This window comes from Actinoplanes sp. NPDC049548 (assembly GCF_040676695.1).
GTDB lineage: Bacteria > Actinomycetota > Actinomycetes > Mycobacteriales > Micromonosporaceae > Actinoplanes.
Map to the genome: position 1 here is coordinate 281,940 of NZ_JBFAPM010000007.1, position 48,122 is coordinate 330,061.

A 48,122-nucleotide genomic window follows, 5' to 3' on the forward strand; every position below is an offset into this window, starting at 1 on the left:
TCGCTGGACAGCCAGGGCGCCGGCGACCAGGGCATGATGTTCGGCTTCGCCTGCTCGGAGACCCCCGAGCTCATGCCGCTGCCGATCGCGCTCGCCCACCGCCTGGCCCGCCGCCTGTCGGCCGCGCGCAAGGACGGCACGATCCCCTACCTGCGCCCCGACGGCAAGACCCAGGTCACCATCGAGTACGACGGCCTGCGCCCGGTGCGCCTCGACACCGTCGTGGTGTCCTCCCAGCACGCCGCCGACATCTCGCTCGAGTCGCTGCTGACCCCGGACGTCCGCGAGCACGTCATCGCCCCCGAGCTCGAGGGCCTGGGCCTGGAGACCGACGGCTACCGCCTCCTGGTCAACCCGACCGGCCGCTTCGAGATCGGCGGCCCCATGGGCGACGCCGGCCTCACCGGCCGCAAGATCATCGTCGACACCTACGGCGGCTACGCCCGCCACGGCGGCGGCGCCTTCTCCGGCAAGGACCCGTCCAAGGTGGACCGCTCGGCGGCGTACGCGATGCGCTGGGTGGCCAAGAACGTGGTCGCGGCGGGCCTGGCCGAGCGCTGCGAGACCCAGGTCGCGTACGCGATCGGCAAGGCGCACCCGGTCTCGCTGTTCGTGGAGACGTTCGGCACCGAGAACGTCCCGGTCGAGCGCATCGAGAAGGCCATCAACGAGGTCTTCGACCTGCGCCCGGCGGCGATCATCCGCGACCTCGACCTGCTGCGCCCGATCTACCAGCAGACCGCGGCGTACGGCCACTTCGGCCGGGAGCTGCCGGAGCTGCTCTGGGAGAGCACCGACCGCGCTCAGGACCTCAAGAACGCGGCTGCCTGAGCACACCGCTTTGACACAGGAGACGGGTGTCCCGGCCGTGGCCGGGGCACCCGCTTCGTTCTCCGGTCACTCGTCCGCTTCGTCCGCAGGCGCTGCGTTGCCGCTGTTCGCCGAAACTGTCGTACCCCGGCGCCAGACTGGGCGGGTGACGGCGAAGAGCAGAGACCGGGAGCCGGCGGCGACGCTGCCGGTCGCACGGGTCTGCGTCGACGTGCCGCTGCCGCATCTCGACCGGCCCTTCGACTACTTGGTCCCCGCCGCGGACGACGAGGCGGCACAGCCGGGCGTGCGGGTGAAAGTGCGCTTCGCCGGGCAGATGGTCAACGGCTTCCTCCTCGAACGGGTGGAGTCCAGCTCCCACGCCAAACTCGCCTATCTGGACAAAGTGGTCTCCGCGGAGACGGTGCTCGATCCGGAGATCGCCCGCCTCGCCCGGTCTGTGGCGGATCGCTATGCCGGAAATCTGTCGGACGTCCTGAGGCTGGCCGTCCCGCCCCGGCACGCCCGCGTCGAAGCCCAGTCCACCCCGCCGCCGATCACCAGCGGTGAAACCTTTCCCGCGGCGGTGGGTGGTGCCGGGCCCGTGGCGGTCGACGTCAGTGGTGGTGTCGGTCCGGTGGCGGTGGATGCCGGTGGTGGTGCCGGGTCGGTGGCGGTGGATGCCGGTGGTGGTGCCGGGCCGGTGCCGGTGGATGCCGGTGGTGGTGTCCGGCCTGCGGCGGTGGATGCCGGCGGTGGTATCGGGCCTGTGGCGGTTGGTGGCAGTGGTGGTGCTCGTTTTGCGGTGGTTGGCGGCGGTGGCGCCGTGCCTGCCGCGGGCGGTGAGGATGTCCCCGCGAGGATTGCCGACGGTGACCCCGCCGACCGGTCGGGTCCTGTTGGCGCCGAGGTGAAGAACGTGGCGACCGCAGCCGGTGACGTGCCTATCGGCGACCCGGCCGACTCTCGCCATGGCCTCGAGGACAGCGCCAGTTCCCTCGGCATGGGCGGTGACGGGCCGGGGGTTCCCAGTTCCGTTGATGGCGATGACGGCCGGCCGGCTCGTGGCGCCATGGAGCACAGTGCTGTGACGGGGCCCCATGGCGGCCCCGCCGGGAACCGGTCGGACAGTGGGGTGCCCGGGCATGGGCCCGGCGATGAAGTGCCGGGGCGTGGGCCGGGCGGTGAGGTGGCCGTCGGGGAGCTCAGGGGCACGGGGTGGGACGACTATCCGGCCGGTTCCGCCTTTCTCCATGCGCTCGCCCAGGGGCGGGCGCCGCGGGCTGTGTGGTCGGCGCTGCCCGGGGAGAACTGGCCCGCGCGGATCGCCGAGGCGGCTGCCGCCACCGTGCGGAGCGGGCGGGGCGTCGTGGTCGTGGTGGCCGACGCCCGGGATCTCGAGCGGGTCGATCATGCTCTGGGCAAGGCGCTCGGGGCCGGGCGGCATGTGGCGCTCAATGCCGCCGCCGGGCCGTCCGAGCGCTATCGGCGGTTTCTCGCCGCGAGCAGGCATCAGGTTCCGGTTGTCGTCGGGACGCGGGCGGCGATGTTCGCGCCTGTGGGGAATCTCGGGCTGGTCGTGATCTGGGACGACGGCGACGATCTGCACGCCGAGCCGCGGGCTCCCTATCCGCATGCTCGGGAGGTGCTGCTGACCCGGGCGCATCTGGCCGGGTGTGGTGCGCTTGTCGGGGGCTTCGCGCGTACCGGGGAAGCGCAGTTGTTGTTGGAGACCGGGTGGGCGAAGGAGATCGTCGCGAGCCGGGACACGTTGCGGGCGCGGAGTCCTTTGATCGCTCCGACGGGTGATGACTCGCAGCTTGCGCGGGATCCCGGGGCGGTCAGTGCGCGGTTGCCGAGCCTGGCGTGGCAGACCGCGCGGCAGGCGTTGCAGGCCGGCATGCCCGTGCTCGTGCAGGTGCCTCGGCGTGGCTACCTTCCGTCGGTGGCGTGTGCGGAGTGCCGGACGCCGGCGCGCTGCCCGCATTGTTCGGGGCCGTTGGGGCTGGCCGGGGCGCGGTCGGTTCCCAGCTGTCATTGGTGCGGGCGGACCGCCGCCGCGTATGCGTGTCCGGCCTGCGGGGGGCGGCGGTTGCGGGCCTCCGTGACCGGTGCCCGGCGGACCGCGGAGGAGCTGGGGCGTGCGTTCCCTGGCGTGCCGGTGCGCACCTCCGGCCGCGACGAGGTGCTCGACACCGTTCCCGGCGACGCCGCCGTGGTCGTGGCCACGCCGGGTGCTGAGCCGGTCGCCGAGGGTGGGTACGGGGCGGTGCTCCTGCTCGACACCTGGGCCCTGCTGACCCGGGCGGACCTGCGCGCGGCCGAGGAGACGATGCGGCGCTGGCTCTCGGCCGCCTCGCTGGCCCGGCCCGGGTCCGCCGGTGGCCGGGTCGTGGTGGTGGCCGACGGGTCGCTGGCGCCGGTGCAGGCGCTGCTGCGCTGGGACCCCGGGTGGTTCGCGGCGCGGGAGCTCACCGAGCGCCGGGAGCTGGGGTTTCCGCCCGCCGCCCGGTTCGCGAGCCTCACCGGCAAGGCCGAGGCGGTCGCCGAGCTGCTCGCCGCCACCCGGCTGCCCGAGGGGGCCGAGCTGCTCGGGCCGGTGCCCGCCCCGGAGGATCAGGAACGGATGCTCGTCCGGGTGTCGCGGGGGCGGGCCGCCGAGCTGGCCCGTGCCCTGCACGAGGGCGCCGCGGTGCGCAGCGCCAAGAAGGCGCTCTCGCCCGTGCGGGTCCAGGTCGATCCGGCGGAGTTGTTGTAGCGGGGACGTGGAGGCCGCTGTAGCCGGGACGCGCCCGGGCGGCGGCTAGATCGGCAGTGGGAGGGCGGCGCCGGGAGAATGGGGCGATGGATGCCGCCGCGGCCGTCAACGTTCTCCTTTCACCCGGGGCCGGGGTCGACCCCTATCCCGCCTACACCGCGTTGCGGTCGCACGGGCCGGTCGTCGCCGAGGGTGGCGCCTTCTTCGTCACCGGGTGGCAGGCCGCGGACGCGGTGCTGCGGGACCCAGCGATGATCGTCTTCGACTCCGACCTGCTCGACCGGCATTGGCCCGAATGGCGCAGCAACAGGGGTGTCGCCCTCTTCGCCGACTCGATGCTGAAGCAGAACCCCCCGAACCACACCCGCCTGCGCCGGCTCGCGTCCGGTGTCTTCACCGCCCGGCGGGTCGGCCTGCTGCGGGACGTCATCGAGGCGCAGGTCGCGGAGACCCTGGACGAGATGGTCGCGGGCACCGCCGGCGGGGTGACGGACTTCATGACGCAGCTGGCGTACCCGCTGCCGATCAAGGTGATCTGTGCGCTGCTGGGGGTGCCGGCCGCCGACCGTGGACGGTTCCGGCGGCTGGCCGAGGCGCTCACCGTCGTGCTGGAGATGCAGCTCACCGAGGAGCAGGCTGCCGGTGCCCACGCCGCTGCCGAGGAGCTGGAGGAGTACTTCGCCGCTCTCATCGAGGTGCGCCGCCGGGATCCGCAGGACGACCTGGTCACCGCCCTGGCTGCGGCGCACGACTCCGGTGGGGACAAGCTGACGGCCGGTGAGCTGATGGGGAACCTGGCTCTGCTGCTGGTGGCCGGGTTCGAGACCACCACCAACCTGCTCGGCAACGGCCTGCGGCTGCTCCTGGAACGACCGGCGCTCGCCCGGCGGCTGCGGGAGGACGCCGATGCCGCTCCCGCCTACGTCGAGGAGATGCTCCGGTACGACCCTCCGGTGCAGCTCACCGGCCGTTTCGCGGGTGCGGACACCGTGGTTGCCGGGGTGCCGGTGCCGGCGTACAGCGAGATCATCGTCTTTCTGGGCGCCGCGAACCGGGACCCGGCGAAGTTCGAGGACCCGGACCGGTTCGATCCGGACCGGGCGGGCAACGCGCCGCTGTCGTTCGGTGCCGGTGTCCACTACTGCCTCGGCTCGCCGCTCGCCCGGCTGGAGGCTCAGGTCGCGCTGCCGGCGGTGCTGCGCCGCTTCCCGGGGCTCGAGGCCGCCGGTGAGCCCGTTCGCCGGGACCGGCTCACGCTGCGCGGATGGGCGACTCTACCCGTCGCGGTGGGCTCCGTAGACTAGGCGCGACCCGTCATACCCGACGTCAGGAGTGGCACCGCGTGACCGTCCAGCCCATCCGCCTGTTCGGCGACCCGGTGCTGCGTTCGCAGGCCGATCCGGTCACCGACTTCGACAAGGAACTGCGCACCCTGGTCCGGGACCTCACCGACACGATGCTCGACGAGGGCGGTGCCGGGCTGGCCGCGCCGCAGCTCGGGGTGGGGCTGCGGGTGTTCGCGTTCGACGTCGACGACGTGGTCGGGCACATCGTGAACCCGGTGCTCACCTTCCCCGACGACGAGGAGCAGGACGGGCCCGAGGGCTGCCTGTCCATTCCCGGCGTGTACGTGGACACCAAACGCCGCCAGAACGTCGTCGCCGAGGGGTTCAACGAGTTCGGGGACCCGGTTCGCCTCGTCGGCACCGGGCTGATGGCGCGCTGCGTGCAGCACGAGACCGACCACCTCGACGGCGTTCTGTTCCTGGACCGCCTCGACGCCGCCGCCCGGAAGGACGCGATGAAGCAGATCCGCGCCGCCGACTGGTACGACGCCGCCAAGCCGCCAGTGGTCAAGACCAGCCCGCATGGCAGCGGCCTTTTCGGCCTGGGGCGGTGAGCATGCGTCTCATCTTCGCCGGTACGCCGGAAGTCACGCTCCCGTCGCTCGAGGCCATCGCCGCCTCCTCGCACGAGCTGGTCGCCGTGGTGACCCGCCCCGACGCGCCGGCCGGCCGGGGGCGCCGGCTGGTTCGCTCGCCCGCCGGGGCGTGGGCCGACGAGCGGGGGATCGAGGTGCTCACGCCGGAGCGGCCGCGGGAGCCCGAGTTCCAGGAGCGGCTGCGGCAGATCGCCCCGGACTGCGTGCCGGTCGTCGCGTACGGCGCCCTGGTGCCGCCGTCCGCGCTGGAGATCCCCAAGCACGGCTGGGTGAACCTGCACTTCTCGCTGCTGCCCGCCTGGCGGGGTGCCGCTCCCGTGCAGCATGCCGTCCTGCACGGCGACGAGGTCACCGGCGCGAGCGTGTTCGAGCTCGAGGCCGGCATGGACACAGGCCCGGTGTACGGCACCCTCACCGAGCAGATCCGGCCGCACGACACCTCCGGTGACCTGCTCGGTCGGCTGGCCACCGAGGGCGCCGGCCTGCTGGTCGCCGTGCTCGATGCGATCGAGGCGGGCACCGCGCGCGCCCATCCGCAGCCCGCCGACGGGGTGAGCATGGCTCCGAAGATCACCGTCGAGGACGCCCGGGTGCGCTGGGACGACCCCGCCTTCGCCGTCGACCGGCGGATCCGCGCCTGCACACCCGCGCCGGGCGCCTGGACGACCCTGCGCGGCGAGCGGCTGAAGCTGGGCCCGGTGCGCCCGGTCGCCAACGCGGCCGTTCTCAAGCCCGGTGAGCTGCTGGTCGAGCGCACCCAGGTGCTCGCCGGCACCGCCACCACCCCGGTGATCCTCGGCGAGGTCCGGGCCGCCGGCAAGAAGCCCATGTCCGCGAGCGACTGGGCACGCGGCCTGCGGATCAGTCCGGGAGAGCAGCTTCAGTGAGTTCCGAGCACGGCGCCGACCGCCCGCGCGGCCTGCGGATCAATCCGGGAGAGCAGCTTCAGTGAGTTCCGAGCACCGCGCCGACCGCCCGCACAACTCCGGGCGGCCGCGGCGCCCCGGCGGACCGGGGTACGGCCGGACCGAGGGCCGCGACGCCCGTACCGGCCGGGGACCGCGCGGCGGGCGGCCGCCGTCGGATCCGGCCCGGCAGGCCGCGTACGAGGCGATCGCCGCCGTACACCGCGACGACGCGTACGCGAACCTGGTCCTCGCCGACATCCTGCGCGGCATGGGGCTGCACGGGCGGGACGCGGCCTTCGCCACCGAGCTGACGTACGGCACCCTGCGTGCCCTGGGCACCCTCGACCTGATCATCGCGGCGGCGGCCGGGCGTGATGTGGCGCGCATCGACCCGCCGGCGCGGGACGCGCTGCGGCTGGGCGCGTACCAGTTGCTGTTCACGCGGGTCCCGGCGCATGCGGCGGTGAACCAGACCGTGGACCTGGTCCGGTCGGTCGCGCCCGGCGCGGCCGGTTTCGCCAACGCGGTGATGCGCGGCATCTCGGAGACCAGCGTCGACGACTGGCTCACCCGGGTCGCGCCGGACTACGCCGAGGATCCGATCGGGAACCTCGCCGTCGTGCACCACCACCCGGAGTGGATCATCCGCTCGTTCGCCGAGGCCCTCGGCGGCGACCTGGACGACACAGCCCGGCTGCTGATCGAGGACAACCAGCCGCCGGTCGTGCACCTGTGCGCGCGCCCGGGCCGGGCCGACGCGGTCGACCTCGCCGACGAGGTCGAGGGGGTGCCGGGGGCGTTCTCGCCGTACGCGGTCTACCTCAACGGCGGTTCGCCGGGCGATCTCGCCGCCATCCGCGACGGCCGCGCCCACGTCCAGGACGAGGGGTCGCAGCTGGTCGCCGCCGCGCTGCTCGCCGCGGAGGTCGAGGGGCGCGACACCCGCTGGCTGGACCTGTGCGCCGGGCCGGGCGGCAAGGCGGGCCTGCTGGGCTCCATCGCCGCTCAGCGGGGCGCCGAGGTCACCGCCGTCGAGGTCGCCGACCACCGGGCGCGGCTGGTGGAGCAGGCGACCGCCGGCCTGCCGGTCACGGTGCTGCCGACGGACGGGCGGACGGTCGGCCGCGATCCGGATCTGCCGGAGGAGGCGTTCGACAGGGTGCTGGTCGACGCGCCGTGCACTGGCCTGGGCTCGCTGCGCCGACGTCCCGAGGCGCGCTGGCGCCGTCAGCCGGCCGACCTGCCGCCGCTCACCCGGCTGCAGCGTGAGCTGCTGGTCGCGGCGCTGCGGGCGGTCCGCCCGGGCGGTGTCGTCGCGTATGTGACGTGTTCGCCGCACATGGTGGAGACGCAGGTGACGGTGACCGAGGGTTCGCGGCGCAGCGGGGTGGAGGTCGACTTCGTGGACGCGCGGCCGCTGCTGCCGCCGGGCATGCCGAAGCTCGGACCCGGGCCGACGGTGCAGCTGTGGCCGCACCGGCACGGCACGGACGCCATGTTCCTGGCGGTGCTGCGCCGCACGAGCTGAAAGTTCACATTTCAGGTCAACAAAGTCGCGTATGGTCCATCCATGGATGTCGTTGGCGTGGGATTCGGACGTACCGGCACACTCAGCCTGAAGTTCGCCCTGGAGCGGCTGGGCTTCGGCCCGTGCCTGCACATGTCAGGGCTGTTCGAGGAACCCGGCCGTGCGGAAGCGTTCCGGCGGGCGGCCGAGGGTGACCCCGCGAGCCTGCCGGCGGCGCTGCAGGGCTTCCGCTCCACGGTGGACTGGCCGGGCGCCTTCTTCTGGCGGCAGCTGGTCGCCGGGCATGCCGCGGCGAAGGTCATCCTGACCCTGCGGGACCCGGACGCCTGGTACGACAGCGCTCACCGGACGATCTTCCAGACGGCGCAGATCGCCCCGCGTGACGGCAACCCGACCGTCGCCATGATCGAGGCGGTGGTCTGGGAGGGCACCTTCGGCGGCCGTTTCGCCGACCGGGATCACGCGATCCGGGTGTTCGAGGAGCACAACGCCGAGGTCCGGCGGGAGGTCGCCGCGGACCGGCTGCTGGAGTTCACGGTGAGTGAGGGATGGGCGCCGCTCTGCGCGTTTCTGGGCGTACCGGTGCCGGACGAGCCGTTCCCTCGCCTGAATGACACCGCGTCGTTCCGTGAGCGCGCGCAGGCGGTCAGTCGACCGGCAGAACCGACGGGCCGGCGTTCCTGAGCGACCGTGTGAGGGTGCGCTCGGCGAAGTAGATGAAGCAGCGCACCCGGCGCTCGCCGGCCAGCCACTCGGTGCGGGTGGGGTTGTAGGAGATCCAGCCGCTGCGGTACTGCATGTCCGAGTCGTCGGGCAGCGCGGCGAAGCGGGCGATCACGCTGCGGCAGGCCGCCGCGCTGCGGTCGGTGCCGGCTTCCAGCTCCTTGTACGAGACGTCGGGCGCCTGCCACAGCCCGGCGAACTCGGCGCGGTGCTTCCTGTCGCACGGCACCGAGCGCATCTCGGTGACCGTCTCGCCGTCGACCGTGGGCGTGAAGCAGCCCAGGCGCAGCGGGGACGGCCGGGTGAGCTCGCCCTCGAGGCTGCCGGTGCGGCCGCTCTGGCCGTACCCGTCAAGATCGGTCTGGGTGAGATCGCAGCGGAACCAGCGCGCCCCGCCGGACCAGCCCTTCCCGGTGGGCCACACCACGTGGACGGCCAGCCGGGCGGTGCGCCAGTCGCCGCCGGCGAAGTCCACCGCGGCCTCGGAGCACTCGCTGTATGCCGAGCGGGCTCCGGCGGTGCCCGCCGCGGGTGGCACGTCCGAGTCGGGCGCCCTGCCGACGTGGAAGGTCTCGCTGACGTGCACCTCGCCGCAGCCGACCGGCTGGTCGTCGACGGCCGACGCCGTCGGCGCGAGCCGGGCGTGGCAGACCCGCACGGCCGGGCTCAACGCCGCGGGCGCGGGCAGCGGTGCCCAGTCGTCGGTGAGGTCACCGTCCCCGCCGTGCGAGGGCGTGGCGGAGCATCCGGCGGCGAGCATCGCCACCGCCACCGCCGTCACCACCGCCCGCATGCCAGCCTCCCGTCCGGAACCCCATGAGTATCCCGGCCCGGCGTGCGGAGGCCATACACTTCTCCGGTGGAGTCATCGCCGATCATCGCCCCCAGCATCCTCGCCGCCGACTTCGCGCGTCTCGCCGATGCGGTGCACGCCATCGAGGGGGCGGCCGACTGGGTGCACGTGGATGTCATGGACAACCATTTCGTCCCGAATCTGACCATCGGCCTGCCGGTCGTGCAGAGCCTGCGCAAGGCGACCAGCATCCCGTTCGACGTGCACCTCATGATCGAGGACCCGGAGCGGTGGGCCCCCGGCTACGCGGAGGCCGGCGCCCACAACGTGACCTTCCACGCCGAGGCCTGCGAGGACCCGGTGGCGCTGGCGAAGACGCTGCGCGCGGCCGGCGCCAAGGCCGGGCTCGCCATCGACCGGGACACCCCGGTGGAGCCCTACCTGGAGCTGCTGCCCTACGTGGACACGCTGCTCATCATGACCATCAAGGCCGGCTTCGGCGGCCAGAAGTTCCTGCCCGAGATGCTCGACAAGGTGCGCGACGTGCGCCGGCGGATCGCCGCGAAGAACCTCGAGGTGCGCCTCGAGGTCGACGGCGGCATCGCGGCCGACACCATCGAGCAGGCGGCCGAGGCCGGTGCCGACGCGTTCGTCGCGGGCACCGCCGTCTACGGCGCGCAGGACCCCGCCGAGGCGGTCCGCAAGCTGCGGGGGCTCGCCGAGCGCACGGTCGTGCGGGCATGAGCGACTGCACCGAACCGCGCTCAGCGGTACCGGACGACGGCCGTGACGGTGAGGGCCAGGAGTCCATGCCCCGGCGGGCCGGCGCATGAGTACCGGCGAGCCCGAGGAGAAGCCCGACCTCGTCATGGTCGTCGACGACGACGAGGACATCGCCGGGTTCGTCGCGTTCAACCTCAAGGTGCACGGCTTCGAGGTCATCCGGGCGCGCGACGGCCAGGAGGCGCTGGAGCTGATGGAGTCGCGCCGCCCCGACCTGGCCGTGGTCGACTGGATGATGCCGCGGATGGACGGCGTCGAGCTGACCCGCCGGTTGCGGGCCGAGCCGCTGACCTCCGCGCTGCCGGTGATCATGCTGACCGCGAAGGGCATGACCGTCGACAAGGTCGTCGGGCTCACCGCCGGCGTCGACGACTACCTGGTCAAGCCGTTCGACACCGCGGAGCTGATCGCCCGCGTCTCCTCGACGCTGCGGCGCAACAAGGAGTTCCGCGAGGTGTCGCCGCTGACCGGGCTGCCCGGCAACGCGCGCGTGACGCGGGAGATCGCCGACCGGATGAAGGCCGGCGGGGACTTCTCCGTCGGCTACGTCGACATCGACCGCTTCAAGCCCGTCAACGACGTGTACGGGTTCGACCGCGGCGACGACTTCATCACCACGCTGGCCCGCAGCCTGCACCGCGCCGCCACCGCCGCCGGGCGCCCGCCGGTGTTCCTCGGCCACATCGGCGGCGACGACTTCGTCTTCATCTGCCATCCCGACCAGGTCCTGCCGCTGACCAAGCACATGGTCACCGACTTCGAGGCCTCCGCGGACCAGCTGTACGACCCCGAGGACGCGCGCCGCGGCTACATCGAGGTGCCGGACCGGCGTGGTGGCAAGCAGCGGGCGGCGCTGGTCACGCTCTCCATCGGCGTCGCGCAGTCCACCGTCGGGGGCCGTGCCTACTCCGACCATCGGGCCGTGGTCGCGGTCGCGTCGGAGATGAAGAAGGTCGCCAAGAGCCAGCCCGGCTCGTACGTGGCCATCGACCGCCGGCGCAGCGACTCGGAGAACCTCGATGACCCGCCGCTGTGATGTCGATGTTGTGACGTGGATCGCCCGCCGGGTGGCAATCCGCGGATGACGTGCAAGACTGGCCGGTGACCCACCACGCGCTGGCGGGACTCGGTGAAATTCCGAACCGGCGGTGATCCTCCTGCTCCACGAGGGGGTAAGCCCGCGACCCGGACGTCGTTCCACGGCGGCCGGTGGACCTGGTGAGACTCCGGGGCCGACGGTTGGTCGACCGGCACACGCCGATCGGTCAGACAGTCCGGATGGGAGACAGCGCGCGGATCAGGACCGAGGGCTCGTCGCGGCGTGCCCGGCCCGGGGCGGCGCGAAGCGTCCCCTGCTGTCCTGTTCCCATCGTTCTCCCTCCCTGAGCGCGTGACCGCACCGCGTCAGGGAAAGGCAGGGAGATGGTCACCGAGGACGAGGCCATGCGGCGCGCGATCGCGCTTGCCGCCCGTGGCCTCGGCACCACGAGCCCCAACCCGGTCGTCGGCTGCCTGCTGCTCGATCCGGGCGGCGAGGTCGTCGGGGAGGGCTTCCACGCGTACGCGGGCGGTCCGCACGCCGAGATCGTGGCGCTCGCGCAGGCCGGCAAGCGCGCCCGGGGCGGCACCGCGGTGGTCACCCTCGAGCCGTGCAACCACACCGGCCGGACCGGTCCGTGCGCGCAGGCGCTCATCGCCGCGGGAATCAAGCGGGTGGTCATCGCCGTCGACGACCCGACGCCCGTCGCGGCCGGGGGAGCGGCGACGCTGCGGGCCGCGGGGGTCGAGATCGAGACAGGGGTACGCCGTGAGCAGGCCGAGGCGGGCAACGTCGCCTGGCTGACCGCCGTCCGCCGCGCCCGCCCGTACGTGACCTGGAAGTACGCGGCGACGCTGGACGGGCGCTCGGCGGCGGCCGACGGCACCAGCATGTGGATCACCTCCGAGCCGGCCCGGGCCGACGTGCACCGGCTGCGCAGCACGGTCGACGCCATCGTGGCCGGGGTCGGCACCGTGCTCGCCGACGACCCCCAGCTCACCGTCCGGGACCTGCGCGACGGCAGCCTCGCGATCAAGCAGCCGCTGCGGGTGGTCGTCGACTCCGCGGGGCGTACCCCGGAGAAGGCCCGCGTCCGCGACGCCGCCGCCGAGACCTGGATCGCCACGGCGGCCGAGGTCGGCGCGGGGCCGGACGGCCACGTCGACCTCTCCGCCCTGCTCGCCGGCCTGTACGCCCGCGGCATCCGAGCGGTGCTGCTCGAGGGCGGCCCGACGCTGGCCGGGGCGTTCCTCGCCGCGGGGCTGGTCGACCGGGTGGTGGGCTACGTCGCGCCGAAGCTGCTCGGCGGGGGCCGCACGGCGCTGGTCGACGCGGGCGTCACCACCATCGCCGAGGCGATCGACCTGGACTTCACCGACATCACGCAGGTCGGCTCCGACCTGCGTTTCACGGCAACACCGCGTCCCAAAGGGGAGTCCTGATGTTCACCGGAATCGTCGAGGAACTCGGTGAGGTCGTCCGCCTCACCGACGCGGGGAACGACTCGGCGGTCCTCGCCGTACGCGGCCCCCTCGTCACGTCGGACGCACGGCACGGCGACTCCATCTCCGTCAACGGGGTCTGTCTCACCGTCATCGACAACGAGGACGGCGTCTTCACGGCCGACGTCATGGGCGAGACCCTGCGCCGCTCGTCGCTGGGGGCGCTCGCGCCCGGCAGCCCGGTCAACCTCGAGCGGGCCGCGACCGTGGGCAGCCGGCTCGGCGGTCACCTGGTCCAGGGGCACGTCGACGGGGTCGCCACGATCATCGCCCGCGAGCCCGCCGCCGAGTGGGAGGTGCTGCGCTTCTCGCTGCCGCGGGAGCTCTCCCGCTACGTGGTGGAGAAGGGCTCGATCACGGTCGACGGCGTCTCGCTGACCGTCATGGCGGTCGACGACGAGTCGTTCAGCGTCGGGCTCATCCCCACCACCCTCAAGCTCACCGTCCTGGGATCCAAGGGCGTCGGCGACCCGGTCAACCTCGAGGTCGACGTCATCGCGAAGTACGTCGAGAAGATGCTGGGGGACCGTCATGTTGGATGACATTCAGCGCGCAGTCGCGGACATCGCCGCCGGGAAGCCGGTGATCGTCGTCGACGACGAGGACCGCGAGAACGAGGGCGACCTCATCTTCGCCGCCGAGCACGCCACGCCGGAGCTGCTGGCGTTCATGGTCCGCTACACCTCGGGGTACATCTGCGTGCCGCTGACCGAGGAGGAGGCCGACCGCCTCGACCTGCCGCCCATGTTCCACACGAACCAGGACCGGCGCGGCACGGCGTACGCGGTGACCGTCGACGCGCGGGAGGGCGTCAGCACCGGCATCTCGGCCGCCGACAGGGCGCACACGATCCGGCTGCTGGCGAGCGCCGACACCCAGCCCACCGACCTGTCGCGCCCGGGACACGTCGTGCCGTTGCGGGCCAAGCCCGGCGGTGTGCTGCGCCGGCCGGGGCACACCGAGGCGGCGATCGACCTGGCCGTGCTCGCGGGGCTGCGCCCGGCCGGGGTGCTCTGCGAGATGATCAACGACGACGGCACCATGATGCGCCTGCCCGACCTGGAGAAGTTCGCGGTCGAGCACGACCTGGCGCTGATCAGCATCGCCGACCTGATCGCGTACCGGCGGGGGCAGGAGCACCAGATCGAGCGGGTCGTGGAGACCCGGCTGCCGACCGAGCACGGCCACTTCACCGCGGTCGGCTACCGGGCGGCCGTCGACGGCGGCGAGCACGTCGCCCTGGTCTACGGCGACCTCGGCGACGGCGAGGACGTGCTGGTGCGGGTGCACTCGGAGTGCCTGACCGGGGACGTGTTCGGCTCGGTGCGCTGCGACTGCGGACCCCAGCTGGACGCCGCCCTCGAACGGGTCGCCGAGGCCGGCCGGGGCATCGTGCTCTACATGCGCGGGCACGAGGGCCGGGGGATCGGGCTGCTGCACAAGCTGCAGGCGTACCAGCTGCAGGACCGGGGCCTGGACACCGTCGACGCGAACCTGGAGCTGGGCCTGCCGGCCGACGCCCGCGACTACGGCACCGGCGCGCAGATCCTCGTCGACCTGGGCGTGCGCTCGATGCGGCTGCTGACCAACAACCCGGCGAAGCGGGCCGGGCTGGAGGGGTACGGCCTGACGATCACCGGCCGGGAGGCGCTGCCCGTGCGCCTGCACCCGGAGAACGTGCGGTACCTGCGGACCAAGCGGGACCGCATGGGCCACCTGTTCGAGGCGTTGGGCTGACCCCCGCACGCCACATATGGGATCATTTTCGTGAAGGGGGCATCATGGCCGGTTTCGGGGATCCACACCTGAACACCGTCGACGCCGCCGGCCTCAAGGTCGGCATCGTCGGCGCACGCTGGCACTCCGACCTGGTCGACCACATGGTCGACAGGGCCCAGGCGGCCGCGAAGGCATGCGGCGTCGACGACGTGATCGTGACCCGCGTCGCGGGCTCGGTCGAGCTCCCGATCGTTGCCCAGGCCCTGGCGAAGAAGTGCGACGCCGTGGTCGCGCTCGGCGTGGTCATCCGCGGCGAGACCGCCCACTTCGACTACGTCTGCGACGCCGTGACCGCCGGCCTGACCAGGGTGTCGCTGGACGAGCGCACCCCGGTGGCGCACGGGGTGCTGACCGTCGAGAGCCTCGGCCAGGCCAAGGACCGCGCCGGTCTCGAGGACTCGATCGAGGACAAGGGCTGGCAGAGCACCGTGGCCGTGCTCGACGCCGTGCTGGCGATCCGTGAGGTCGAGAAGGCCTGATCCGCCGACGTTGATCGGCTTCGACATTCTGTAGCTCGTGACGAATGCCAAGCCGGTCCTCGTGGGATCCCAGCTCGCCGCGGCCGGGGCCGTCGGTGCCGTCGTCGTGCCGGCGGTGTCCCGAGTGATGCTGGTCGCCGCGTTCGGAGGCGGCGCGCCCGCGTTCTGGGGGGTGGGGCTGGCCGGCGCGGTGGCCGTCGCGACCGGCCTGGCCGTCGTGGCACGGGCGACCCGGGACGTCACCGTCCTCGGCTCGACCGTCGCCGGGCACGTGCTGTGGGCGGTGCTGGTGACCGGGTTGGGCACCGCGGGCTGGGCGCTGGGCTGGTCGGTGCTGGAGACCATCGGTTACGCGGTGCACCCGGTGTGGGCGTCGGTGCTCGGCGGCATCCCGTACGCGTTGATTGCCGGCCTGCTCCTGCGCGGATGGCGACTCAGCCTTGCGGCCTGCGGGCTGACCGTCGTGCTACTCGCAGCCGCCGGGATGGTGCTGCACCGCGAGTGGCCGGCGGAGTTCGAGCAGCGTATGCAGCTGGCCGGCGTCCACCGGGAGACCTCGTACGCGGTCAGCATCCCGGGCTACACCCCCACCGACCACGACTACGGCGACGGGCTCGGCGGCGGCGGGTTCCGGCCGGCCGGCTCCGGCGCTGTTCCCCCGGACCTCTTCATCACGGTCGTCGCGCACGACGTGCTCCACCAGGGCGAGGCGATGTGCGGCCAGCCGACCGCCCTGGACGCGCGCCTGGCCTGGGGCGCCTGCACACGCGAGGCGGGCGGCCTGATCTACCGGCACAACGAGGTGGAGCACGGCTACCAGGTCACCGTCGGCCACCGCTACGTGACGGTCGCGGGCGACGCGGCGGTCGAGCACGCCGCACTGCGAGCGGCGGCGCTCAGCCTGCACCCCGCCACCGCCGCCGAGCTGGGCGGCCACGAACAGACCGGCGAGTACTTCGCGGCGAGGATTCCCGGGTTCGCCGGGCAGGTCATCGGTATCCCGCCCGGCATGCAATACGAGCCCGTGGACCGTGCGTACCGCGGTCCGTCCAGTGTGGCCGTGCGTCTCTCGGTGTCCTATGGCGACGGCCGGTCCGTGTGCGTCCGTGTCGCCGAATGCCGGACCGAGGGCCCGGGACTCCGCTACGTCCGCCGGGAAGATCATCACGGGTACGCGATGAGCCGCGGCGAGGTCGTCGTTCAGGTGGTCGGCGGGCTCAGGGTCGACCCGGCGGTGCTCCGGAAGGCGGTCGGGGAGGCGCGCCCGGCCACCGATGAGGAGCTGGGCCGCGCGCTTCCGCAGCTACCCGCGCGTACCGTCGGCGACCGCCTGCGATCGTGGTTGCGCGACCGCTTCTAGCGCCGCCTGAAGGTCAGAGCCCGGCTGGGCCACGGCTTGCCGGAGGCGGGTGCCGACGTCGTCGGGGCGACGGACGTCGGCGTGGCCTTGGGCTTCTTCGTGCGGGTCGGCGCCACGGTCGTCGTCGGTCCGGTTTCCGCGGAGCTGCCGTCCGCATTGACGAACTTCCAGGTGACGCCCCGCAGGACGCCCACGCCCAGGGGCTCGAACTTCTCGAAGACCGGCTTGCTGAGGTCGAGATGGGTCGCGTCGCACCCGGGGCACTTGTCGCGCACCGGCACCGTGACCGTCTTGCCCTTGTAGGTGACCGCCACCGCGATGCCCTTGCACAGCGGGTCCTTGTTCGGGTTGGCGGACGTCCACCAGGTGTGCGAGACCGCGACGAAGCTCTGGGTGGCCGCCTTGATCTCAGTGCCACAAGCACCGTAGCCGGCGTCGTCGTAGTAGGTGGCCTTACCGGTCTGCGACTTCCCCACGGGGATGGTGGCCGCGGAGGCGGAGGTGGTCACCATGGCGACCACGACCGTGACGGTTGCCGCGAGCCCGCCGACGACTGCTGTGGTGACACGGCTTCGGGGACGGCGCAGACGCATGGTGATCCTTCCGGGCAGACAGACGCGCCTACGCTACGGATGCGTTGTTTCCCTGCCCTTAGACGACGACCAAGCTGTCCTGAAATCCTCCTTAAGTCGCCCGCCGGCGAGCTTGTCCCTGACGCGGCGTGATGGCCCATAGTCTCCGGGCGTGGAGGAGAACCTGACCGTGGGACGGGTGGCCGAGCTGGCCGGCGTGACCGTCCGCACGCTGCATCACTACGACGAGATCGGCCTGCTGCGGCCGTCCAAGCGGACCACGGCCGGGTACCGGGCCTACTCCGCGGGCGACGTGGAGCGGCTGCGGGAGGTCCTCGCGTACCGGCGGCTGGGGTTCGGGTTGCGCGAGATCGCCGATCTGGTCGACGACCCGTCCACCGACGCCGTCGCGCACCTGCGGCGGTTGCGCGGCCTGCTGGTGGAGCAGCGCGACCACGCCGCCGCCATGGTCGCGGCCATCGACAGGGAACTGGAGGCACGGGCGATGGGAATCCGGACGACGCCGGAGGAACAGCTGAAGGTGTTCGGCGCGCAGTTGTACGACGCGATCGGTGCCGCCTACCCGGCGACACGACGCACCGAGCCGCGGTTCGCCGCGCGCATCTGGGAAGCACTCGGTGACGCCCGGACGGTGCTGAACGTGGGGGCCGGCACCGGCTCGTACGAACCCTCCGACCGAGAGGTCACGGCGGTGGAACCGTCAGCGGTCATGCGAGCGCAGCGTCCCGAGGGCGCGGCGCCGTGCGTGGCCGCGGCGGCGGAGAACCTGCCGTTCGAGGACCGGTCCTTCGACGCCGCGATGGCGGTCAGCACCGTGCATCACTGGGCGGACCCGGTTGCCGGGCTGCGGGAGATGCGCCGGGTGGCCCGCCGGGTGGTGGTGTTCACCTACGACGCCGACGACACCGGCTGGCGCCGGCGGTTCTGGCTCACCCGCGACTACCTGCCGGAGTTCGCCGAGCTGCTCGTCGGCTGGCCCGCACTCACCGACCTGACCCGCGCGATCGGGGGCCGCGCGGAGCCGGTGCCCGTCCCCTGGGACTGCGCCGACGGCCTGTTCGAGGCGCACTGGCGCCGCCCCGAGGCCTACCTCGAGGACCGGGTCCGGCGTGCCGTTTCGGTATGGACCAGGGTCGGGCCCGAGGCCGAGCACCGGGCCGTGAGCCGGCTGCACGACGACCTCGCCTCGGGCCGGTGGGCCGAGCGGAACCGCGAGCTCGCCATCCAGGACACGGCCGAGCTCGGTCTCCGCTTGCTCGTGGCCTGAGCCGTCGCAGGTGAGCCCTCGTACGAGCGAACGGCCCCCGGTGGCCGTTGACCGTCCGCCGGAGCACCGAATAGCTTGCCCGGGTGGTGCGATCAGTGCGGACCTCAGAGCTGGACGAGCTCCGGTCCTTCCTCGACCCGCAGTTCTATCGCAGCACCGCCCGGATCGTGGACCGGTCGCAGTCGCTCGACGCCCACTTCGACGTGGTGCGGGCCGGTCCGGTGACGATCGGCGTGGGCCGGTTCGGTGCCGATCTCGACGTGTCGATGCGGGGGATCGATGCCTTCCACGTCAACGTGCCGAGCTCGGGATGGCTGCGCCGGCATCAGGACCGGGCCGATCCCGTCGTCGTCCCGCCGGGTGATGCGGTGCTGTACCAGCCGGGCGAGCGGGTGCACGACCGGTGGAGCGGCGACTGCTCGGCGCTGAGCATCAAGATCGAAGCGGCGGCGTTGCGCGCCCAGCTGGCGGGGATGCTGGACGCACCGGTGACGTCTCCGCTGCGGCTCGGGTCGCGGCTCGAGGTGGCGCAGGGTCCGGGGCTCACCTGGCTGCGCCTGGTACGCCTCCTGGCCGGCGATGCCAGGGATCCCCGCGGGCTGGTCCACCACCCGCTGGTGCGCGACCGGCTCGTCGAGATGATGCTGGCCGGGCTCGTCATGAGTACGAGTCATCGCCACCGGGAGGACCTCGACCGGCCGCCCCGCCGGGTCACCGCCACCGGCCCGGTGCGCCGGGTGGTGGACGCGATCCGGTCCCATCCCGAGTCCCCGTACACGCTCGGGACGCTCGCGGACATCGCCGGCGTCGGACGGCGGACGCTGCAGGCTGCCTTCCAGCGCCAGGTCGGCACGTCGCCCATGCGCTACCTGCGCGACGTACGGCTGGCCCGGGCCCACGCGGACCTCTGCGGCGAGTCGCCGGCGACGGTGGCATCGGTCGCGTACACCTGGGGCTTCACCCACCTGGGACGCTTCGCCGCGCTCTACCGGGCCCGCTACGGGACGGTCCCGTCCCAGCACCGGCGTGAGGGCGCGGCACCCGCTACCGAGCGGTGACGACGAAGGCGGCCATGGTGGCGCTGACCGTACCGTCGCCGAAGCGGTCCGCCACGGCACCGGTCACCGCGTCGGTGACGGTGACCAGGCCCTCCGGGTCGCGTTCGGTGATCTCGTGACGCAGGGGTGTGCCCTGGCAGAAGCCGACGGCCACCTCGCGCGCGGACGGCGCCACGCTGGGCAGGGTGACCGCTTCCACGGTGACCTCGGTGAAGCCGGCGGCGCTGAGGGCGTCGCGGATCACCGCCGGGTCGTGGTAGCCGTGCGGGATGCGGGACATGAACTGCGGGGGGTCGTCCGGGAAGAGCCGGGCCAGCGCGGAGGCGACCGTCGCCGGTATCGGGCTGGTCTCGAGCCGGTCCCACACGCTGAACACCAGAGTGCCCTGTGGAGCCAGGACGCGGCGCATTCCGCGGTACGCCCGGTTTTTGTCGGGCAGGAACATGACACCGAACTGGCAGTAGATCGCGTCGAAGCTGCCGTCGGCGAAGGGGAGGTCCTGCGCGTCGGCCGTCCGGAACTCCACCGCGGTCGCGCGGGCACGCCGCGCCGCGACGTCGAGCATCGGCTGGTGCAGGTCGGTGGCGACGATCCGGGTGCCGGCCGGAACCGCCCGTGCCACCTCCGAGGTGGCGATGCCCGTGCCGGCAGCCAGCTCCAGCACCCGGTGCACCGGCAGCGCGGCCAGCCGCGCGGCGAGGTCCTCGGCGAACGGGCGGAACAGCATCGGACCGAGGCACCGGTCGTAGATGTCCGGGATCGAACCGGCGAAATGGTGATCGCTCATCGGGTCACAGCCTTCCTGCTTCGATGATCCGGGCCAGGAACTGCCGGGTACGCGCCTCGACCGGGTCGCCGAGCACCTGCTCCGGCGGCCCCGCCTCGAGGACCCGCCCGCCGTCGAGGAAGACCACGCGGTCGGCCACCTGCCGGGCGAAGCCCATCTCGTGGGTCGCCAGCACCATGGTCATCCCGTCCTCCTTGAGGCCGCGGATCATCGTGAGGACCTCGCCGACCAGCTCCGGGTCCAGCGCGGACGTCACCTCGTCGAGCAGCAGCAGGCGCGGGCTGTTGACCAGCGCGCGGACGATCGCGACCCGTTGCTGCTGGCCGCCCGAGAGCCGGTCCGGGTAGCTGTGCGCCTTGTCGGCGAGGCCGACCCGGTCGAGCCAGGCCATGGCCTGGTCGTGGGTGTCGCCCACCGAACGGCCGTGGACCTCCTGCGGGGCGAGGGTGATGTTGCGCAGCACGGACATGTGCGGGAAGAGGTTGTAGGACTGGAACACCATGCCGATGCGGCGGCGGACCAGGTCCGGGTTCACGCGGGGGTCGGTGATGTCCTCGCCGTCGAGGCGGATCGTGCCGTCGTCGATCTCCGTGAGCAGGTTGACGCAGCGCAGCAGGGTGGACTTGCCCGAACCGGAGGCGCCGATCAGCGCCACCACCTGATGCTCGCCGACCTCGAGCGACAGGTCGTCCAGCACGAGCGTCGAGCCGAAGGTCTTGCGGACGTTCTCGCAGGACAGCAGCATGTCAGGCCCCCGCGGACTGGCGGCGGGCCGCGCGCAGGGTGACCCAGTCCGTCACGCCGATGAGCGGCAGGGCGAGGAGCACGAAGAGCACACCGGCCACAATGTACGGCGTGAAGTTCGCCTCCTGCGCCGTGGCGATCTGGGCGGCGCGGACGGCGTCGATGGGGCCGGCCAGCGACACGAGGCCCACGTCCTTCTGCAGGGCCACGGTGTCGTTGAGCAGCGGCGGGGCGACCCGGCGTACGGCCTGGGGCAGCACCACGTGGCGCATGGTCTGCCGGTAGGTGAGGCCGAGCGACCGGGCGGCGGCCAGCTGGCTGGGGTGCACCGACTCGATGCCGGCCCGGAACACCTCGGCCAGGTACGCGCCGTACGTGATCACGAGCGCCGCCCCGCCGAGGACCAGCACGCTCGGCATGCCCTGCAGGCGCAGACCGGGCACGCCGAGGGTGAACACGTACAGGACGATGATCAGCGGGAGGCCGCGGAACGCGTACGTGTAGCCGGTGGCCAGTGCCCGTACCGGGAAGAAGACCGGACCCCGCAGCGTGCGCAGCACCGCGACCAGCAGGCCGAGCGCCAGCGCGGCCGCGGCACAGACGACGAGCAGCCGGACGTTGAGCCACAGTCCTTCGAGGATGTCCGGCAGGTATTTCTTCGCGACCTCCCCGTCGAAGAACGACGCCTTGACCCGTTCCCAGCCGGGCGCACCGGTCACGGCGAAGGCGAGGGCGGCACCCACGATCGCGGTGGAGAGCGCGGCGAGCAGCACGGAACGGATCGTCTGCCGCCTGCGGTAAGCGATCCGCCCGCGCTGAACCTCGCTGGGCAGGTATGGCGTCACGAAAGCTCGGGAGCCCCGCCCGTGCTCGCCAGCCAGGTCTTCTCGAGCACCGCGAGGGTGCCGTCCTGGCGCAGCTGCTCCACGGCCCGGCTGACGCACGGCGTCAGCTTCGAGTCCAGGTCCAGGACGAGACCGAACTGCTCCGGTACGCCCACCTGCGGCAGCTGCCCGACGATCACGCCGTCCTCGAGCTCCGCCGCCGTCATGTAGAACGCGGTCGGCAGGTCCACCACGATGCCGTCGACCTGCTTGTTCTCCAGGGCCTTCTTGGCGTCGTCGTTGTTGTTGAACACCTGAGGCGCGGCCGACGGCTTGATCAGCTCGTTGATCGCCTGGTAGCTGGTGGTGCCGACCTGGGCGCCGAGCTTGGCGCCGCTCAGCTCGGCGACCGTCTTCGCGCCGTCGATCTTCGAGCCCTTGGTGGTGATCACCGTCTGCCGGACCAGGTAGTACGGCGAGGAGAAGTCGACCGCCTTGCGCCGCTCCGGCGTGATCGAGAACTGGTTGATGTCGAAGTCGAAGGTCTTCGGGCCGGGCGCGATCGCGTTGTTGAACGTGACCGAGGTCCAGACGACGTTCTGCGCCGGGTAGCCCAGCCGCTCGGCGACCTGGTAGGCCACGGCGGACTCGAAGCCCTTGCCGTTGGCCGGCTTGTTGTCGCTGAACCACGGCTCGTACGCGGGGTTGTCGGTGCCGATGGTGAGCTTGCCCGGCGTCCTGGTGTCGAGGGCACCCGGCGTGCAGGTGGGCTGGGAGGTGGACGCGGAACCGCCGGCGTCGGGGGAGTTCTCATCCGCCGGAGCGCACGCGCCCAGCGTGACGAGGAGCACAACGGCGCTGCCGACCGCCGCGACGGTGTTTCTGCTGAGCATGAAGGGGAGGCTAACCCACGTCCCAAGGTATGGGGCCGTCCGTCGCCACTCCGTGATGAGCTGCCACAATCGGCTCCCGTGAAGACGTTCGAAGAGTTGTTCGCCGAGCTCCAGACGAAGGCGGCGCAGCGGCCCGAGGGTTCGGGCACCGTCGCGGCGCTGGACAAGGGTGTGCACTTCATCGGCAAGAAGGTCGTCGAGGAGGCCGCCGAGTCCTGGATGGCCGCCGAGCACGAGGGCCCCGAGCGGGCCGCCGAGGAGATCTCCCAGCTGCTCTACCAGGCGCAGGTGCTGATGATCGCGACCGGCCTCGAGCTCAAGGACGTCTACCGACATCTGTGACGTGCCCACCGCCTGCGATCGAGTCTCATCGAAGGAGCACGTCCATGTTGCGAATCGCCGTACCGAACAAGGGAACCCTGTCCGCACCGGCCGCCCAGATGCTGCGCGACGCCGGCTACCGCCAGCGCACCGACCCCAAGGACCTCGTCTGCCGGGACGAGGACAACGACGTCGAGTTCTTCTATCTGCGCCCCCGCGACATCGCCACGTACGTCGGCTCAGGTGACCTGGATCTCGGCATCACCGGGCGCGACCTGCTCGTCGACTCCGGAGTGCCGGCCCAGGAGCTGCTCGACCTCGGCTTCGGCGGTGCCACGTTCCGCTGGGCCGCGCCGACCGGCACGCTGACGTCGGAGGGCGAGATCGGGGGGCGCCGCATCGCCACCGCGTACCCGGGGGTCGTCGAGCGGTATCTGACCGAGCGCGACCTCAAGGCCGACGTGGTCCGCCTCGACGGCGCGGTGGAGAACGCCGTGCGGCTCGGAGTGGCCGACCTCATCGCCGACGTGGTGGAGACCGGCCGGACGCTGCGGCAGGCGGGGCTGGTGACCTTTGGCGAGCCGCTGCTGCGCTCCTCGGCGATCCTGATCGGCCGGGGCGACGACGGGTCGGATCCCAAGACCGCGCAGCTCGTCCGGCGGCTGCAGGGCGTGCTGGTGGCGCGCAGCTACGTGATGCTCGCGTACGACGTGCGTGCCGACCTGCTGGAGAACGCCACCGCGTTGACCCCCGGCATCGAGTCGCCGACGGTCTCCCCGCTGCACCGTGAGGGCTGGGTCGCGGTGCAGGCCATGGTCCGCCGCGCCGACGCTCACCGGATCATGGACGAGCTGTACGAGCTGGGCGCCCGCGCCATCCTGGTGACCGACATCTCCAACTGCCGGTTGTGAGTGGCAGAGTGGTGGTCGTGACTACTCCCACGCATGAGGCTGTCGAGTACAGGCCGCGGCGCATCCGCTGGGTCGCCGGCGTCTCGGCCGCCGCGGTGGTGATCCTCTTCACCGCGCTCAGCTTCGGCCTGCACGGGGCCACCGGTGACGGCATGGGGCAGTTCGAGCGGGGCGACCAGACCGCGATGGTCGGCCTCGGGGTGCTCGCCGCCCTGGGCATCCTGGCCTTCACCCGGCCCCGCATCTGGGCGGACGCCGACCACGTCCGGGTCCGCAACGTCGTCGGGAACTTCGACCTCCCCTGGTCGGCGGTGCGCGCGGTGCGCTTCGACCGCAACTCGGCGTGGGCCATGCTGGAGCTGCACAACGACGAGACGGTGCCGGTGCACGCGCTGCAGGCCGCCGACAAGGAGTACGCCGTCGAGGGCGTCCGCGCGCTGCGCGCCCTTCATTCGGCTTCCTCATCCTGAACTGGTAGACTCTGCCGCAGTCGACCACGCCTGCGTTCTTTTCGAGCCGCGGGCGCGAAAGAGGAGCCCGCTGGTTCCCACCCGAGTCGCCCCCGCGGCGTCCGGGTCCGGTCAACCGATTCCGGGAATATCCCGGGATGGGTGTGCGTCCTCATGGGCGCCGATGACCGGTCGAGCGGGCCCCGGCATGTGCCGGGGCCTTCTGCTTTCCTCCTCGCCCCGTGGCTCGTCAGGGGCGGGGGCGAGGCCGACCGACATTGGCAGGGTCTTTCCGCGGCCGAATCCGCCGGAAGGGCCCACGACATGACACTCGTTCTGAGGAGGCCCCATCAGCGTCGAACCGCGCGTTAACGAACAGATCCGGGCTCGAGAGGTCCGACTGGTCGGCCCCGAGGGTGAGCAGGTGGGCATCGTCCCGCTCGAGCGCGCCCTTCAGCTGGCCGCGGACGTGGACCTGGACCTGGTCGAGGTCGCGCCCATGGCCCGTCCGCCGGTGTGCAAGCTCATGGACTTCGGCAAGTTCAAGTACGAGAGTGCACTCAAGGCGCGCGAGGCACGGCGCAACCAGCAACAGACCGTCATCAAGGAAATGAAGCTGCGGCCGAAGATCGACCCGCACGACTACGAGACCAAGAAGGGTCACGTGGTGCGGTTCCTCAAGGCGGGCGACAAGGTCAAGGTGACGATCATGTTCCGTGGTCGTGAGCAGAGCCGCCCCGAGCTGGGTTTCCGGCTCCTGCGCCGGCTCAGCGAAGAGATCTCGGAACTGGGTTTCGTCGAGGCCAGTCCCAAGCAGGACGGCCGCAACATGATCATGGTGCTGGCTCCCCACCGGGCGACCAAGGCCGCCGCCGCGGCGACGATCGCGGCCAACGCCCGCCCGCCGCGGGAGCCGCGCGAGGGCGATGGTGCCGAGGCACCGCCGGCCGCCGCCGACACCACCGCAGAGTAAGCCAGTACGTTCCCCGGACCGCCGGGGCAGAGAGAGTAGGCGTTCAAGTGCCGAAGATGAAGAGCCACACCGGCATGGGTAAGCGGGTGAAGGTCACCGGCAAGGGCAAGATCGTCCGCGAGCAGGCCGGCAAGCGCCACCTGCTCGAGGGCAAGTCCTCCCACGTCACGCGCCGGATGACCGGTACGGTCGTCGTGGCCAAGGCTGACACCAAGCGAGTGAAGAAGCTGCTGGGCCGCTGACGCGCGCCACATCCGTTCCCCTGTTAGGAGTACCGAAATGGCACGCGTCAAGCGGGCAGTGAACGCCCAGAAGAAGCGTCGCACGTTGCTGGAGACCGCCAGCGGTTACCGCGGTCAGCGCTCGCGCCTGTACCGCAAGGCCAAGGAGCAGGTGCTGCACTCGATGCAGTACTCGTACCGCGACCGCCGTGACCGCAAGGGCGACTTCCGCCAGCTGTGGATCACGCGCATCAACGCGGGCGCCCGGGCCAACGGCCTGACCTACAACCGCCTCATCCAGGGCCTGAAGCTGGCCGGCGTCGAGGTGGACCGCAAGATCCTGGCCGACCTGGCCGTCAACGACGCCGCCTCGTTCGCGGCGATCGTCGAGATCGCTCGCGCCGCCGTCGCGGCCGAGGGCACGGGTGGCGCCGCCGCCCAGGCCGCCTGAGCAAGTCCTTTCGGGGCGCCTACCGGTTCGTCCGGGAGGCGCCCCGATGCATGTCCGGAGGAACAGCGTGACGTTCACCCCCCGTACCCCCAGGGTGGTCGCGGCCCGGCGCCTGCAACGCCGCCGCGACCGCGACCAGACCGGCCGCTTCCTGGCCGAGGGTCCGCAGGCCGTGCGGTCCGCCCTGGCCGCGGGTGTCGTTCTCGAGCTCTTCGGTACGGACACCGCGCTCACCCGCCACGGCGACCTCGCGATGCAGGCGCCCGTGGTGTCCCCGGTGACCGACGAGGGGCTGGCCGCCCTCGCCGAGACGGTGCAGCCGCAGGGCCTGGTGGCGGTCTGCCAGCAGGTCGACGTGCCGCTGGCCGAGGCGCTGGCCAAAGAGCCGCGGTTGGTCGCGGTCGTGGCGGAGATCCGCGATCCGGGCAATGCGGGTACGGTGCTGCGCACGGCCGACGCCGCCGGGGCCGGTGCGGTGGTGTTCGCCGGCGACGCCGTGGACCCGTACAACGGGAAATGTGTCCGGTCCTCCGCCGGCAGTCTGTTCAACGTGGACGTGGTGCGTGCGCCCGTGACCGTGGCCGCCGAGCTGCGCGCCGCCGGGCTGCAGGTGCTCGCGACCACCGGCTACGGCGATGCGGATCTGGACGGGCTGCTCGACGACGGCTCCCTCGCGCGGCCGACCGCCTGGCTGTTCGGTTCCGAGGCCCACGGGCTGCCGGATGACGTGCTGAAGGCCGCGGACAAGCGGGTGCGCGTACCCATCTACGGCGGGGCCGAGAGCCTTAATCTCGCTGCCGCCGCAGCGGTCTGCTTGTATGCTTCGGCGAGAGCGCAGCGCTCCCCGAGGAGACCGTCATGAGTCGGATGTTTACCCAGCCCGCTGGTCGCGGGCGCGTGGGCTGACTCTTTCCTGCGAAACTCCCTGACCGGCGGGCTGCGGCCCAGCCGCGCCTCCGTACACTGCCCGATGGCTCATCCGGTGTGAGGGAGTTCGCCCGACCATGTCCTACCGCAACGATCCGTACGATCCGAAGCAGGCCGCCCTGCTCGCCCCCGAGGCCCTCGAGGCCGCGGTCGCCGACGCGCAGAAGGCGTTCGCCGCGGCCGCCGACCTCGACGCGCTCGGCGCGCTCAAGCCTGCCCACCTGGGCGACCGTTCGCCGGTGTCGCTCGCGCGCCGCGAGATCGGCTCGCTGCCGCCGGCGGCGAAGTCCGACGCCGGCAAGCGCGTCAACGTGGCCCGGCAGTCCATCCAGGGCGCGTTCGACGCCCGCCTCGCCGAGCTGGAGCTCGAGCGGGCCGCCCGGGTGCTGGTCGAGGAGCGCGTCGACGTCACCCTGCCGTGGGACCGCCGCCCGCGCGGCGCCCGGCACCCGCTGACCACGCTCATGGAGCACATGGCCGACCTGTTCATCGGCATGGGCTACGACGTCGTCGAGGGGCCCGAGCTCGAGCTGGAATGGGCCAACTTCGACGCGCTCAACATCGGCCCCGACCACCCGGCGCGCGGGCTCATGGACACGTTCTACGTGGACCTTCCCGGCCTGGTCATGCGGACGCACACGTCGCCCGGTCAGGTGCGCACCATGCTGACCCGGCAGCCGCCGATCTACGTGGTGAGCCCCGGGCGGGCGTACCGGACGGACGACCTGGACGCCACGCACAGCCCGGTGTTCCACCAGATCGAGGGTCTCGTCGTCGACGAGGGCATCACCATGGCCCACCTCAAGGGCACGCTCGACCACTTCGCCCGGGCGATGTTCGGACCCGACGCGCGCACCCGGTGGCGGCCGCACTACTTCCCGTTCACCGAGCCGTCCGCGGAGTTCGACGTCTGGTTCGCCCAGCACCGCGACGGCCCGCGCTGGGTCGAGTGGGGTGGCTGCGGCATGGTCAACCCGCGGGTGCTGACCGCCTGCGGCATCGATGCCGAGCGCTACTCCGGCTTCGCGTTCGGCATGGGCGTCGAGCGAACGCTGATGTTCCGCAACGGCGTGAGCGACATGCACGACATGGTGGAGGGTGACGTCCGGTTCACCCGCAACTTCGGTATGGCGGTCTGATCATGAAGCTGTCCCTGTCCTGGCTGCGCGAGTACGTCGAGCTGCCGGCGGCCGTCGACGCCGCCGAGCTCGAGCGCAAGCTGGTCGACCTCGGCATCGAGGTCGAGTCCATCGTCGACCAGGCCGCCACGATCAAGGGCGACCTGGTCGTCGGCCGGGTGCTGGAGATCGAGGAGCTGACCGGCTTCAAGAAGCCGATCCGCCACTGCCGCGTGGACGTCGGCAACCCGGCTGCGCAGGAGATCGTCTGCGGCGCGCGCAACTTCGCGGTCGGCGACCTCGTGGTCGTGATCCTGCCCGGCGGCGAGCTGCCCGGCGGCTTCACCATCGGCGCGCGCAAGACGTACGGGCGCCAGTCCAACGGCATGATCTGCTCCGCGGCCGAGCTGGGGCTCAGCGGCGACCACGACGGCATCATCGTGCTGCCGCCGGAGTCGGCCACGCCCGGCACCGACGCCCGCCCGGTCATCGGGCTCGACGACGTCATCGTCGACGTCGAGATCACCCCGGACCGGGGCTACCAGATGAGCGTGCGGGGCATCGCCCGGGAGCTGGCTTACGCGTACGGTGCGGCGTACACCGACCCGGGGCGTGCGCCGTTCGCCGCCGTCACGCCCGAGGCGCCGTACGACGTCCGCATCGAGGACACGGTCGGCTGCGACCGCTTCGCCGCCCGGGTGGTGCGCGGCATCGATCCGGCGGCGCCGTCCCCGGAGTGGATGCAGCGCCGCCTCATCGCGGCCGGCGTCCGGACGATCTCACTCGCCGTCGACATCACCAACTACGTGATGCTCGAGCTCGGCCAGCCCATGCACGTGTTCGACGTCAACCTGCTGCGCGGCGGGCTGGTGGTGCGCCGGGCCCGGCCGGGGGAGAAGCTGACCACCCTCGACGGCGTCGCGCGCGTGCTCGACGCCGAGGACATGGTGATCTGCGACGACTCCGGGCCGATCTCGCTCGCCGCGGTCATGGGCGGCGAGACCAGCGAGGTGCAGCCGGACACGGTGGACGTCCTGCTCGAGGCCGCCCACTGGGACCCGGTGATGGTCGGGCGCACGGCGCGCCGGCACAAGCTGTTCAGCGAGGCGGCCAAGCGCTGGGAACGCGGCGTCGACCCGCAGCTGCCGCTGGTCGCGCTCCAGCGCGCGGTCGAGCTGCTCACCACCCACGCGGGCGGCACCGTGGACCCGCGGGTGCTCGACATCGACCACGTGGTGCCGCCGGCCCCGGTGCTCCTGCCCACCGACCTGGCCACCCGGCGCATCGGCGTGGCGTACGAGACCGAGCGGGTCATCGAGCTGCTCGGCCAGGTCGGCTGCACGGTCACCGGCGCCGAACCGCTCGAGGTCTCCCCGCCGTCGTGGCGCCCCGACCTCGTGGCCGGCATCGACCTGGTCGAGGAGGTGGCCCGCCTCGGCGGCTACGACGCGATCCCGAGCGTCCTGCCGCCGGCGCGCGGCGGGCGCGGCCTCACCGAGCAGCAGGTACGCCGCCGCATGATCGGCCGCGCCCTGGCCGAGAACGGCTACGTCGAGGTGCTGTCGTACCCGTTCGTCGCCCCGGCGTCGGCGGACCTGCTCGGCCTGCCGGCGGACGACCCCCGCCGCAGCGCGGTCAAGCTGACCAACCCGCTGTCGGAGCAGGAGCCGCTGCTGCGCACGTCGCTGCTGGCGCCCCTGCTCGCCACGCTGAAGCGCAACCTCGGCCGCGGCGAGCGTGACCTCGCGCTCTTCGAGACGGGTACGGTGTTCCTGCCGCACCTGGCCACCACGGCGCCTCCGCCCCTGGGCGTGGACCACGGCCCGTCGGACGAGGACTGGACCGCGGCGAACGCCATCGTGCCGGAGCAGCCGTGGCACCTCGCCGTGGCGCTCACCGGCGACGTGGCGCCGGCCGGCTGGTGGGGCGCCGGGCGCCCGGCCACCTGGTCGGACGCCGTCGAGGCGGCCCGCATCGCCCTGTCGGCGGCGGGCATGACCCCGGACCGGGTCACCGTGGCGGCCGCCGACCACGCCCCGTGGCACCCGGGCCGCTGCGCCGCGATCTCGGTCGACGGCACGGTCGTCGGCCACGCGGGCGAGCTGCACCCGGCCGTGCTGTCCGCCCTCGAGCTGCCCAAGCGCACCTGCGCGATGGAGCTCGACCTGGACGCGGTGCCGGCCCGCCCGGTGACCCAGGCGGCGAAGATCTCCACCTACCCGCCCGCCCTGATCGACGTGGCGCTGGTGGTGGAGTCGTCGGTGCCGGCCGCGTCGGTGGAGTCGGCGCTGGTCGAGGGGGCGGGCGAGCTGCTCGAGTCGGTGCGGCTCTTCGACGTGTACGCGTCGGAGCAGCTCGGCGAGGGCCGCAAGAGCCTGGCGTACAAGCTGACGTTCCGGGCCCCCGACCGCACGCTGACGGTCGAGGAGGCGGTGGCGGCACGCGACGCTGCGGTGGCGTCCGCGGCGGCGCGTACGGGCGCGACCCTGCGCGGCGCCTGAGCACTCGGGGCCGGGTCTCCGCGGGAGGCCCGGCCCACCCCAAGCGTGACGCCCCACACATCCGAGTAACACGCGGTTCACATATGGGCAACGGCCGGGAAACCGCTCGCCGAGAGGCTCCGAGGTGTCACCACCGCGGCCCGGTGCCGCAGTCTGGAACCACCCGAAGGATGTGGACCGTGAGCTTCAAGGCTGAGTACATCTGGATCGACGGCACCGAGCCGACCGCCAAGCTCCGCTCCAAGACCAAGATCCTGGACGACGGCGCGAAGGGCGCCGAGCTGCCGATCTGGGGCTTCGACGGGTCCTCCACCAACCAGGCCGTGGGACACTCCTCCGACCGCGTGCTCAAGCCGGTCTTCACCTGCCCCGACCCGATCCGCGGCGGCGCCGACATCCTCGTGCTGTGCGAGGTGCTCAACATCGACATGACCCCGCACGAGTCCAACACCCGGGCCGCCCTGGCCGAGGTGGCGGAGCGGTTCGCCGCCCAGGAGCCGATCTTCGGCATCGAGCAGGAGTACACCTTCTTCGACGGCACCCGTCCGCTCGGCTTCCCCGCGGGCGGCTTCCCGGCTCCGCAGGGCGGCTACTACTGCGGCGTCGGCGCCGACGAGATCTTCGGCCGCGACATCGTCGAGGCGCACCTGGACAACTGCCTCAAGGCAGGCCTGGGCATCTCCGGCATCAACGCCGAGGTCATGCCCGGCCAGTGGGAGTTCCAGGTCGGCCCGCTCGCCCCGCTGGAGGTCGCCGACCAGCTCTGGGTGGCCCGGTGGCTGCTCTACCGCACCGCCGAGGACTTCAAGGTCTCCGCCACCCTCAACCCCAAGCCGGTCAAGGGCGACTGGAACGGCGCCGGCGCCCACACCAACTTCTCCACCAGGGCGATGCGCGAGGGCTACGAGGCCATCATCACGGCATGCGAGGCGCTCGGTGAGGGCTCCAAGCCGATGGACCACGTCAAGAACTACGGCGCCGGCATCGACGACCGCCTGACCGGCCTGCACGAGACCGCGCCGTGGAACGAGTACAGCTACGGCGTCTCCGACCGCGGTGCCTCGGTCCGCATCCCGTGGCAGGTCGAGAAGGACGGCAAGGGCTACATCGAGGACCGCCGCCCCAACGCCAACGTCGACCCGTACGTCGTGACGCGCCTGCTCGTCGACACCTGCTGCGCCGCGCTGGAGAAGGCCGGCCAGGTCTGAAACCCGGCCCGCAAGGGACTCCATCGGCGCGATGAGCTGGCATGATGTCCGCCATGTCAGTCACGCCTCCGCAGCCCGGGGCCGGTCCGTACGCCCCGACGGCCGTGCTGCCGACCGTCCGGCCGCGTCCGGACCGCTCCCGGCGCGTCATGTGGGCCGCCGTGACCGGGGCGATCGTCATGACCGGCTTCGCCACCGTCACGGTGCTGCGGGCCTCGTCCGGCTCCGCGCCGACGGTCGCGAGCTCCTCGCCTTCCCCGTCGTCGTCCCCTTCGCCCTCGCCTTCACTCTCACCTTCACCGTCGCCGTCGGTCAGCCCCACGCCGTCGAGGACTCCCAGCCCGGAGAACCGCGATCCGGGCGAGCTCATCGACGGCATGCGCACCACCATCCGGGAGGCGGTCGCCGCGGGGCAGCTGCCGCCGGAGGCCGGCCGGGAGCTCAACCGGCGCCTGGACGACGCCGCGTCCCGGCTCGCGAACGGCAAGGCCGGCAAGGGACGGCAGAAGCTGCGCGACTTCACCCGCAAACTGCTCGATCTGCGCAAGCGGGACAGAATCTCCGACGCCGTCTTCCAGTCGCTGGCGGCGCAGCTGTCCGACCTCGCCCGGACGCTGACGGCCTGAGGTGGACGCGGTCATCGAGCAGGTGCTCGCCGCCGTGGAACGGCATGACCAGGTCGCGCTCAAGGCGCTGCTGCACCCGTACCTGCACTGGAACGAGCCGAGGCTCGCCCTGCGCGGGCGGGTGAAGGTGCTGGCCCGCCTCGCCGCCTCGCCGGCGCCGGGCCCGCCGGACTCCTACGAGCTTCGCGACGGGCAGATCTACCGGTGGACCTCGACCGGGGTGCCGGACGCCGGGTAGCCGAAGATCTCCGCCGCGTTCCCGCCGCGGGCGAACAGCTCGTAGCAGGCCCGGTGCGCGCCGCCGCTCGGCCAGCCCGAGCTGCCCGGGGCGAAGGAGATCGTGCCGGCGGGCACGGTGAACACCCCGTCGCTGACCATCGCCTCGGCCTCGGCGTCCCCGATGCGGACGCGCACCTTGGTTCCGGTGTCGGCGGGAGCGTCGTACCAGCTGGTCTTCAGGTTGCCGTAGCCGTCGGTGTAGACCACCGACCGCTCCGGCGGCCCGGCGACGGTCACCGGGTCGCCGAGCAGGCTGTCGTCACCGCGGACCAGCCCCGCGACCGCGGCCGGGAAGACGTCACGGGACCGGAACTGCGAGCCCGCGTCGGGCACGTTGACCGCCCGCAGCGGCACACCCTCGGCGGCGAGGAACGACAGGCTGGCACCGGCGGCCACACCGACCACCAGGACGCCGGACTCCAGGCGCGCGGCCACGAGCCGTTCCCCGGCGTTGTCCTCGCGTGGCTCGTCCTCGTCCTGGCGGGGCGCGACGTTGGCATACACGACGCGGTCGCCGGGTCCCTCGCCGAACGCCAGCTGCGCCACGCAGAACCCGGCACTCACGGTGTCGAACGGCGGCACGGGGATGGCGGAGACGTCGGCGTCGGGCAGGAGGAGGGCGAACCGCTGCCGCACCTCCGCGAAGGCGAGATCACCGGTTCCGTAGTCAGCAACGACGGTCAGCAGCATGCCTATCAACGTACGGATTCCGGGTCGAATCCGCTCGACAAGTACGCCTCGGCACCTCAGGGGACCAGGCGCTCGATGAGCTCGCGGACGTCGTTGACGGCGCTGACCACCGGGGCGACCGCCGCGACCCGGACGCCGATCCGCTTCAGCGTGTCGCGAAGCCGGTCGCGGTCCGGGTCCGGGTCGGCGGTCTCCTGTTCCACCGCGTCGATGTCCTTCTGGACCCGGGCGGCTTCCGGGATCTGATCGCGGTGCTCCTCCACCAGCGAGCGCAGCGCCGCCAGAGCCCCGGCGAGCTGGTCGTCCACGGCGGCGCCGATCGCGACGTGGTGCTGGGTGGCGCGGGCGCCGCGGCCGACCGCGTTGGGACCGTACGAGTTGCCGCCGATGTGCAGTTCGTTGCTCATGAACCGCTCCCTTTCTTCTTGCCACCCGCGAGCGCGGCCGCCGCGGCGGTCATGGTCGCGGAGGCGCCGGTTCCGGTGGCCACCGGCCCGTACGCCGAGCCGCTGATGGTGGTGCTGTTGTACTGGCGGAAATTCACCTTCGCCGCGAAGTCGGAGGTGTCCACGCCTTTGTCGGTGAGGAACTCGTAGATGGCCTCGGTGGCCCGTCGCTCGATCAGCCGGCTGTATTTCTCGGCGTCGAGGCGTTGCAGATAGTTGGCGAAGTCGTGACGCGATCCCAGTTGGCGTACGTCCACCCGGGCGCCGAAGTCGTACACCGACTCCTCGGCCGCCTCACGGTCGGCGCGATGGATCGCACTCGCCAGGGTGATGCTGCGTCTCGCGGCGCGGACGAGCCGCAGCGGCGCGGCCGCGGTCGTGCGGAAGACCCGGCGCAGGGCCTCACCCGCGGCGGTGACGAGCGCGTCGGTTCGTCGGTCGTAGACGTCGATGTCCAGGTAGCGCTGCTGGATCGGCCCGAGCACGGCCGTGACGAGCTCGACGTAGAGCAGGCCGCCCTCCACCGCGACATGCAGGTACGTGGAGCTGACGACGCTCTGGTGCTCCGCCGGCATGACGGCGCGGCCGTCGTCGCTCAGGGCGGCCATCTCGGCGGCCCCGACGGTGGCCCGCAGGAAATGCCGCGCACTGGTCTGCGGGAACTTGATGATCGCGTTGATCGCCTCCGGGGACGCGTGCGTGTACGGCAGCCGCGCGCGCTCGTCGATGAGCGGGTAGTCGTGCCAGCGTGCGCCCGAGGAGACCACCAGGTCGCGCAGTTGCAGGCCGGCGATGCGTTCCTGAGGCGGCAGGTCCTTGGAACGCAGCGCCGCGAGCCGCCGCCGCAGGCAGGTGACCAGCTCGACCGGGTCGATCTGGACCCGGGCGGTGAGGGGTTGCGTCCGGGAACGGCCGTTGACCCGGGTGCCGGGCGAGTCGCCGGAGTCCTCGTCCGGCCGCAGCTCGGTGGCGATCGACCATGCGGTGGTCCGCTGCCCGGCGCCGACGAACGGCTCGTACCCGGAGTGCAGCAGGATGTTGCCGTGCTGGGCCTCGTCGATCACGCCCAGGCGGTGCTCGATCTCCCGCCGGTTGGTCTGCGGTGCGGCGCGCGACCCCCCGCGCGCCAGGTCCGTCGTGATGATGCCGATCATTCGCTGGCGGGACCAGACCACCGTCCCGTACGCGGACCCGGCGACCAGCAGCACCGTGAGCAGGAACTTGATGACCGTGCCCGGGAGGTCGTCCTGGCTCGTGCCGGAGTCGAACCCGTCCCCGCCGAAGGAGTCACCGTCGAAGGTGGACGGGCCGAGGTCGCCGAAGCCGAAGGTCTGCAGAGCGGTGATCAGCGGCCACAGGACGCAGCCGAGCACGGACAGCGCCAGGATCCCGGCCGCCACGGCCTTCCACGACGGGCGCTTGCCGGGCTCCGGATGCTCCGTCGTGACGAGCGCACCCGCGATGCACACCGCGAGGACCGTCACCGTGGCGGAGGTGAAGGCCACCAGGCCGACGAGCAGGATCCCGGTGATGACGGCGTTCTGCACCAGCCACAGCCGCTGTGCGCGGAAGCAGTGCCGGATGACCGTGGTGACGTCGTAGCCGATCGCCGGCGCGACGGCCCGATGGCTGTCGGCGACCAGCTCCTGGATCACCCGGTCGGCGTAGTCCTCGTCGACATAGGCGGCACCGCTCAGATACCGGGTCGTCGACGACATCCGGGCGTGCGGATCGCGAACGGTCCCGTCGCCGTGGCCGAAGCCGACCTCGGCGGCCGTCGGCGGCGCCCCGCCATTCCTGTCATCGTGTCGCATGGTCCCCCGAATCGTGAACGGAATCCACATTGCACAGGACGGTTCCCGCCGAAATTACCGATCGCCGAAGCGGTGGCCCATAGGCCGAAAAGGGGTTTACGAACAGCATCGGCCGATCGGCGAAAATCGATCTTCGAATGGTTCGGCGACTTCGGCGGAAGAGCGTCTTCACCGTTCGGCGGACCTGCGTTTCACTGATGCGAATGTGGACCTGCGCGCGATGCGGCGAGCGGAATGCGGACGGTCAGGCGTCCTGTGACGTCTGCGCGGAGCCGCGCAGGACCGCCGGGCCCGGGGACGCGGCGACGGGGCCGGTGGCGCGCGCCGTGGTGCTTCCCGAGGTCCGGCCGGATCCCGACGTCCTGACCGAGCCGGTGCCGCCGCCGTACCTTCCGACGCCGCCCGCGGCGAACCGGCCCGCCGTCGTGCCGGGGGTCCGGCGAGGGCCTGGGCTGCTTGTGCTGGTCTCGCTGCTGACCGTCGGCGTCGCTGTCGCCGCCGTCCTCGCCGTGCCCCGGCTCCTCGACGCCCGCGCGGACGAAGGCCCGGCCGCCGCCCCGACGACCGCGCAGCAGCTTACGGAACCCACCGACCAGATTCCCACCGACGAGGTCACGGACGAGCCCACCGACGAGCCCACCGAGGTACTCCCGACCGAGGAGACCGCCGTGGAACCGGAAACCACGCCGACGGCCGCCGGGAGCGTCGCCATCGACTCCGGCGTCGCCGACGCCCGGGCCCAGGCGGTGGCGGCAATGTTCGACACGTACTTCGGCGGGATCAACGACAAGGACTACGACCGGGTCGCCACCGTCCTGGACCCATCGGGGTCCGTCGACCCCGGCGACCCGGATGACATGGCGGCCCTGGAGCGTGGCACCAGGACCTCCCGGGACTCCGAGATCGTGCTGCTCGGCGTCACCGGGCTCGACGACGACCGGCTGCTGGCCGACGTGACGTTCCGCAGCGAGCAGGAACCCGGCGCCGGGCCCAAGGACAGGCCCGATGAGACCTGTACGCGATGGCGGATCGCCTACACCGTCAGCGGCGCGTCGTCGGGGGACTACCGCGTCGTGCGAGGCAAAGGAACGTCGGATCCCTGCTGATGCCCCGCAGAAAACGGATGGACGCCCTCGTACGCCGGCGCCGATACTGTCCCGCCGGTCCTCCTCGGGGCCGTGATGACGACGGGGCGGGTGGTCAGGGTGTCGGTGAAGCGGTCGGAAGAGACCATCCTGCACCGCCTGTACCTCGGACTCCGCGAGCGGCGGACGCCTCAGGACGTGGCGGCGGACATCGTGGAGCGGAGCATTGGCTGAGCGCGGTCGGCACCCGGGACCTGTACGCGATGGTCCGCTACCAGCAGGCACATGACCTGCTGTTCGCCGGCTACGGGCCCGTCGGGTCGTCCATGCCGACCACCTGGCGGCGTCATCCGGGGCCGGCTCGCGCGTACGAGGCGGCCCGGACCGCGGTGGACGCGGTCGCCGGCACCGCGGGGCGGTCCGCACCGGCGGCGGCGGACCCGGCCGACCCGGCGTCGCTGCGGCGGTGGCTCGCGTCGGCTCTGACGCTGCTCGGGCTCCCCACCGAGGAGCCGTGGCCGGCACGCAGGACGATGCCGCGCCGCCCGGTGCCGATGAAGTCGTGGACGGGCGGCACGTACCACCGGCTGCCGAAGCCGTCCGGAGCGCGGGGCAACCGGGGCGGGCACGCCGACGCCCGGGACCGGATGGACGCCGCCACCCGGCGGGACCTGCTTCCCGGGGTGCCGGTGCGGGCGTACCGGCGGGCGGTGCGGGCCGTGCTGCACCTGCAGCAGCGCACCGAGGTGCTCGCCGCCGAACGGGACCGGGAGGCGTCGGTGGCGTTCGGCAAGGCGCGGCTCGCGTACCTCGTCGCCGAGGAGGACTTCGTCGCGTGCCCGGCCACGGCCGCGTTCACCGCCTACTACGTGTCGCGGCTGAACCTGCGGACCCTGTTCACGTCGGGCCGCCAGGCGCGGCCGATGGACACCCTCGCCGAGCAGCTGCTGGCGGCGGCGCTGGCGGCCCCGACCTGCCGGCCGTGGGTGCTGGCCTCCGTGCTGACCCGCTGGTCGGTGCTGGACCGCCTCGACGATGCGCAGTGCGGCCGGCTGATGGGGCTGTACTACGAGCAGCTCGCCGCGTCGTCGCGGGCCCTGCGGCGCGCTTACGACGTGCGCCGCGACCCCACCCACATGATCATGCGGGCGGGTGACGACTCGTCGACGTGGAACAGCTCCACCCGGGCGTTCAACCAGGCCCGCACCGGCTGGCTGAACCTCATGCGCGGACTCGGGTACGACGACGTCATCGAAGCGAGCTGCCCGGGCAAGGTCCCCGCACTCGTGGCCGCGGACGTGGCGGCCTGGCACCGGCTGGAGGGCCGGGACCAGCACGCCGACGTGCAGGTGTGGGCGGAACTGCCCCTGCCGTGGGACGTCGTGCTCGGCGACGACTCGTGCGACGCCGACCTGGTCCGGCTGGCGTGCCGGCGGCACGGGGTGGACCCCGAGGCCACCGGCTGGACGCAGCCGTACCGGCAGGATCTGGCCGAGCTGCCGAAGCCGGCCCGGGACCTGGTGCACGGGGTGACGGTGTCGTCCCCGCTGCTGGCCGGGGTGCTGCGGCAGCTCGGCGTGTTCTCCGGCCAGGCGCAGTCGCGGTAAATACTTTGCGCCTGCCGCGATGATCGACGACGCTGGGGCGGCACGGCGATAGCTCAGAGAGCCGGAGGAGGCTCCGGCCCGGCAGAGCGGGCGGCTCACTGACCTTCCGCCCCGTCCCCGTTTCGACCACGGGTCACCGTGCACTCAGGCCAGGTACCCGGCGCCGCCGGGCACCTGGCCTGCGACTCTTTCCCGGACAGTGAGTGCGATTCGCCGCCGGGCTCGCCTTGCATCCCTGACGCGCCGCGAGCTGGAGGTTCTGGGGCTGCTACTGGAGGGCTGGACCAACGACCAGATCGCTGCCGCCCTGACCATCGGCAAGCGGACGGTCGTCGTCCATCTCGAACACGTCATGCGCAAGCTCGACGCCGCCACCCGGACCATGGCCGCGATGCGCGCCCGCCGCCGGGGTCTGTTCATACCGGCCGAGCTCAGCACCGGGTAGCTGCGCGTTACGGGCCGGACGGCAGCTCGTGGATCGCGTCCGGAGTCACCTCCAGGATCGCCGGCAGGCCCGGGTCGTACTCCTGGTGGTGGTGCGGGCACACCCACAGATACTCGCCCGACGGTGCCTGGACCCGTCGCAGGTCGCCGAAGTAGCGGCTGTCGTCGTATCGGAAAAGCAGGGCCCTGAACGCCCGCAGGGCGGCTCCCTCGGCGACCGTCAGCTTGCTGTCGAGCTTCTCGCCCTCTCGTTCGGCGCTTCCGATCTGGTGGGGAAGCTGGTCGGCCACCGACTTCATCAGGTCGATCTGGGCGGAGATGTCGTCGACGTCGGGCTTGGGGAGGATGACGCCCGCGACCGCGGCGGCGACGGGCACCACCAGTCGCAACGACTTCAGGAGGAAGTTCACGTACGGGGCCGCCTGGGACAGCCACTCCTTCTCCTGCCGCAGCTGGTAGGAGGCCGGATGCCAAGGGTGCCACTCGCCGGGATGCTCGCACCACAGCGTCAGGGTGACGACGTCGGTGGTGACACGGAAACGGTCCAGCATCGACGAGCGGGACACCGGCGCCAACGTGAAGACCCGCGGGCAGTCGGTCACCTCGGTGGCGACCGCGCTGATCACCCGGCGGAGCGAGTGGGTGCTCTCGGTCGCCAGCACCTCCACCCGCTCCATGCCGGTGGAGATGCGCCGCACCATGCCGCTCATGTCGGCGATCTGGTCGTTCAGCCGGCCGATGGCCGAGTGCAGCTCGGGCTGCACCACGGGGAACCCGGTGAGCATCTCCGAGATGTCGAACTCCCCGTCACATTCGAGGCAGTCGCGGCTCAGCTTGCCCTGCACGCGCCGGCGGACGAGCCCGTCGAGCGGGAACTCGCCCGGGCACTCGGGGGTCGGGCACGGAACGGTGAACTGGTACTGCAGACCCGGCCACCGCAGGCGCAGGAGATGTTCGATGCTGTCCACGATGACGTTGAAGAACATGTCCGGTGAGGGTGCGCGGACCTCCACCGCCAGCCGGCGGTCGGTGGACAGCTCGATGAGCGCTTCCGACCCGTACGCCGAGACCGGGTGGCGCAGGAACACACCATTGCGCCAGTGCTTGTTGATGGACGCCGGATGATGCCGGACGGTGAGCCACGAGACGAGCCCCGGAGCCGGTTCCTGGAGCTTGCAGACGACGGACACCTTGTGGACGCCCGTGTGCATGGGTGTGTCGAAGGTCCACGGCAGGCGCGGCTTGGCGTGCGGAACCAGTTGCGCCACGAGGCTCAGCGGCTGGTGGTTCCCCTCGAGCCGGTAGCAGATGTCGAACTTCTCCATCAGCCGCAGGAAGTACGGGTAGTAGCGCGCGTCGTAACCGCCGGGCACGCGGTTCTTCCAGATGGCGTACAGCCGCCGGTGGACGAGCACCCCGGAGGCGCGCCGGGTCGGCCGGTCCTCGAGGACGAAGCCGATCGCCTTCGTCAGCCACTCCGGGTTCAGCACCACGATGTCGCGCAGTCCGTCATCGTCGCCGTAGTAGATGATCTGGCCCAGGTCGTGCATCAGCTCGGCGAGCGTCGAGGTCTCGCTGTCGTCCAGCCCGTGCCGGGCGCAGGTCTCGACGAAGAGGGAGAACTCGATGTGGGGCCGCTCGCGGTACTGCCCGAGGATCTCGTTGCGGGCGGCGATCCAGCGGGTGCTCAGCATCCGGCCCATCTGGGGCAGCCCCGCCGCCTCCCGGGCCACCGCCTTCTTGAGCGCGTCGATGCCCGAGCCGCTTTTGTTGTCGACGGTGTACTGACCCGCCAGCATGCCCGGGAAGAGGCGTTCGAGATGGTGGTAGTCGATCTCGGGGTTGCGCTCGTCCCCGTGGGTCACGACGAGGATGGCACGCGCGTCCCGGCCGACCCGGAGCCGGATCCGTCGCAGCCAGGCCTCGACCTCGTTCTGCTCGTGCCTGTCCCGGGCATTCCAGACGAGCAGGTACAGCGCGCGCCGGCTGAAGAAGAACTGGTGGGTGATCCGGTAGACCTCCTGGCCGCCGAAGTCCCAGGTCCGGACCGTGATGTCGACACCGAGGTCGGGATGCGTCAGGGTCAGGGGCTGGATCTCCAGGCCGTGGGTCGTGTCCCGGTTCGCGATGAAGTCCTCGGACCGTAACGCCGCCACCAGCGAGGTCTTTCCCACGTTGCCCTCGCCGACGACGAGGATCTTGGCCTCGTACTGGGGAATGGCGTCCTCGAGGCTTTTCAGGTACGCGGAGACCGCCGTCCAGCCGCGCGTGATGAGCTCGGGCAGCGGCTCGGCGAGCGGGTTGTCCTTGATGGTGAACGTGATGGGCCGGCTGAGAATCTGGATCATTTCCCGAGGCAGCTCGACGATGAGGTTGTCGTCGAGATCCAGTTTCTCCAGGCGGGTGAGCCGGCCCATTTCCGGCGGCAGGCTCCGGAGCCGGTTGTGGCTCAGGTAAAGGCGTCGCAGGTTCGTCAGCCGTCCGATGTCCGGTGGCAGTTCGGTGAGCTCGTTGTTGCGCAGGTCGAGCTGCTCCAGGCCGCGCAGCTGAAACAGCTCGGCCGGCAGCTGGGCGATCCGGTTGCCCTCGAGGTCGAGGTTCCGCAGCCGGGCGAGCAGGCCCATCTCCCGGGGCAGCTCGACGATGCGGTTGTCGTCGAGGTACAGCTCCTCCAGCTGGTCCAGTCTGCCGATCTCCGCCGGGAGCGTGGACAGCTTGTTGCTGCGGACGTCGAGCTCGGTGAGATTGACGAGATGCCCGATTCCCGGGGGCAGTTCCGCCAGGTCATTGTGGATCAGGTAGAGCCGCTGCAGGTCGCCCAGCTGGCTGATCTCCGGCGGCAAGGACGTGAGTCCGGATCCGGAGAAGCGGACGTACCCGTCGCGTCGAGCCCGGTCCAGAGCGTCCTGCGTGAACAGTCGGCTGGGACCGATCGTCGAAATGACGTCACCGTTCTCCAGCGGCACTTGCTGTGCGCGCACGGTGAAGCCGTCGGGTATCCGCTGCCACGGCGTCGCGGGGGCGGTGTCGCCCAGCGGCGACCGCGGACGGATGAGCCGACGGAAAGGAAATACTCGCTTTTTGCGATTCCCCATCAGGAGAAAGTAAACGGCGGCCGGTGATCCAATCCATGGAGTCGCCGGAGAGTGTCAGATCTCCGACGCCGCCTCAGGTCGCCGGTATCGGAGCCGCCACCGGGCTGCGGTGGCCTTCCCGGTCGACGGCACGGACGCCGAAGAAGACGTTGTCCTTCGAGAGGTCGATCGTCACGGTGGTGACGGTGCCCACGGGGAGGACGTGCTGCCAGTCCGGGGCGGTCGTCTCCCGCCACACCACCTCGTAGCAGGAGAGGTCCGCCGCGGTCGACGGCTGCCAGCGCAGGGTCGTCTCGTTGGTGAGCCGCGTGGTGTCGATGACCACGCCCTTCGGGGTGCCCGGGGCCTGGGCGAGGGACCACAGCGCGGCGGCGTTCACCCGGGCGACGCGGGCGATGTAGCGGAAGTCGCAGTATTCGACCAGGTCGCCGTACTGCACGCCGCCCTCGACGCGGACGTCCTGGTGCTCGTGGGCGAAGTTCTCCCGCGGTTCGGTGAGGCGTGCGGCGGGGTAGCCGCGGAGCAGGAAGGAGATGTGGTCGCTGCCGCGCAGGTAACGGTCGCGACGCCAGATCACCCGTACCGTCATGCCGGTCTGCGGGTTCTCCGCCACGTCCTTGACGAAGCGGCCGAGCTGCCGTGACGGCCCGTCGTTCTCGCCCCCGACCGACTGCCGGGTCGCGGTCTGCGCGGGCGTCTCGGCCGTGGGCACTCCCTCGACGAACAACCGCACGGTACGGGGGTCAGCAGCCGTGCCGTCGTGGGCGTCCCCCGTCCCGACGATGTCGTTGCTGACCATCGCCTGCACGTCCACGCCCGCGTCCTTGTACTGCTGGGCGAGATGGTCGGAGCCGTAGAGGCCCTGCTCCTCCCCGGCGACGGCGGCGAACACGATGGTGGCCTCCGTGCGCCGGGTCGCCATCACGCGGGCGACCTCCATGACGGCGGCCACGCCGGACGCGTCGTCGTCGGCGCCCGGCGCGTCGCTGGTGGCGTCCATGACGTCGCTGGCCCGGGAGTCGTAGTGGCCGGTCACCACGTACACCCGGCCCGCCTCACGCTCACCGCGCAGGGTGGCCACGATGTTGGTGATGCGGGTCGGCGAGGGGATGCGCGGGCCGGGCGGCTGGATGAACGACTGCAGCTCGACGGTCATCCGGCCGCCGGACGCCGCCGCGTACGCCTGGAACTGCGCGTAGATCCAGTCCCGCGCCGCACCGATGCCCCGTTCGGGGTCGTCCTGGCTGGAGAGGGTGTGCCGGGTGCCGAAGGCGGCCAGCCGGGTGACGATGGTCTCGATCCGGTGCGGGTCGATCTCGCGCAGCAGTGCCCGCAGCTCCCGGTCGGGCGCCTGCCGGCGCAGGCCGGCGGCGTGCGCGGCGCGACCGAGCATCGGGGTCGCGGCGACGGCCGCGGAGGCCGACAGGAACGCGCGCCGGGTGGGCTGGGGCTTTTCGCGTTGATCTGTCATACCTGAGCATGCTTGTCCACTGCGGACCGCATGTCCATGCTCATCGATGTCAGATGTTCACCTCCGCGTCCGCTCGATCGTGGAACACCAGCCCGGAGTCCACGCAGTCGACCACCACGACCCGGCCGGGGCGCAGGTCCTCGAGCAGGATGCGTTCGGCCAGCACATCCTCGACCTCGCGCTGGATGGTGCGGCGCAGCGGGCGGGCGCCGAGCGACGGGTCGAACCCCTTCGCCGCCAGGTGGCGGCGGGCCGCGCCGGTGACCTCGACACCCATGCCGCGGTCGCGCAGCCGCAGGTCGATGCGGGCCAACAGCACGTCGACGATGGCCAGGACGTCCGCCTCGGTGAGCCGGGGGAACACGATCGTCTCGTCGATGCGGTTCAGGAACTCCGGGCGGAAGTGGTGCTTGAGCGCGTCGTGCACCTTCGCGGCCATCCGGTCCGGCATGCCGGCGCCGCCGTCGAAGCCCAGGGACACGGGCTTGGAGGCGTCGCGGGTGCCCAGGTTGGTGGTCAGGATGATCACGGTGTTCGCGAAGTCCACGGTCCGGCCCTGGCCGTCGGTCAGCCGGCCCTCCTCCAGGACCTGCAGCAGCGTGTGGAACACCTCCGGATGGGCCTTCTCGATCTCGTCGAAGAGGACCACCGAGAACGGCTTGCGCCGTACCTTCTCCGTCAGCTGCCCGCCCTCGTCGTGACCCACGTACCCGGGCGGCGCGCCCACCAGCCGCGACACCGTGTGCCGGTCGTGGAACTCCGACATGTCCAGCTGGATGAGGGCGTCCTCGGAGCCGAACAGGAACTCCGCCAGCGCCTTGGACAACTCGGTCTTCCCGACGCCGGAGGGGCCCGCGAAGATGAACGACCCGGACGGCCGTCTCGGATCCTTCAACCCCGCACGGGTACGCCGGACCGCGCGCGCGACCGCCCGGACCGCCTCGTCCTGCCCGATGACACGGTGGTGCAGCTCGTCCTCCATGCGCAGCAGCCGCGACGTCTCCGCCTCGGTCAGCCGCTGCACCGGGATGCCCGTCCAGCTCGCCACGACCTCGGCGATCTGCTCGCCGCCGATCCGCCCGCCGGCACGCGGCCGCACATGCGCCCACGCACCGGCCTGGTCGATCAGGTCGATGGCGGTGTCGGGCAGGAAGCGGTCCGCGACGTACCGGTCTGCCAGGGTCACGGCGGTGGTCAGGGCGGCCTCGGTGTACGTGACGTGGTGGTGCTTCTCGTACCGGTCGCGCAGGCCCCGCAGGATCTCGACCGCCTCGGCGGCGCTCGGCTCGTCGATCGGGACCGGCTGGAAGCGGCGGGCGAGAGCGGGGTCCTTCTCGAAGTACCGCCGGTACTCCGCCGTGGTGGTGGCGCCGACCGTCTGGAGCTCGCCCCGCGCGAGCATGGGCTTGAGAATGCTCGCCGCGTCGATCGCACCCTCGGCCGCGCCCGCGCCGACCAGGGTATGGATCTCGTCGATGAACAGGATCACGTCACCCCGGGTCCGGCACTCCTTGACCACCTTCTTCAGGCGCTCCTCGAAGTCACCGCGGTACCGGGAGCCGGCCACCAGGGAACCCAGGTCAAGGGTGTACACCTGCTTGGCGCGCAGGGTCTCGGGCACGTCACCGGCCACGATGCGCCGGCACAGACCCTCCACGACGGCTGTCTTGCCGACGCCGGGCTCGCCGACGAGGACCGGGTTGTTCTTGGTGCGGCAGGACAGCACCACGATGATCCGGTCGATCTCGCCGTCGCGCCCCACCACGGGATCGAGGCGGCCGCCACGAGCGCGTTCGGTGAGGTTCTCGCCGTACTGGTCGAGCAGCGTCGAGGTGACCGGTGGTGCGGTGCCCAGGGCGGGATGCCCCGACAGCAGCTGCAGCACTTTCCCGCGTACGGCCGAAGGCTCTGCACCCAGGGTGACCAGGATCTGAGCCGCCACGCCCGTGACCTCCCGGAGCAGCCCGAGCAGGATGTGCTCGGGCCCGATGTGGTTGTGGCCCAGCTTGAGCGCCTCCCGCAGGGCGAGCTCGAGGACGTTCTTGGCGCCCGGGGTGAACGGGACGTGGACGCCCGGCGCCTCCGGGCCCTCGCCGAGTACCTCCGCCACCTCCGCACGAGCGGCCTCGAGCGTCACGCCCAGGCCGAAGAGGGCCTGCGCGGCCACGCTCTCACCCTCGCTGACCAGGCCGAGCAGCAGGTGCTCGGTGCCGATGTCGTGGTGCTGGAGAAGCCGGGCCTCCTGCTGAGCCAGGAGCACGACCCGGCGGGCCTGATCGGTGAACCGTTCGAACACGACACTCACGTCCTCGCGGCGAGGCCCCACGCACCCCACCCGTCGGCGCACGCGGGCGTGCAGAAGGGTGGTGTGCGCTGAGTCAGAGCCTCTTGGCGTCGACGCGAACCCGCGTGGGGGGCTCGCACGCTCGTGCAGGCGCGGCTGCCCCCTCAACGTACAACGGAGAACCTACGATGGCCCAGGGGAGGGACCGCCATGACGAAAGCCGAGTACCGCCGCCAGGCCCACGACCGTGCCCGCCGGCGAGCCATCCGGGCCCTCGCCGCCCAGATGGGAGTGCCTTACTCGGTCGCCGCGCGCCTGATCGCCGACCCGCACCGCGCGCTGTTGTTCGCCCACCGCGAACAGCGCCCCTTCCACGCCCGGGTACGCGACACCCGCGACGCGGCCACACCGCCGCTGGGCCGCGCCGCCCACCTGACGGCCCGCTTCCCGCGCCTGCACACCGCCGCGGGCCGGCTCTACGACGGCCGCGACCGCCAGACGGTCCTCGCGATGCTGTACGCGGTGGCCGCCCACGAGTCACCGGGCCTGCTGCCGGCCCCCGATGAGCTGGCATGGGTGGCGGAGCTGGGCGAGGAGACGGCGGTCGACATCACGTGCGCGGCCCTGGACCGGGCCGCCCGCCTGCTGCTCGACGACGATCCCTGGCGGCTGTGGACACGGGTCGAGGCTGCCCTCGAAGCGGGCGACCCGCGCAGCGAGGCAACGATCACGCTCGGTCGCGAACTCAGAACGGTGAGCCTGCGCGGCTCTCTGCCGGGCGCCCGCCAGACCCTCGACGCGGTGCTGCTCGCGGCGCATCGCCTCAAGACGCCCGGAGCGCAGATCAACGTCGCCGGTCGGACGGCCACGGTGGTGGGGGCACGCTGGCCCGAGAGCGGACCACCGACGGCGTACGAGGTGCGGCTCGGGGGCGATCCGCGGGTCCACCTCCTCGACCTCGGCCAGGAGCAGCAGCCGGCCGGCGTCTGAGCCTCACAGGGTCAGCACCGCGACGGCCGGCTCATGAAGGCTGCCCATCCAGATGCGGCCGTCGTGCTCCCGGACACCGGTGACCATGTGGAACCGGGCGCTGTCGCCGGTCAGGTCGTGCACCAGTCGGCCGTCGTCGTCGTACGCCTGAACCCGGACCGTTCGCTTCGGGGCCGGCTGCAGCGACTGAGGGATCCTGGTGACCTGACGCCGGATCCAGACAGGGGCGTGCTGGAGGCGTTCGACCAGCGGGTCTCTCGGGCTGGCGAGTGAGACCCAGATCAGTCCGTCGCTGCCGCGGGCGATGTTGTCGGGGTAACCGGGCAGGTCCTCGACGAGGAAGTCGTCGCGGCCGGTCAGCCAGTGACGGGCGATGGTGCGCGCCGCCGTCTCGGCCACAGCGACGAATGACTCGTCAGCGGCCAGAGCCACGCCGTTGGCGAAGGCGAGGCCGTCGCGCAGGACGGTGACGGTGCCGTCGGGGGAGCGGCGGAGCAGGCGGCCGGTGCGGGTCACCTCGACGACCTCCGCCCGCCATTCCGCGATCGGATGGACGGTGGAGGAGTCGGAGAAGTAGATGGTGCCGTCGGAGGCGACCGCGGCGTTGTTGCAGAAGCGCATGCCGCCGGCAAGGTGCTCGATCGCGCCGGTGGACGGGTCCACGGCGAGGAGGCCTCGGTGGGCGTCGCAGACGAGCAGTTGGCCGTCGGGGAGGAGCTCGATGCCCAGGGGCCGGCCGCCCGTGTCGGCCACGGCCTCGACCCGGTGGTCCGGGGTGATCCGATGGATCACGCCGTCCTCGGTACCCGTGAAGACGGAGCCGTCTGCGGCCACGACGACGTCCTCGGCGCCGTGGCCCGGCACTGCGATTACCTGGAAGTTCATGGGCTGACTATTCACGGACTGGCAGCCGGTATCAATGGGCCTCCGCGTGCGCTGCGGTGATCAGCCGCGCGACGGGCGCATTCTCACGCGATACGAGGCACTTGGTCATTGCTGTGCTTCGCTTTCCGAATTGTGAGTCTCGGTCGCCTGATCAAGCAGTTCCTCGAGATGGGTGATGAGCACCGCTGCGCCGATTTTCTCGGCGGCCTGGAGGCTGATTCTCAGGACGACGACGGCTTGGTCGCGTTGTGCTGCCGCGAGGAGAAGCTGTCCCAGTACGTTGCCCACGGCGGCGATGCCATCGGGACGCTTGAGTTGCTGGAGAAGGCGAAACGAGTCGACGAGCAACGGGAACGCCGAGGTGTAGTCTTCGCGGGCAAGTCCGACTTGGGCTAATCCCCACTTGGCTGACGCGATGCCCTCCGGGTCGCCCATGTCCTGGAAGACCGTCAATTGCTTGGTGTGTAGCTCGGCGGCTTCGTCGTAGTCGCCGCGGTGGAAGAGGATGCTGGCGATCTGTCCCCAGGTAACCGCCGCCTCGCGGGTGTCGCCGAGCCGCTCGTAGACCGGCAGTGCTTGTTCGGTGTGGATGCGTAGGGCTTCGTCGTAGTCGCCGCGTTGGTACAGGATGTCGGCGATCTGCCCCCATGTTACTGCCGCCGAGCGGGTGTCGCCGAGCCGCTCGTAGACCGGCAGTGCTTGTTCGGTGTGGATGCGTAGGGCTTCGTCGTAGTCGCCGCGTTGGTACAGGATGTC

General features: G+C 71.8%; 46 protein-coding genes (1 of these 46 only partly in view). 32 read left to right on the forward strand and 14 right to left on the reverse strand.

What is annotated here, in order from left to right:
• From metK to AB0J80_RS16960, 7 genes are all read left to right on the forward strand, one after another.
• Positions 1-831 carry the 3' portion of a methionine adenosyltransferase gene (gene metK, locus AB0J80_RS16930; protein ID WP_364705507.1) on the forward strand. Its footprint begins 360 nt before the window's first position, so 831 of the gene's 1,191 nt are visible here — the last part of the coding sequence; its start codon lies beyond the left edge, outside the window; its stop codon occupies positions 829-831.
• 145 nt (positions 832-976) lie between these two features.
• Positions 977-3,568, forward strand: coding sequence for a primosomal protein N' (locus tag AB0J80_RS16935; protein ID WP_364705508.1), 2,592 nt, complete (start codon positions 977-979; stop codon positions 3,566-3,568).
• 86 nt (positions 3,569-3,654) lie between these two features.
• Positions 3,655-4,872, forward strand: a complete 1,218-nt coding sequence (locus AB0J80_RS16940; protein WP_364705510.1) for a cytochrome P450 — start codon at positions 3,655-3,657, stop codon at positions 4,870-4,872.
• A 38-nt stretch (positions 4,873-4,910) separates the two neighbouring features.
• Complete coding sequence (def, locus tag AB0J80_RS16945; RefSeq protein WP_364705512.1) at positions 4,911-5,468, forward strand: peptide deformylase; 558 nt, start codon at positions 4,911-4,913, stop codon at positions 5,466-5,468.
• A gap of 2 nt (positions 5,469-5,470) precedes the next feature.
• A complete protein-coding gene (gene fmt, locus AB0J80_RS16950) occupies positions 5,471-6,397 on the forward strand; it encodes a methionyl-tRNA formyltransferase (protein ID WP_364705665.1) in 927 nt (308 codons plus the stop codon).
• A gap of 61 nt (positions 6,398-6,458) precedes the next feature.
• Positions 6,459-7,946 (forward strand): transcription antitermination factor NusB, encoded by a 1,488-nt coding sequence (locus AB0J80_RS16955; protein ID WP_364705514.1) that lies wholly within the window; start codon positions 6,459-6,461, stop codon positions 7,944-7,946.
• A 42-nt stretch (positions 7,947-7,988) separates the two neighbouring features.
• The gene (locus AB0J80_RS16960) at positions 7,989-8,630 is read left to right on the forward strand and encodes a sulfotransferase family protein (RefSeq protein ID WP_364705516.1); all 642 of its coding nucleotides are present in this window, start codon (positions 7,989-7,991) and stop codon (positions 8,628-8,630) included.
• On the opposite strand, the gene AB0J80_RS16965 is transcribed toward AB0J80_RS16960, so the two are convergent.
• Entirely contained in the window at positions 8,593-9,462 is an 870-nt protein-coding gene (locus AB0J80_RS16965; protein WP_364705517.1) for a septum formation family protein, read from the reverse strand. The genes AB0J80_RS16960 and AB0J80_RS16965 overlap by 38 nt on opposite strands.
• A 66-nt stretch (positions 9,463-9,528) precedes the next feature.
• Between AB0J80_RS16965 and rpe the strand changes: the two genes are divergently transcribed.
• The 7 genes from rpe to AB0J80_RS17000 all read left to right on the forward strand — a co-directional run bounded on the left by rpe (position 9,529) and on the right by AB0J80_RS17000 (position 16,404).
• Positions 9,529-10,206 (forward strand): ribulose-phosphate 3-epimerase, encoded by a 678-nt coding sequence (gene rpe / locus AB0J80_RS16970; protein WP_364705519.1) that lies wholly within the window; start codon positions 9,529-9,531, stop codon positions 10,204-10,206.
• A gap of 85 nt (positions 10,207-10,291) precedes the next feature.
• Positions 10,292-11,281 (forward strand): response regulator, encoded by a 990-nt coding sequence (locus AB0J80_RS16975; protein WP_364705520.1) that lies wholly within the window; start codon positions 10,292-10,294, stop codon positions 11,279-11,281.
• A 386-nt stretch (positions 11,282-11,667) separates the two neighbouring features.
• On the forward strand, positions 11,668-12,726 hold the full coding sequence (ribD, locus tag AB0J80_RS16980; protein ID WP_364705522.1) for a bifunctional diaminohydroxyphosphoribosylaminopyrimidine deaminase/5-amino-6-(5-phosphoribosylamino)uracil reductase RibD: 1,059 nt from the start codon (positions 11,668-11,670) through the stop codon (positions 12,724-12,726).
• Positions 12,726-13,328, forward strand: a complete 603-nt coding sequence (locus tag AB0J80_RS16985; RefSeq protein WP_364705524.1) for a riboflavin synthase — start codon at positions 12,726-12,728, stop codon at positions 13,326-13,328. The genes ribD and AB0J80_RS16985 overlap by 1 nt, the downstream gene beginning before the upstream one ends.
• Positions 13,318-14,523, forward strand: coding sequence for a bifunctional 3,4-dihydroxy-2-butanone-4-phosphate synthase/GTP cyclohydrolase II (locus AB0J80_RS16990; RefSeq protein ID WP_364705525.1), 1,206 nt, complete (start codon positions 13,318-13,320; stop codon positions 14,521-14,523). The genes AB0J80_RS16985 and AB0J80_RS16990 overlap by 11 nt, the downstream gene beginning before the upstream one ends.
• A 44-nt stretch (positions 14,524-14,567) precedes the next feature.
• Positions 14,568-15,044, forward strand: coding sequence for a 6,7-dimethyl-8-ribityllumazine synthase (ribH, locus tag AB0J80_RS16995; RefSeq protein ID WP_364705527.1), 477 nt, complete (start codon positions 14,568-14,570; stop codon positions 15,042-15,044).
• 37 nt (positions 15,045-15,081) lie between these two features.
• Positions 15,082-16,404 (forward strand): hypothetical protein, encoded by a 1,323-nt coding sequence (locus AB0J80_RS17000; protein ID WP_364705529.1) that lies wholly within the window; start codon positions 15,082-15,084, stop codon positions 16,402-16,404.
• On the opposite strand, the gene AB0J80_RS17005 is transcribed toward AB0J80_RS17000, so the two are convergent.
• On the reverse strand, positions 16,401-16,997 hold the full coding sequence (locus AB0J80_RS17005; RefSeq protein WP_364705531.1) for a cysteine/serine endopeptidase inhibitor: 597 nt from the start codon (positions 16,995-16,997) through the stop codon (positions 16,401-16,403). The two genes, AB0J80_RS17000 and AB0J80_RS17005, sit on opposite strands and share 4 nt — an antisense overlap.
• Before the next feature lie 151 nt (positions 16,998-17,148).
• Between AB0J80_RS17005 and AB0J80_RS17010 the strand changes: the two genes are divergently transcribed.
• Together AB0J80_RS17010 and AB0J80_RS17015 are read left to right on the forward strand one after the other, a co-directional pair.
• Positions 17,149-18,264: a MerR family transcriptional regulator gene (locus AB0J80_RS17010; RefSeq protein ID WP_364705532.1), complete on the forward strand. Its 1,116-nt coding sequence runs from the start codon at positions 17,149-17,151 to the stop codon at positions 18,262-18,264.
• A gap of 95 nt (positions 18,265-18,359) precedes the next feature.
• Entirely contained in the window at positions 18,360-19,322 is a 963-nt protein-coding gene (locus tag AB0J80_RS17015; RefSeq protein ID WP_364705534.1) for an AraC family transcriptional regulator, read from the forward strand.
• Here AB0J80_RS17015 and AB0J80_RS17020 read toward each other — a convergent pair.
• The 4 genes from AB0J80_RS17020 to AB0J80_RS17035 are packed head-to-tail and all read right to left on the reverse strand — an operon-like array spanning position 19,309 to position 22,570.
• On the reverse strand, positions 19,309-20,109 hold the full coding sequence (locus AB0J80_RS17020) for a methyltransferase domain-containing protein (RefSeq protein WP_364705535.1): 801 nt from the start codon (positions 20,107-20,109) through the stop codon (positions 19,309-19,311). The two genes, AB0J80_RS17015 and AB0J80_RS17020, sit on opposite strands and share 14 nt — an antisense overlap.
• A 4-nt stretch (positions 20,110-20,113) precedes the next feature.
• On the reverse strand, positions 20,114-20,854 hold the full coding sequence (locus tag AB0J80_RS17025) for an amino acid ABC transporter ATP-binding protein (RefSeq protein ID WP_364705537.1): 741 nt from the start codon (positions 20,852-20,854) through the stop codon (positions 20,114-20,116).
• A gap of 1 nt (position 20,855) precedes the next feature.
• Positions 20,856-21,698 (reverse strand): amino acid ABC transporter permease, encoded by an 843-nt coding sequence (locus AB0J80_RS17030; RefSeq protein ID WP_364705539.1) that lies wholly within the window; start codon positions 21,696-21,698, stop codon positions 20,856-20,858.
• Entirely contained in the window at positions 21,695-22,570 is an 876-nt protein-coding gene (locus AB0J80_RS17035; protein ID WP_364705540.1) for an ABC transporter substrate-binding protein, read from the reverse strand. The genes AB0J80_RS17030 and AB0J80_RS17035 overlap by 4 nt, the downstream gene beginning before the upstream one ends.
• Positions 22,571-22,648: 78 nt before the next feature.
• On the opposite strand from AB0J80_RS17035, the gene AB0J80_RS17040 reads away from it, so the two are divergent.
• The 12 genes from AB0J80_RS17040 to AB0J80_RS17095 all read left to right on the forward strand — a co-directional run bounded on the left by AB0J80_RS17040 (position 22,649) and on the right by AB0J80_RS17095 (position 32,514).
• Positions 22,649-22,912, forward strand: coding sequence for a phosphoribosyl-ATP diphosphatase (locus AB0J80_RS17040; protein WP_364705542.1), 264 nt, complete (start codon positions 22,649-22,651; stop codon positions 22,910-22,912).
• A 44-nt stretch (positions 22,913-22,956) separates the two neighbouring features.
• Complete coding sequence (gene hisG / locus AB0J80_RS17045; protein ID WP_364705543.1) at positions 22,957-23,802, forward strand: ATP phosphoribosyltransferase; 846 nt, start codon at positions 22,957-22,959, stop codon at positions 23,800-23,802.
• An 8-nt stretch (positions 23,803-23,810) separates the two neighbouring features.
• The gene (locus AB0J80_RS17050) at positions 23,811-24,272 is read left to right on the forward strand and encodes a PH domain-containing protein (RefSeq protein WP_364705545.1); all 462 of its coding nucleotides are present in this window, start codon (positions 23,811-23,813) and stop codon (positions 24,270-24,272) included.
• A 328-nt stretch (positions 24,273-24,600) separates the two neighbouring features.
• Complete coding sequence (infC, locus tag AB0J80_RS17055) at positions 24,601-25,224, forward strand: translation initiation factor IF-3 (protein WP_364705666.1); 624 nt, start codon at positions 24,601-24,603, stop codon at positions 25,222-25,224.
• A 47-nt stretch (positions 25,225-25,271) separates the two neighbouring features.
• A complete protein-coding gene (rpmI, locus tag AB0J80_RS17060; RefSeq protein WP_071807036.1) occupies positions 25,272-25,466 on the forward strand; it encodes a 50S ribosomal protein L35 in 195 nt (64 codons plus the stop codon).
• A 37-nt stretch (positions 25,467-25,503) separates the two neighbouring features.
• The gene (gene rplT, locus AB0J80_RS17065) at positions 25,504-25,896 is read left to right on the forward strand and encodes a 50S ribosomal protein L20 (protein ID WP_015623965.1); all 393 of its coding nucleotides are present in this window, start codon (positions 25,504-25,506) and stop codon (positions 25,894-25,896) included.
• A 46-nt stretch (positions 25,897-25,942) separates the two neighbouring features.
• On the forward strand, positions 25,943-26,758 hold the full coding sequence (locus AB0J80_RS17070; protein WP_364705547.1) for an RNA methyltransferase: 816 nt from the start codon (positions 25,943-25,945) through the stop codon (positions 26,756-26,758).
• Between the two features lie 142 nt (positions 26,759-26,900).
• Positions 26,901-27,962, forward strand: coding sequence for a phenylalanine--tRNA ligase subunit alpha (gene pheS / locus AB0J80_RS17075; RefSeq protein WP_364705549.1), 1,062 nt, complete (start codon positions 26,901-26,903; stop codon positions 27,960-27,962).
• 2 nt (positions 27,963-27,964) lie between these two features.
• Positions 27,965-30,442 (forward strand): phenylalanine--tRNA ligase subunit beta, encoded by a 2,478-nt coding sequence (gene pheT, locus AB0J80_RS17080; RefSeq protein WP_364705551.1) that lies wholly within the window; start codon positions 27,965-27,967, stop codon positions 30,440-30,442.
• 179 nt (positions 30,443-30,621) lie between these two features.
• Positions 30,622-31,650 carry a glutamine synthetase gene (gene glnII / locus AB0J80_RS17085; RefSeq protein WP_364705553.1) on the forward strand — a complete coding sequence of 343 codons (1,029 nt, stop codon included), beginning with the start codon at positions 30,622-30,624 and terminating at the stop codon, positions 31,648-31,650.
• 53 nt (positions 31,651-31,703) lie between these two features.
• Entirely contained in the window at positions 31,704-32,276 is a 573-nt protein-coding gene (locus AB0J80_RS17090; protein ID WP_364705554.1) for a hypothetical protein, read from the forward strand.
• 1 nt (position 32,277) lies between these two features.
• Positions 32,278-32,514: a nuclear transport factor 2 family protein gene (locus AB0J80_RS17095; protein ID WP_364705556.1), complete on the forward strand. Its 237-nt coding sequence runs from the start codon at positions 32,278-32,280 to the stop codon at positions 32,512-32,514.
• Here the strand turns inward: AB0J80_RS17095 and AB0J80_RS17100 are convergent.
• From AB0J80_RS17100 to AB0J80_RS17110, 3 genes are read right to left on the reverse strand one after another with little or no spacing between them, the layout of a single operon-like run.
• Positions 32,475-33,245, reverse strand: coding sequence for a hypothetical protein (locus AB0J80_RS17100; protein WP_364705558.1), 771 nt, complete (start codon positions 33,243-33,245; stop codon positions 32,475-32,477). The genes AB0J80_RS17095 and AB0J80_RS17100 overlap by 40 nt on opposite strands.
• Before the next feature lie 56 nt (positions 33,246-33,301).
• A complete protein-coding gene (locus tag AB0J80_RS17105) occupies positions 33,302-33,652 on the reverse strand; it encodes a DUF5955 family protein (RefSeq protein ID WP_364705559.1) in 351 nt (116 codons plus the stop codon).
• A complete protein-coding gene (locus tag AB0J80_RS17110) occupies positions 33,649-35,505 on the reverse strand; it encodes a hypothetical protein (protein ID WP_364705560.1) in 1,857 nt (618 codons plus the stop codon). The genes AB0J80_RS17105 and AB0J80_RS17110 overlap by 4 nt, the downstream gene beginning before the upstream one ends.
• A gap of 197 nt (positions 35,506-35,702) precedes the next feature.
• Between AB0J80_RS17110 and AB0J80_RS17115 the strand changes: the two genes are divergently transcribed.
• From AB0J80_RS17115 to AB0J80_RS17125, 3 genes are all read left to right on the forward strand, one after another.
• On the forward strand, positions 35,703-36,611 hold the full coding sequence (locus AB0J80_RS17115) for a hypothetical protein (protein ID WP_364705561.1): 909 nt from the start codon (positions 35,703-35,705) through the stop codon (positions 36,609-36,611).
• Positions 36,612-36,853: 242 nt separating this feature from the next.
• Positions 36,854-38,197, forward strand: a complete 1,344-nt coding sequence (locus AB0J80_RS17120; protein WP_364705563.1) for a hypothetical protein — start codon at positions 36,854-36,856, stop codon at positions 38,195-38,197.
• A gap of 199 nt (positions 38,198-38,396) precedes the next feature.
• The gene (locus AB0J80_RS17125; RefSeq protein ID WP_364705565.1) at positions 38,397-38,642 is read left to right on the forward strand and encodes a LuxR C-terminal-related transcriptional regulator; all 246 of its coding nucleotides are present in this window, start codon (positions 38,397-38,399) and stop codon (positions 38,640-38,642) included.
• 7 nt (positions 38,643-38,649) lie between these two features.
• Here the strand turns inward: AB0J80_RS17125 and AB0J80_RS17130 are convergent, their stop codons facing one another.
• The 3 genes from AB0J80_RS17130 to AB0J80_RS17140 all read right to left on the reverse strand — a co-directional run bounded on the left by AB0J80_RS17130 (position 38,650) and on the right by AB0J80_RS17140 (position 45,503).
• Entirely contained in the window at positions 38,650-41,622 is a 2,973-nt protein-coding gene (locus AB0J80_RS17130) for a COR domain-containing protein (protein ID WP_364705566.1), read from the reverse strand.
• A gap of 187 nt (positions 41,623-41,809) precedes the next feature.
• Positions 41,810-43,207, reverse strand: coding sequence for a M28 family metallopeptidase (locus AB0J80_RS17135; protein ID WP_364705567.1), 1,398 nt, complete (start codon positions 43,205-43,207; stop codon positions 41,810-41,812).
• Positions 43,208-43,256: 49 nt separating this feature from the next.
• Complete coding sequence (locus tag AB0J80_RS17140) at positions 43,257-45,503, reverse strand: ATP-dependent Clp protease ATP-binding subunit (protein WP_364705569.1); 2,247 nt, start codon at positions 45,501-45,503, stop codon at positions 43,257-43,259.
• Positions 45,504-45,701: 198 nt separating this feature from the next.
• On the opposite strand from AB0J80_RS17140, the gene AB0J80_RS17145 reads away from it, so the two are divergent.
• Positions 45,702-46,481 carry a hypothetical protein gene (locus AB0J80_RS17145; RefSeq protein WP_364705571.1) on the forward strand — a complete coding sequence of 260 codons (780 nt, stop codon included), beginning with the start codon at positions 45,702-45,704 and terminating at the stop codon, positions 46,479-46,481.
• A 3-nt stretch (positions 46,482-46,484) separates the two neighbouring features.
• On the opposite strand, the gene AB0J80_RS17150 is transcribed toward AB0J80_RS17145, so the two are convergent.
• On the reverse strand, positions 46,485-47,366 hold the full coding sequence (locus AB0J80_RS17150) for an SMP-30/gluconolactonase/LRE family protein (RefSeq protein WP_364705573.1): 882 nt from the start codon (positions 47,364-47,366) through the stop codon (positions 46,485-46,487).
• A 105-nt stretch (positions 47,367-47,471) separates the two neighbouring features.
• A partial coding sequence (locus AB0J80_RS17155) for a tetratricopeptide repeat protein (RefSeq protein WP_364705574.1) occupies positions 47,472-48,122 on the reverse strand: 651 nt, incomplete at its 5' end.

Coding starts and splice junctions, on each gene's coding strand:
- AB0J80_RS16960 (WP_364705516.1), top strand. CDS start 7,989: ATGGATGTCGTTGGCGTGGGATTCGGACGTACCGGCACACTCAGCCTG.
- AB0J80_RS17100 (WP_364705558.1), bottom strand. CDS start 33,245: ATGCTGCTGACCGTCGTTGCTGACTACGGAACCGGTGATCTCGCCTTC.
- pheS (WP_364705549.1), top strand. CDS start 26,901: ATGTCCTACCGCAACGATCCGTACGATCCGAAGCAGGCCGCCCTGCTC.
- AB0J80_RS17120 (WP_364705563.1), top strand. CDS start 36,854: ATGGTCCGCTACCAGCAGGCACATGACCTGCTGTTCGCCGGCTACGGG.
- AB0J80_RS17115 (WP_364705561.1), top strand. CDS start 35,703: ATGCGAATGTGGACCTGCGCGCGATGCGGCGAGCGGAATGCGGACGGT.
- AB0J80_RS17150 (WP_364705573.1), bottom strand. CDS start 47,366: ATGAACTTCCAGGTAATCGCAGTGCCGGGCCACGGCGCCGAGGACGTC.
- ribH (WP_364705527.1), top strand. CDS start 14,568: ATGGCCGGTTTCGGGGATCCACACCTGAACACCGTCGACGCCGCCGGC.
- ribD (WP_364705522.1), top strand. CDS start 11,668: ATGGTCACCGAGGACGAGGCCATGCGGCGCGCGATCGCGCTTGCCGCC.
- fmt (WP_364705665.1), top strand. CDS start 5,471: ATGCGTCTCATCTTCGCCGGTACGCCGGAAGTCACGCTCCCGTCGCTC.
- AB0J80_RS16985 (WP_364705524.1), top strand. CDS start 12,726: ATGTTCACCGGAATCGTCGAGGAACTCGGTGAGGTCGTCCGCCTCACC.
- AB0J80_RS17035 (WP_364705540.1), bottom strand. CDS start 22,570: ATGCTCAGCAGAAACACCGTCGCGGCGGTCGGCAGCGCCGTTGTGCTC.
- AB0J80_RS17090 (WP_364705554.1), top strand. CDS start 31,704: ATGTCAGTCACGCCTCCGCAGCCCGGGGCCGGTCCGTACGCCCCGACG.
- AB0J80_RS17020 (WP_364705535.1), bottom strand. CDS start 20,109: ATGAGCGATCACCATTTCGCCGGTTCGATCCCGGACATCTACGACCGG.
- AB0J80_RS17145 (WP_364705571.1), top strand. CDS start 45,702: ATGACGAAAGCCGAGTACCGCCGCCAGGCCCACGACCGTGCCCGCCGG.
- AB0J80_RS17025 (WP_364705537.1), bottom strand. CDS start 20,854: ATGCTGCTGTCCTGCGAGAACGTCCGCAAGACCTTCGGCTCGACGCTC.
- AB0J80_RS17135 (WP_364705567.1), bottom strand. CDS start 43,207: ATGACAGATCAACGCGAAAAGCCCCAGCCCACCCGGCGCGCGTTCCTG.
- hisG (WP_364705543.1), top strand. CDS start 22,957: ATGTTGCGAATCGCCGTACCGAACAAGGGAACCCTGTCCGCACCGGCC.
- AB0J80_RS16990 (WP_364705525.1), top strand. CDS start 13,318: ATGTTGGATGACATTCAGCGCGCAGTCGCGGACATCGCCGCCGGGAAG.
- AB0J80_RS16965 (WP_364705517.1), bottom strand. CDS start 9,462: ATGCGGGCGGTGGTGACGGCGGTGGCGGTGGCGATGCTCGCCGCCGGA.
- AB0J80_RS16975 (WP_364705520.1), top strand. CDS start 10,292: ATGAGTACCGGCGAGCCCGAGGAGAAGCCCGACCTCGTCATGGTCGTC.
- rplT (WP_015623965.1), top strand. CDS start 25,504: ATGGCACGCGTCAAGCGGGCAGTGAACGCCCAGAAGAAGCGTCGCACG.
- AB0J80_RS17005 (WP_364705531.1), bottom strand. CDS start 16,997: ATGCGTCTGCGCCGTCCCCGAAGCCGTGTCACCACAGCAGTCGTCGGC.
- pheT (WP_364705551.1), top strand. CDS start 27,965: ATGAAGCTGTCCCTGTCCTGGCTGCGCGAGTACGTCGAGCTGCCGGCG.
- AB0J80_RS17110 (WP_364705560.1), bottom strand. CDS start 35,505: ATGCGACACGATGACAGGAATGGCGGGGCGCCGCCGACGGCCGCCGAG.
- AB0J80_RS17105 (WP_364705559.1), bottom strand. CDS start 33,652: ATGAGCAACGAACTGCACATCGGCGGCAACTCGTACGGTCCCAACGCG.
- AB0J80_RS17070 (WP_364705547.1), top strand. CDS start 25,943: ATGCATGTCCGGAGGAACAGCGTGACGTTCACCCCCCGTACCCCCAGG.
- AB0J80_RS16940 (WP_364705510.1), top strand. CDS start 3,655: ATGGATGCCGCCGCGGCCGTCAACGTTCTCCTTTCACCCGGGGCCGGG.